At 73.4% G+C, this 56,947-nt stretch carries 47 protein-coding genes and 1 pseudogene; 18 read left to right on the forward strand and 30 right to left on the reverse strand.

What is annotated here, in order from left to right; translation table 11 throughout:
* From VE546_RS05550 to VE546_RS05560, 3 genes and pseudogenes are all read left to right on the forward strand, one after another.
* Positions 1-141 (forward strand): annotated as a pseudogene (locus VE546_RS05550) (chorismate synthase); the annotation flags it as partial.
* Entirely contained in the window at positions 138-674 is a 537-nt protein-coding gene (locus VE546_RS05555) for a shikimate kinase (RefSeq protein WP_324919148.1), read from the forward strand. The pseudogene VE546_RS05550 and the gene VE546_RS05555, both read left to right, overlap by 4 nt.
* Before the next feature lie 368 nt (positions 675-1,042).
* Positions 1,043-2,254, forward strand: a complete 1,212-nt coding sequence (locus tag VE546_RS05560) for an IS701 family transposase (RefSeq protein WP_324919150.1) — start codon at positions 1,043-1,045, stop codon at positions 2,252-2,254.
* 2 nt (positions 2,255-2,256) lie between these two features.
* Here VE546_RS05560 and VE546_RS05565 read toward each other — a convergent pair whose 3' ends face one another.
* The 4 genes from VE546_RS05565 to VE546_RS05580 form a co-directional block, all read right to left on the reverse strand.
* Complete coding sequence (locus tag VE546_RS05565; protein WP_324919152.1) at positions 2,257-4,092, reverse strand: helix-turn-helix domain-containing protein; 1,836 nt, start codon at positions 4,090-4,092, stop codon at positions 2,257-2,259.
* A 649-nt stretch (positions 4,093-4,741) separates the two neighbouring features.
* Positions 4,742-5,872 (reverse strand): transaldolase, encoded by a 1,131-nt coding sequence (tal, locus tag VE546_RS05570; protein WP_324919154.1) that lies wholly within the window; start codon positions 5,870-5,872, stop codon positions 4,742-4,744.
* Between the two features lie 83 nt (positions 5,873-5,955).
* Positions 5,956-7,185 (reverse strand): MFS transporter, encoded by a 1,230-nt coding sequence (locus VE546_RS05575; protein WP_324919156.1) that lies wholly within the window; start codon positions 7,183-7,185, stop codon positions 5,956-5,958.
* Between the two features lie 82 nt (positions 7,186-7,267).
* Positions 7,268-8,341, reverse strand: a complete 1,074-nt coding sequence (locus VE546_RS05580; protein WP_324919157.1) for an alkene reductase — start codon at positions 8,339-8,341, stop codon at positions 7,268-7,270.
* 171 nt (positions 8,342-8,512) lie between these two features.
* Between VE546_RS05580 and VE546_RS05585 the strand changes: the two genes are divergently transcribed.
* Positions 8,513-11,161 (forward strand): ATP-binding protein, encoded by a 2,649-nt coding sequence (locus VE546_RS05585; RefSeq protein WP_324919159.1) that lies wholly within the window; start codon positions 8,513-8,515, stop codon positions 11,159-11,161.
* A gap of 53 nt (positions 11,162-11,214) precedes the next feature.
* Here VE546_RS05585 and VE546_RS05590 read toward each other — a convergent pair whose 3' ends face one another.
* From VE546_RS05590 to VE546_RS05610, 5 genes are all read right to left on the reverse strand, one after another.
* The gene (locus VE546_RS05590; protein ID WP_324919277.1) at positions 11,215-11,712 is read right to left on the reverse strand and encodes an Rrf2 family transcriptional regulator; all 498 of its coding nucleotides are present in this window, start codon (positions 11,710-11,712) and stop codon (positions 11,215-11,217) included.
* 60 nt (positions 11,713-11,772) lie between these two features.
* Positions 11,773-13,647: an anthranilate synthase family protein gene (locus tag VE546_RS05595; RefSeq protein WP_324919161.1), complete on the reverse strand. Its 1,875-nt coding sequence runs from the start codon at positions 13,645-13,647 to the stop codon at positions 11,773-11,775.
* Positions 13,644-14,267: an isochorismatase family protein gene (locus VE546_RS05600; protein ID WP_324919163.1), complete on the reverse strand. Its 624-nt coding sequence runs from the start codon at positions 14,265-14,267 to the stop codon at positions 13,644-13,646. Before VE546_RS05600 ends, VE546_RS05595 begins: the two co-directional genes overlap by 4 nt.
* Before the next feature lie 71 nt (positions 14,268-14,338).
* Positions 14,339-15,109, reverse strand: a complete 771-nt coding sequence (locus VE546_RS05605; RefSeq protein WP_324919165.1) for a 2,3-dihydro-2,3-dihydroxybenzoate dehydrogenase — start codon at positions 15,107-15,109, stop codon at positions 14,339-14,341.
* Positions 15,110-15,159: 50 nt separating this feature from the next.
* Positions 15,160-16,332 (reverse strand): 3-deoxy-7-phosphoheptulonate synthase, encoded by a 1,173-nt coding sequence (locus VE546_RS05610; protein ID WP_324919167.1) that lies wholly within the window; start codon positions 16,330-16,332, stop codon positions 15,160-15,162.
* A gap of 416 nt (positions 16,333-16,748) precedes the next feature.
* Between VE546_RS05610 and VE546_RS05615 the strand changes: the two genes are divergently transcribed.
* Positions 16,749-17,945, forward strand: coding sequence for an NAD(P)/FAD-dependent oxidoreductase (locus VE546_RS05615; RefSeq protein WP_324919169.1), 1,197 nt, complete (start codon positions 16,749-16,751; stop codon positions 17,943-17,945).
* Between the two features lie 468 nt (positions 17,946-18,413).
* On the opposite strand, the gene VE546_RS05620 is transcribed toward VE546_RS05615, so the two are convergent.
* The 3 genes from VE546_RS05620 to VE546_RS05630 all read right to left on the reverse strand — a co-directional run bounded on the left by VE546_RS05620 (position 18,414) and on the right by VE546_RS05630 (position 22,897).
* Entirely contained in the window at positions 18,414-19,268 is an 855-nt protein-coding gene (locus tag VE546_RS05620) for an arylamine N-acetyltransferase family protein (protein WP_324919171.1), read from the reverse strand.
* Between the two features lie 57 nt (positions 19,269-19,325).
* On the reverse strand, positions 19,326-21,182 hold the full coding sequence (gene asnB, locus VE546_RS05625) for an asparagine synthase (glutamine-hydrolyzing) (RefSeq protein WP_324919173.1): 1,857 nt from the start codon (positions 21,180-21,182) through the stop codon (positions 19,326-19,328).
* A 95-nt stretch (positions 21,183-21,277) separates the two neighbouring features.
* A complete protein-coding gene (locus VE546_RS05630) occupies positions 21,278-22,897 on the reverse strand; it encodes a carboxylesterase/lipase family protein (RefSeq protein ID WP_324919175.1) in 1,620 nt (539 codons plus the stop codon).
* Positions 22,898-23,260: 363 nt separating this feature from the next.
* On the opposite strand from VE546_RS05630, the gene VE546_RS05635 reads away from it, so the two are divergent.
* Positions 23,261-24,013, forward strand: a complete 753-nt coding sequence (locus tag VE546_RS05635; RefSeq protein ID WP_324919177.1) for a dithiol-disulfide isomerase — start codon at positions 23,261-23,263, stop codon at positions 24,011-24,013.
* Here VE546_RS05635 and VE546_RS05640 read toward each other — a convergent pair.
* The 7 genes from VE546_RS05640 to VE546_RS05670 form a co-directional block, all read right to left on the reverse strand.
* Positions 23,935-25,149 (reverse strand): NAD(P)/FAD-dependent oxidoreductase, encoded by a 1,215-nt coding sequence (locus VE546_RS05640; RefSeq protein ID WP_324919179.1) that lies wholly within the window; start codon positions 25,147-25,149, stop codon positions 23,935-23,937. The two genes, VE546_RS05635 and VE546_RS05640, sit on opposite strands and share 79 nt — an antisense overlap.
* A 40-nt stretch (positions 25,150-25,189) precedes the next feature.
* Entirely contained in the window at positions 25,190-26,536 is a 1,347-nt protein-coding gene (locus VE546_RS05645) for an FAD-dependent oxidoreductase (protein ID WP_324919181.1), read from the reverse strand.
* The gene (locus VE546_RS05650; protein ID WP_324919183.1) at positions 26,533-28,659 is read right to left on the reverse strand and encodes a molybdopterin oxidoreductase family protein; all 2,127 of its coding nucleotides are present in this window, start codon (positions 28,657-28,659) and stop codon (positions 26,533-26,535) included. The genes VE546_RS05645 and VE546_RS05650 overlap by 4 nt, the downstream gene beginning before the upstream one ends.
* Positions 28,652-30,034: a nitrate/nitrite transporter gene (locus VE546_RS05655; protein WP_324919185.1), complete on the reverse strand. Its 1,383-nt coding sequence runs from the start codon at positions 30,032-30,034 to the stop codon at positions 28,652-28,654. The genes VE546_RS05650 and VE546_RS05655 overlap by 8 nt, the downstream gene beginning before the upstream one ends.
* A 106-nt stretch (positions 30,035-30,140) precedes the next feature.
* Entirely contained in the window at positions 30,141-31,709 is a 1,569-nt protein-coding gene (locus tag VE546_RS05660) for a class I adenylate-forming enzyme family protein (RefSeq protein ID WP_324919187.1), read from the reverse strand.
* A 37-nt stretch (positions 31,710-31,746) separates the two neighbouring features.
* Positions 31,747-32,289, reverse strand: a complete 543-nt coding sequence (locus VE546_RS05665; RefSeq protein WP_324919188.1) for an SRPBCC family protein — start codon at positions 32,287-32,289, stop codon at positions 31,747-31,749.
* Positions 32,290-32,359: 70 nt separating this feature from the next.
* Complete coding sequence (locus tag VE546_RS05670) at positions 32,360-33,346, reverse strand: NADPH:quinone reductase (protein WP_324919190.1); 987 nt, start codon at positions 33,344-33,346, stop codon at positions 32,360-32,362.
* Positions 33,347-33,527: 181 nt separating this feature from the next.
* Here VE546_RS05670 and VE546_RS05675 point away from each other — a divergent pair, with 181 nt between their 5' ends.
* A complete protein-coding gene (locus VE546_RS05675) occupies positions 33,528-34,076 on the forward strand; it encodes a DUF2165 domain-containing protein (protein WP_324919192.1) in 549 nt (182 codons plus the stop codon).
* Positions 34,077-34,197: 121 nt separating this feature from the next.
* Here VE546_RS05675 and VE546_RS05680 read toward each other — a convergent pair whose 3' ends face one another.
* Entirely contained in the window at positions 34,198-36,417 is a 2,220-nt protein-coding gene (locus VE546_RS05680) for a discoidin domain-containing protein (protein WP_324919194.1), read from the reverse strand.
* Between the two features lie 309 nt (positions 36,418-36,726).
* Here VE546_RS05680 and VE546_RS05685 point away from each other — a divergent pair, with 309 nt between their 5' ends.
* Positions 36,727-37,779 carry a LacI family DNA-binding transcriptional regulator gene (locus VE546_RS05685; protein WP_324919196.1) on the forward strand — a complete coding sequence of 351 codons (1,053 nt, stop codon included), beginning with the start codon at positions 36,727-36,729 and terminating at the stop codon, positions 37,777-37,779.
* Here the strand turns inward: VE546_RS05685 and VE546_RS05690 are convergent.
* Positions 37,771-39,099 carry an ROK family transcriptional regulator gene (locus VE546_RS05690; protein WP_324919198.1) on the reverse strand — a complete coding sequence of 443 codons (1,329 nt, stop codon included), beginning with the start codon at positions 39,097-39,099 and terminating at the stop codon, positions 37,771-37,773. The two genes, VE546_RS05685 and VE546_RS05690, sit on opposite strands and share 9 nt — an antisense overlap.
* A gap of 150 nt (positions 39,100-39,249) precedes the next feature.
* Between VE546_RS05690 and VE546_RS05695 the strand changes: the two genes are divergently transcribed.
* From VE546_RS05695 to VE546_RS05715, 5 genes are all read left to right on the forward strand, one after another.
* Positions 39,250-40,563 carry an extracellular solute-binding protein gene (locus VE546_RS05695; protein ID WP_324919200.1) on the forward strand — a complete coding sequence of 438 codons (1,314 nt, stop codon included), beginning with the start codon at positions 39,250-39,252 and terminating at the stop codon, positions 40,561-40,563.
* An 8-nt stretch (positions 40,564-40,571) separates the two neighbouring features.
* Positions 40,572-41,585 carry a sugar ABC transporter permease gene (locus VE546_RS05700; RefSeq protein ID WP_324919202.1) on the forward strand — a complete coding sequence of 338 codons (1,014 nt, stop codon included), beginning with the start codon at positions 40,572-40,574 and terminating at the stop codon, positions 41,583-41,585.
* A complete protein-coding gene (locus tag VE546_RS05705) occupies positions 41,578-42,462 on the forward strand; it encodes a carbohydrate ABC transporter permease (protein ID WP_324919204.1) in 885 nt (294 codons plus the stop codon). The genes VE546_RS05700 and VE546_RS05705 overlap by 8 nt, the downstream gene beginning before the upstream one ends.
* 20 nt (positions 42,463-42,482) lie before the next feature.
* Entirely contained in the window at positions 42,483-43,844 is a 1,362-nt protein-coding gene (locus tag VE546_RS05710; RefSeq protein ID WP_324919205.1) for a GH1 family beta-glucosidase, read from the forward strand.
* 265 nt (positions 43,845-44,109) lie between these two features.
* Complete coding sequence (locus tag VE546_RS05715) at positions 44,110-44,457, forward strand: DUF3140 domain-containing protein (protein ID WP_324919207.1); 348 nt, start codon at positions 44,110-44,112, stop codon at positions 44,455-44,457.
* Positions 44,458-44,542: 85 nt separating this feature from the next.
* Here VE546_RS05715 and VE546_RS05720 read toward each other — a convergent pair whose 3' ends face one another.
* The 4 genes from VE546_RS05720 to VE546_RS05735 all read right to left on the reverse strand — a co-directional run bounded on the left by VE546_RS05720 (position 44,543) and on the right by VE546_RS05735 (position 48,958).
* Positions 44,543-44,995 (reverse strand): YbhB/YbcL family Raf kinase inhibitor-like protein, encoded by a 453-nt coding sequence (locus VE546_RS05720; protein ID WP_324919208.1) that lies wholly within the window; start codon positions 44,993-44,995, stop codon positions 44,543-44,545.
* 152 nt (positions 44,996-45,147) lie between these two features.
* The gene (locus tag VE546_RS05725; protein ID WP_324919210.1) at positions 45,148-46,176 is read right to left on the reverse strand and encodes a Ppx/GppA family phosphatase; all 1,029 of its coding nucleotides are present in this window, start codon (positions 46,174-46,176) and stop codon (positions 45,148-45,150) included.
* A 167-nt stretch (positions 46,177-46,343) separates the two neighbouring features.
* Positions 46,344-46,544 carry a cold-shock protein gene (locus tag VE546_RS05730; protein ID WP_324919212.1) on the reverse strand — a complete coding sequence of 67 codons (201 nt, stop codon included), beginning with the start codon at positions 46,542-46,544 and terminating at the stop codon, positions 46,344-46,346.
* Between the two features lie 248 nt (positions 46,545-46,792).
* A complete protein-coding gene (locus VE546_RS05735) occupies positions 46,793-48,958 on the reverse strand; it encodes a SpoIIE family protein phosphatase (protein WP_324919214.1) in 2,166 nt (721 codons plus the stop codon).
* A 442-nt stretch (positions 48,959-49,400) separates the two neighbouring features.
* Between VE546_RS05735 and VE546_RS05740 the strand changes: the two genes are divergently transcribed.
* Genes VE546_RS05740 through VE546_RS05750 form a run of 3 tightly spaced genes read left to right on the forward strand, consistent with a single transcriptional unit; the run spans position 49,401 to position 51,027 of the window.
* Positions 49,401-50,000, forward strand: coding sequence for a sulfite oxidase-like oxidoreductase (locus VE546_RS05740; protein WP_324919216.1), 600 nt, complete (start codon positions 49,401-49,403; stop codon positions 49,998-50,000).
* Between the two features lie 2 nt (positions 50,001-50,002).
* On the forward strand, positions 50,003-50,713 hold the full coding sequence (locus VE546_RS05745) for a ferredoxin reductase (RefSeq protein WP_324919218.1): 711 nt from the start codon (positions 50,003-50,005) through the stop codon (positions 50,711-50,713).
* A gap of 38 nt (positions 50,714-50,751) precedes the next feature.
* Positions 50,752-51,027: a DUF6510 family protein gene (locus tag VE546_RS05750; RefSeq protein WP_324919220.1), complete on the forward strand. Its 276-nt coding sequence runs from the start codon at positions 50,752-50,754 to the stop codon at positions 51,025-51,027.
* A 78-nt stretch (positions 51,028-51,105) separates the two neighbouring features.
* Here VE546_RS05750 and VE546_RS05755 read toward each other — a convergent pair whose 3' ends face one another.
* Complete coding sequence (locus tag VE546_RS05755) at positions 51,106-51,675, reverse strand: tellurite resistance TerB family protein (RefSeq protein ID WP_324919222.1); 570 nt, start codon at positions 51,673-51,675, stop codon at positions 51,106-51,108.
* Between the two features lie 141 nt (positions 51,676-51,816).
* Complete coding sequence (locus VE546_RS05760; protein ID WP_324919279.1) at positions 51,817-52,701, reverse strand: NAD(P)-dependent oxidoreductase; 885 nt, start codon at positions 52,699-52,701, stop codon at positions 51,817-51,819.
* Between the two features lie 251 nt (positions 52,702-52,952).
* On the opposite strand from VE546_RS05760, the gene VE546_RS05765 reads away from it, so the two are divergent.
* Positions 52,953-53,549, forward strand: coding sequence for a TetR/AcrR family transcriptional regulator (locus VE546_RS05765; protein ID WP_324919224.1), 597 nt, complete (start codon positions 52,953-52,955; stop codon positions 53,547-53,549).
* A gap of 107 nt (positions 53,550-53,656) precedes the next feature.
* On the opposite strand, the gene VE546_RS05770 is transcribed toward VE546_RS05765, so the two are convergent.
* On the reverse strand, positions 53,657-54,751 hold the full coding sequence (locus VE546_RS05770) for a glycoside hydrolase family 5 protein (protein ID WP_324919226.1): 1,095 nt from the start codon (positions 54,749-54,751) through the stop codon (positions 53,657-53,659).
* 139 nt (positions 54,752-54,890) lie between these two features.
* Here VE546_RS05770 and VE546_RS05775 point away from each other — a divergent pair, with 139 nt between their 5' ends.
* A complete protein-coding gene (locus VE546_RS05775) occupies positions 54,891-55,457 on the forward strand; it encodes an XRE family transcriptional regulator (RefSeq protein ID WP_324919228.1) in 567 nt (188 codons plus the stop codon).
* 70 nt (positions 55,458-55,527) lie between these two features.
* On the opposite strand, the gene VE546_RS05780 is transcribed toward VE546_RS05775, so the two are convergent.
* Entirely contained in the window at positions 55,528-55,974 is a 447-nt protein-coding gene (locus tag VE546_RS05780) for a carboxymuconolactone decarboxylase family protein (protein WP_324919230.1), read from the reverse strand.
* A gap of 54 nt (positions 55,975-56,028) precedes the next feature.
* Entirely contained in the window at positions 56,029-56,934 is a 906-nt protein-coding gene (gene sigJ / locus VE546_RS05785) for an RNA polymerase sigma factor SigJ (RefSeq protein WP_324919232.1), read from the reverse strand.
* Between the last annotated feature and the right edge of the window lie 13 nt (positions 56,935-56,947).

Here is a 56,947-nt window from a genome sequence, read left to right on the forward strand (position 1 = left end):
GTGCCGGCGGCCGGGATCGTGGCCGAGGCGATGGTGGCGCTGGTGCTGGCCGATGCGGTGGCGGAGAAGTTCGGGGGGGACAGTGTGGCCGAGACCCGCCGCAACGTGACCGGCTACCTCGAGCACCTGGAAATCCGGTGAGCGGCGGACCGAGGATCGTGCTGGTCGGGCCGATGGGTGTGGGGAAATCCACCGTCGGTGCGCTGCTGGCCCGACGGCTGGGGGTGGGTTACCGCGACACCGACGCCGACATCGTCGCCGCCCAGGGGCGGCCGATCGCGGACATCTTCGCCGAGGAGGGCGAGGAGTTCTTCCGGGCGCTGGAGAAGGAGGCGGTGGCCCGGGCCGTGGCGGAGCACGACGGGGTGCTCGCGCTGGGCGGCGGCGCCGTCCTCGACCCCGGCACCCGTGACCTGCTCACCGGGCTGCCGGTGGTCTTCCTCGACGTCGGCGAGGAGGAGGCGATCAGGCGGGTCGGTCCGGGCACCGGCCGCCCGCTGCTGGCCGTCGACCCCCGGCAGCGGTGGCGCACCCTGATGGAACAGCGCCGGCCGCTGTACACCCAGGTGGCCCGCGCGGTTGTCGGCACGGAGGGCCGCGACCCCGAAGAGGTCGCCCAAGCGGTCCTGGACGCCCTGCGGCCCGCGGGAGCGGAAAGCACCCCGAGGCGCTGAACAGGCCGGATCCGCGGAGCCCCGCCCACGCGGGGCTCCGCGGACGGTGCGGAGAGCACAATAACGAACCGGTCACGACACAACACCACACGACGTTCCCGAAAGGCCTGGTCAGAGGGCCGTGGCGCGGCCGGCAGGTGAAGAGGCGGCCGTGCACCGCGCGTGACAAGGGCTTTCTGCGGTGGCTGCGGCACATGCTCGCCGAAACTCCGTGCGGCAGGTGGGGCGGGGCGAGGAGCCGGAACGGTGAATCCGCCACCGAACTGCCCGCCAAGCGTGTGCCCAGTACACCTAGGCGGCCCGCGCGCTCCTCATCCACCCTTGTCGCGGTGCTTGAGGATCGACCGAGTGTTCCAGGAGAGGGAGCGATGAGTGGCACTGCCCTGCACGCGACGCGCGAAGTGGCACGGAACGAGCAGGTCTGCCGTTTAACCGCCACCGACGAAGTCGTACTGGCCGAGCTCGGCTCCGCGCTCTTCGTGTCACTGCCGCGGAGCGACCAGCGGCGCAGAGGGATGGAGTACATCCAGGGCCTGCTGGGCGCCGAGGGCCGCAAGTCCGTCCGCAATATAGCAGCGATGATCGGCGGCCAGGCGGCGGAGCAGAGCCTGCACCACTTCGTCTCCGGTTCCCCCTGGGACTGGGTGCCGGTCCGCCGGGCGCTGGCCCGGTACCTGATGGGCTCCGTACCGCCGGCGGCGTGGGTGGTACGGCCCATGATGATCCCGAAGGCCGGGGAGAACTCGGTCGGGGTGGAACGGCGCTACGTCCCCTCGCTGGGCCAGATCCTGAACGGACAGCAGGCGGTCGGCGTGTGGGCCGCCTCGGAGCGCACGAGCGTCCCCGTCAACTGGCGGCTGCACCTCTCCCAGGCGTGGCTGGACGACGAGGAGCGGCGCAGCAGGGCGTCCATACCCGAGGACGTGCGCCCGGAGACGCTGACCGACTGCACGACCCACGCCTGTCTGGAGATGGCGCGGCACTGGGGGCTGCCCGTCCGGCCCGTCGTGGTGGACGTCCGGGACGCGGACGCGCTGGCCGTCGTCCAGCGGCTCCGCGCCGCCCGGCTGCCGTTCCTGGTCCGGGTGGGAGGCACCGTCCGGCTGCGGGTGGCCGACCCCGCCCTGCGCATACACGGCCAGCAGTTGCCGGGGCACCAGATCATGTGGGAGGCGAGGGACATGCGGCGCCCGGTGATCTGGCGCGACCACGGCCTGCAGGGAGGCGCGCGCAACGGCCTCGCCGCGGCGGTACGGGTCGGGCTTCCCGCACGCCCGGGACACCTGGGCCCTCCGGGGGCGCGGGGCGAGCTGTTGCTGGCGACGGGAGAGGCGGGCCGGCCCTGGCCGTCCGAGCTGTGGCTCACCGATCTGGTGTCCGCCTCTCCCGCGGAACTGCTGCGCCTGACCAAGATCACCCGCCGGGTCGACCGGGACTTCTCCGAGATCGCCGAACGCGTGGGCATCCGGGACTACACCGGGCGGTCCTTCTGCGGCTGGCACCGGCACATCACCCTCGCGTCGGCCGCTCACGCCGTGGCCGCGCTGACCCGTGTCACCGAGCGGCGGGAAACCTTCTGAACCTATCCCTCCCCGGTGTCGTGGTGTTGCCGAGCCGCGGGCGGCAGGTCGCCCTGGCGCAGCGTGCGCCGCATGCGGCACAGCCGCAGGGCCACCTGGATCTCCAGGGCCCGGTCGGCCTGCTGCCACTCGGCACCGAGGAGTTCGGTGATGCGTTCGAGGCGGCGGGCGACGGTGTTGGGGTGCACGTGGAGCTTCTTGGCCGCGTGCGTCGGGCTGCAGCCGGCACCGAAGTACACCTCCAGGGTGCGGGTGAGCTCGGTGACGCGCTGCCGGTCGTAGTCGAGGACCGGTCCGATGGCGGACTCGATGAAGCCGTCCACATCGTGGTTCTTCGACAGGAGGAGCCCCAGGAAGCCCAGTTCGTGGGCGGAGGCCGAGCGTCCGGTGACACCGAGCGCGGTCATGGCGTCGAGGCAGCGCCGCGCTTCGAGGTAGGCGTGGTGGACCGATCCCGGATCGGACACCGGGCCCGCCGCCCCCACCGTCACCTCCTTCCCCAGCAGGGGGGACAGCTCGTCGAACACCTCGCGGGCGGCCGCGCTCGCGTCCGTGGCCGGGAGCAGGAGCACGGTGTGGTGGTCGTGCGTGTTCTTGAGCCCGTCCTTGCGGTGGGCGTACGCGGCCGCCCACACCGTCTCCTTGCCCTGGGTGTCGCTCTCGGGGCGGACGATGACCGCGACGTGGGGCTTGTGGAGGTCGATGCCGAGCCGCCGGGCCCGCTTCTCGAACTGCTGCGCGGGCCGGTTGGGCCGGACCAGCAGCTCGCCGAGCAGTTCGTCGCGGCCCTGGCCCTCCAGGATGGCGGTCCTGCTGTTCTGCAGCATCAGCAGGACCGCCATCGTCTGGGCGACCAGGCTGAGCAGCCGTCTGGTGTGCTCGGTGACGGGCGTGACGGGCCGGAACAGCAGCCTGCCCAGGCACTCGTCCCCCGCGACGATGGGGGTCACCAGGAGGTTGTCGCCGAATTCCATGGGCTCCCGGGACGCATAGGCCTCCAGCGTCGCCGCGGTCAGGGCGGCCTCGTCGGGCTCCGGTATCTCCCCGGTGCTGGTGAGGAGCGTGCCGTCCGTCGCGTGGATCTGCAGGGGACCCGCCAGGCTCCGGGACGCCTCCTCGGCCAGGACCTGGAGGTTGCCGCCGCGCAGCACCATGTCGAGCAACTGGTTGTGGAAGTCGCTGAGTTCGCGCAGTTCGCGCAGCCCGGCCTCGGCCCGCGAGGTGTACCGCTCGAGCGCGGCCACCTCGGCGGCGGTCCGGTCCAGCAGCAGGGCCCTCTCGATGGCCACGCCCGCCAGGTCGCCGAAGGAGTTCATCAGGGATATCTCGTCCGCCGTGAAGTGCCGCACGTCCCGGTCGGCCACGTACAGGGCGCCGAACGGCTCGCGGCCGTGGCTCAGCGGCACCGCCATGATGGCGCGCAGACCCTCGGTCCTGACCACGTCGTCGAGGGTCTCGCCGTGCCGGAACCGCTCGTCGGCGAGGTAGTCGGGGGTCCAGAAGGGCGCCGAACTGGCCAGGACGTCGCAGCCGAGCCCGAGCCCCTCCGGCAGCCGCAGACCGAGGACGAGCCTGGAGGTGTGGCCGTCGGAGGCCCGCACGCGGAAGGTCTCCTGTTCGTCGTCGGGCAGGCTGACGTACGCCATGTCGGCTCCGAGCAGTAACCGCGCACGCCGGGTGATGACCTGCAGGACGGTGTCCAGGTCGTATGGGGCGGCGAGGTCGCGCGCGGTGTCGACCAGGCTGGAGAGGTCCGCCTCGCGCTGCTGCCGTCTGTCGAGTTGGGACTGGATGCGCAGGGCGAGTCGCCGGGCGCTCTCCAGTTGTGCCAGCTCCACATCGGAAACACCGGCCCCCCGGGCTTCCGACACCAAGGAATCGAAGTGATCAGCCGGTGCCTCGCTGGCCAACAACTCCAGTACGGCAAAGGCATTGGGACCTGTTGCGGGCTGCTTCTGAGCCACGATAGCCCTTCCCCCGTATTCGCGTCTTTGGCTGTCCGGCCATGGCCCGGAAGCTACGCACCGCACGTCGCAGTCGTCAACTGCCGTGATTACGGAACGCAAAGCACCGGTCCGGAGTTCGACGAGGTGGTGATGAGATCACCACCGGAGACCGTCCGATGTGTTGGAGAGCCACCTTCCCCGGTGTCGTCCCGGGGAAAACCACGGACGGCCCCGGAAGGGAAAATCGGCACGGAGGCGGCGCCGCGGGCACCTTCACGACAGAGAAGAATGTGACCGGACGATTACGTTCGGTGCTCACCCTGTCGTGAAGACTGTTACTCCTGAGTTTCCGTCTCCGTTTATTTGCCCGCTGCAGGGAATTTTCCGCGGCGTCCGGCTTTCCACCCTTGTACGGATTCCCCGTGTCTGGTGCGCCGCCGGCTCCGGCCCCGCTTCTCCGCCCCCGGCGCCGGAACACGGCGGCGGCCGGGCCGTCCCGGGAGTCCGTCCCGGTGCGGCCCGGCCGCACCGGGACGGCGCCCTACGCTCCGCCGGGACCCCCGGCCACCGCCGAGAGCAGCCTGCGCCGGAGGGTCACCAGCCGCCGCAGGCCGTCGGCCTCCAGCTTCGCGGTGACCGTGTCGTGCGGTACGCCGGCCCGCTCCAGCCGGTCCCAGACGGTCCGGGCCGCCTTCGCCTCCCCGGTGAGCGTGTCACCCTGGAGACGGCTGTGCAGGACCGCCGCCTCGATCACCGGCGGGGACAGCAAGGTGACCGTGCTCCAGGCGACCAGCCGGTCGACGTACCGGGTACGGGCCGGGGGAGGTCCCGTGACGGAGGTGTCCGTCCACGCCAGACGCTGCGGGCGGGCACCCGCGGCCCGTAACGGACGCCAGCGGCCCAGGCCGAGCCGTTCCTCGTAGACCTCGTACGCCAGCCGGGCGGTGGCCAGTCCCGCCTCGCCGCGCAGCGCCCGTGCCTCCGGGGTGCCCAGCGCGTCCAGCCGCGCGTCCACCTCGGCGTCCAGCCGCCCCACGGATAAGGAGGCCACCGACACGATCGCGGACAGCTCCCGGCCGGACGCCAGGGCGCGCTCCAGCCCGTCGAAGTACGCCGCGACGACCGCCCCGTAGCGGTGCGGGGAGAAGATCTCCGTGACGTGCACCCCGATGCCGCGGCCGATGCAGGCGCTGATGGCGTCGAGCCCCTCGGCCGTGGCCGGGATCTTGACGAGGACATTGGGCCGGCCCACCGCCTCGGCCACGGCCTCGGCGTCCTCCACCGTGGCCGCCGCGTCGTGGACGTGGCGGGGGTCCAGGTCCACCGACACCAGACCGTCCCCGCCCCCGGTCTCCTCGAAGACGCCCCTCAGCTCGTCGCAGGCCGCTTGGGCGTCCCGGACCAGGAGCTCCCGCAGCGCCGCCTCGGCGGTCGCGCACCGCCCGGCGAGCCGGGCGAGCTGCCCGCGGTAGGCCGTGGTGCCGGTCAGGGCCCGCAGAAGTGTCACAGGGTCGGTGGTGGCACCGCGGATACCGGTCTCCGCGACCAGGCGCGCCAGATACCCGGAGGAGATCCGGTCGCGGCTGACGCCCTCCAGCCAGGGGGAGACCCCCTCCGCCATCAGTCCGCCCAGCCGGAGATCCCCGCGCGGTGCCGCTGGCTCGGGTGTCATGGGTGCATGCGACTCCTCTCGGAATCAGGGCGCGGGGCGCACCCGGCCGAGACCGGCTCCGCCCCGCGGACAGACGGCTGCTGTCACAGTGTGAGAAGTGCCACGATAGCCGGGCCGAACGCCGCCCCCAGCAGATAACAGAGATTGAACAGCCCGATCGCCGCCGGCCGGTGGTCGTCCGGCACCGCGGAGGTGGCGTGGACCGCCAGCACCCCCTGCCCCGAGGCCGCGGCGATCGAGGCCAGGCCCTGGGCGACCAGCAGCGCCAGGGACGCGGTGCCGAGCCACGCCGTCACGGCACCCGCGGCGCTCATGACGGCCAGGACGGCGGCGACCGGGACGCGACCCACCCGGGCGGAGGCCGCCACGACGAACCAGGAGAGCGTGCCGCCGAGCAGCAGCGGCCACACCATGGCCACCCCGATCTGACTGCTCGTCCACTCCGTGTACCGCGACAGCCGTTCCGGTATCGCGTACATCAGACCGAAGTTGACGACGGCGAGGGCGAGCGCCAGCCCCGCGGAGAACAGGAACGCCGGGGTGCGGACCAGGACGGCCGGGACGAAACCGGCCGGCCGCGCGCGCAGGTGCAGGCCGAGCAGCACGGCGGCGGCCACCGCGCAGACACCCGCGACCAGCGGCCGGTGCGGGACGAAGACCAGCGCGGTGACCAGACCCGTCATCAGGACGGCACCCACCGCGTCGAACCGGTCCCGCTCCGCCTCGGCCGGCGGCGCGCCGCGCAGGACCGCGGGCAGGGCCAGCACGCTCAGCACCGGGAGCGCGAGCGCGGCACGCCAGGAGAGCACGTCGTTCACCAGCGATCCGACCAGCGGGGCCGTCGAACCGACCACCGCGAGCGAGGCGGTGACGCACCCCATCCGGCGCGGGGTCTCCGCCAGGCTCATGGCGGTCGCCGTCAGCCCGGCGGTGCCCAGCGCCTGCAGCGCGCTTCCGAGGATCAGCGCGGGAAGCACGGGCACCGCCACGACCAGCAGGGCTCCGGCCGCCACGAGCAGGCCGCAGACCGTCAGCGCGGCCCGTACCCCCCGGCGGCCGAGGAGTCCGGCCAGCAGGGGCGTGCCGACCGCGATGCCCCAGCCGAACGCGGTCACGATCCAGGTCGCGGCCCCGGTCGAGACGCCGAGGTCCGCGGCCACGTCGTCCAGGATCAGCGCCGGTCCCGCGATGCCGAAGGACAGGGGCCCGGCCATCAGGGCGAGCCAGAAGGCCCCTGTCCGCGCGGTACGGGGGGCGGGCCGGCTGGGTCCGGCGGGGCGCGCGATGCCGGGGTCGGCGAGTGATTCGCTCATCGTTCCTCCTCCATGGGTTCGTTGTGGTTGCGCCCGGCTTCGCACGGGACCGGTGCCGCCGCCGTGCGCCGGCCTGCCCGGATCAGCCGTCGAGCGTGGGGTAGTCGGTGTAACCGCGGTGGTCGCCGCCGTAGAAGGTCGACGGGTCGGGCTCGTTGTAGGGGCCGCCGGCCTTGATGCGGGCGGGCAGGTCCGGGTTGGCGAGCCAGAGCGAGGCGAGGCTGACCGCGTCCGCCAGGCCCGCGCGCAGCACCTCGGCCGCGACCTCGGGGGTCACCCGCTCCTCCTCGCCGGTCGCGTGCGGGTTGAGGATCAGGGTGCCCGGCCACTCCTCGCGGATCGCCTCGGTGACCTCGCGGTGGCCGAACTCCATCACGTGCACGTAGGCCAGGTTGTACGGCGCCAGCGCCCGGATCAGGGCCCGGTACAGCCCGGCGGGGTCGCTCTCGGAGATCCCGTTGGCGGTGTTGCCCGGCGAGATGCGGATGCCGACCCGCTCGGGGCCGATCGCGTCGCTGACCGCCTGGGCGACCTCGACGGCGAAGCGGATCCGGTTCTCCACCGAGCCCCCGTAGCCGTCGTTGCGCACGTTGCTGCCGTCCGCGAGGAACTGGTGGATGAGGTAGCCGTTGGCGCCGTGCAGCTCCACGCCGTCGAAGCCGGCCTCGACCGCGAGGTTGGCGGAGGAGACGAAGTCCTCGACCGTGGTCGCGATGTCGTCGAGCGTCATCTCGCGGGGCGTGGGGTGGTCCAGCATCCCCTCGGGGGTGTACATCTGCTCGCCCGAGGCGATCGGCGAGGGCGCCACCGGCAGCGCGCCGTCCGGGTAGAGGCTGGGGTGGCCGACCCGGCCGGAGTGCATGAGCTGCACGAAGATCCGGCCGCCCCGGTCGTGGACGGCGTCGGTGACCCGGCGCCAGGCCGCGACGTGCTCCGGCGCGTGCAGGCCGGGGGTGTCGATGTAGCCCTGCCCGATCACGCTGGGCTGGGTGCCCTCGGTGATGATCAGACCGGCCCCGGCCCGCTGGGAGTAGTAGACGGGCGCGAGATCGGTGATCACTCCCTTGGAGGCCCGGCTGCGCGTCATCGGCGCCATGACGAGCCGGTTGGGAAGGGTCAGCTTGCCGAGTCGCAGCGGCTCGAAGAGTTCCTTCATGCTCGTTCTCCTCCGTGGCGTCGGCCACTTGGTCGAGGTCCTGGTCACGACGGTAGGTGCGGGGCGGGGTCGATCGAATCAGTAGGTTTTCTGTTGTTCGTTACGTAGATTTGGCGGGGCACCTACGGAGGCGGTCCGCCGGATCACCGAGAGCAAGCGGAGGTCGGATTCGTGTTGTACGGCAGGTCCACCGAGCAGGCGGAGCTCGAGGGGCTGCTCGCCGCGGCGGACTCCGGCCGCAGCGGTGCTCTGGTGCTGCGCGGTGAGGCGGGGATCGGCAAGACGGCGCTGCTGGACTGGCTCGCCGAGTCCGCGTCCCGCCGGGGCCTGCGCGTCCTGCGGGTGAAGGGGATCGAGCCCGAGGCGGACCTGGCCTTCGGCGGACTGGTCCAGATGCTGTGGCCGGTGCAGGACCGCCTGGACGCGCTGCCCGGTCCGCAGGCCGCCACGCTCAAGGCGGTGCTCGGCGCGGGCCGGCTGTCCGGCCAGGACCGGTTCCTCACCGGCCTGGCGGTCCTGACCCTCCTGGCCGACCTGGCCGACGAGGGCCCGCTGCTGTGCCTGGTCGACGACGCCCAGTGGCTCGACCAGGCCACGGCGGAGGCGCTGCTGTTCGCCGCCCGGCGGCTCTCCGCGGAGAGGGTGGCGATGGTGTTCGCCACCCGGGAGGAGGGGTTCACGGCCCCCGGGCTCACGGAGCTGAGGCCGTCCCGGCTGGACTCCGGGGACGCGGCCCGCCTCCTCGCCGACCAGGGACTCGCCCCGACGCTGCGCGAGCACGTGATCGCCGAGTCGGCCGGGAACCCGCTCGCGCTGATCGAGTTCGCCGCCGCGCAGCGGGAGTACCCCGACCGCGCCGTGCCGCTGCCGGTCGCCGACCGGGTGCTGACGTCCTTCCGCGCGCAGATCGGCCGGCTGCCCGAACGGACGCGGCTGATGATGCTGATCGCGGCGGCCGAGGGCCGGGGCGACCTGCCCCTGCTCCTGAAGGCCGCGCAGTTGATGGGCGTGGACCTGGAGGACCTGGAGGCGGCCGAGCGGGAGCGGCTGGTGCTCGTCACCGAGAGCAGCGTGGCCTTCCGCCACCCCCTGATCGCCTCCGCCGCCTACCAGGGAGCCGTGCTGGCCCGGCGGATCGCCGTGCACCAGGCGCTGGCCGAGGCGGCGATGGACCCGGACTGCCGCGCCCGGCACCTCGCCGCGGCCACGACCGTCCCGGACCAGGACACCGCGGCCGAACTCGCCGAGGCCGCCGAACGGGCCCGCCACCGCAGCGCCTACGCCGCCGCGGCCGGCCTGTACCGGCACGCCGCCCGCCTCGCCACCGACCGGGCGGCCCGGGCGCGGTGGCTGGGCGAGGCGGCGGCCCTGGCCCTGGCGGCCGGACAGGCGGGCCAGGCCGCGGAGTTGGCCGAGCAGGCGGAGCAGCTCACCGACGAGCCGCGGGAGGCGGCCGCCCTCGCCCCCATCCGCGCGGCCGTGGTGTTCGAGCTGGGCGAGCGGCGGCAGGCCGCCCGGCTGCTGATCGAGCGCGCGGCCGGGGCCGGGGAGGAGCAGGCCGCCGCCATGCTGCGCGCCGGCGCCACCTACGCCTGGTTCTGCGGCGATCCGGACCCGGTGCGCACGGCGGCCCGGCGGCTGGAGGCCGCCGGCCGCCCCGACCTGCTGGTGCGGGGCATGGCGCACCTGGTCGACGGCGACTACGCCGGGGGCCTGCCGCTGGTGGCCGAGTTCCTCGAGGGCCACCGGGTGGCCGCCCGGGAGACGGAGGACGAGGCGGAGCGCATGCGCGTCCTCCACAGCGGCGTGATCCTGGGCGACGACGCCGCGACGCTGGCGCTGGCCGCCGCCGAGGTGGAGCGGCGCCGCAAGCGGGGGCTGATCGGCGCGCTGCCGCAGGTGCTGCACATCCTGGCGCAGACCCAGGTCCTGGCCGGTCTGCACCGCGACGCCGAGGCGTCGGTCGCCGAGGCGGTGGAGATCGCCCGCGACACCGGCCTGCACCAGCGCATCGCCTGGCTGGGCGACGTACCGGCCCGCATCGCGGCCATCGAGGGCGACGGGGAGCGGTGCCGCCGCCTGGCGCGGGAGGTGCCGGAGGGGGACAGGGCGGCCGCCGACAGCGCCCTGAGCCTGCTCGACCTGGGCACGGGGGAGTACGAGGCCGCGCTGCGGCGCCTGGAGGCGGTCGCCCGCCCCGGCCCCGGAAGCTACACCTCGCTGCTCGTCGCCTCGGCCGCCGACCAGGTCGAGGCGGCGGTACGGCTGGGACGGCCCGAGCGCGCCGAGGAGCCGCTGCGCCGGTTCGAGACCTGGGCCGCGGCCGGCCGCCAGACCTGGGCGCGGGCGGTCGCCCTGCGCTGCCGGGCCCTGGTCAGCGAGGAGCGGGAGCACTACACGGAGGCGCTGCGGCTGCACGCCCAGGGGGGACGGCCGTTCGAGCGCGCCCGCACCGAACTGCTCTACGGCGAGTGGCTGCGGCGCTCCCGCCGGCGCAGTGACGCCCGCGCGCCGCTGCGGTCGGCCCTGGAGACCTTCGAGCGGCTGCGTGCCGCCCCCTGGGCGGAGCGGGCCCGCGCCGAGCTGCGCGCGACCGGTGAGTCCGGCGCGGCGGCACGGACGACCGCGGCGAACCTGATCGACCGGCTGACTCCCCAGGAGCTGCAGGTGGTGCGGCTCGCCGCCCGGGGGAGCAGCAGCCGGGAGATCGCCGCGCAGCTCTTCCTCAGCCCCCGGACCGTCGAGCACCACCTGTACAAGGCCTATCCGAAGCTCGGTGTCGGTTCCCGCCGGGAACTCGCCCGGCTGGACCTCGGCTGACGGCCCGGCCGCGGGGCCCCGGGCCGCCCCGGACCCCGCGGCCCCGGGCGGCCCTAGGAGGTCCGCGCCGCCGCGAACCAGCGGCGGGCGCGGACCGGCACACCGGGGGAGACGCGTTCCACGCGCTCCTTGATGTCCGCGATGGTCCTTCCGGCCAGCTCCCGCCGCCACACGAGTTCGGCCTCCCGCATGGCCTGGGAGATCTGGCAGGTCCCGGCCAACTCGTGGGCGGGGTCGTCCTCGTGGGAGCGGCCCCGCGGCGCCCGCAGCCGGATCTGGGTGCAGCGGAACGCCTCCTCGGGCCCCTCGATGGCCGTCACCACGTCCATGAGGGTGATGTCCTCCAGCTTCCGGGCGAGGCGGAAACCGCCCCGCGGACCGGGGCTGGAGGTGACCAGGCCCGCCCGGGCCAGCGCCTGGAGCTGCTTGTTGAGATACGCCGGCGGAAGGTCGTAGTAGGCGGCCAGCCGGGCGGCGGACACCGCGCGCTCCGGCCCGGCCCAGGCCAGGTTCAGGATGCTGTGCAGCGCCCACTCCACGCCTTCGCTCATCCTCATGGTTCTCGATGCTACATATCCGGAATTCGGCGGGACAGCCGTGAACGGGACTCGTCAGGTCTCCAGGAGATTGGCCAGCAGCGTCCGGACGATGCGCACGCCGTCCTGGGTGAGCACCGACTCGGCGTGGAACTGCATCGAGGCGAAGTGCGGCCCCCGCAGCGCGTGCACCTCGCCCGTGTCCGGGTCGCGGCTGACCTCCACCACGCCCACTCCCGGGCAGTCGGCCTTGTCCTCGTCGCAGCGGGCGGCGAAGGTGTTGTAGAAGCCCACGCGTTCGCGGGCGCCGAACAGGTCGATCTCCCGCTGCACGCCCTGGTTCGGCACCTCGCGCCGGACCAGGGGGAAGCCGAGCCGCCGGCAGAGGACCTGGTGGCTCAGGCAGACGGCCAGGAAGGGCCGCCGCCGGTCGAGCAGGGTCCGTACGGCCGCCCGCAGATGGGCGATCTTGGGGTGCCGCTCCTCCCGCGGGTCTCCCGGCCCCGGGCCCATGACGACCAGGTCGTACCCGTCGAAGGAGTAGGGCTCGTCGAACCGGCGCACCGTCACCGACAGTCCGGTGGACCGCAGTTGGTGGGCGATCATCGCGGTGAAGGTGTCCTCGGCGTCCACGACCAGCACCCGCCGTCCGGCCAGGGCCGGGTCGTGCTGCTCGCGCGACCCGTTCTCCGCCAGCCAGAAGTCGGCGATGCCGGTGTTGCGCCGCTCCAGGGCGGCGCGGACGCTGGGGTGGGCGGAGAACCGTTCGGTGCCGCGCGTCTCCAGGGCCGCGAGCAGGCCGGACGCCTTGGCGCGGGTCTCGGCGGCCTCCGAGTCGGGGTCGGAGTGGCGCACCAGCGTGGCGCCGACGCCGATCCGCAGCCGGCCGCCGGCGTCGATGTCGGCGGTGCGGATGAGGATGGACGAGTCCAGGGCGCGCCCGCCGTGCTCGTCGCGGCCGATGAGGGCGACGACACCGCTGTAGTAGCCGCGGCCCTCGGGCTCGTACCGCTCGATGACGCGGCAGGCGCTCTCCAGCGGACTGCCGGTGACGGTGGGCGCGAACATCGTCTCGTACAGGATCTCCCGCGGATCGCGGGTGCTGTGCCCCTCGATGAAGTACTCGGTGTGCGCGAGGCGGGCCATCTCCTTGAGGAACGGGCCGACGACCCGGCCGCCCGACTCGCAGACGCGGGCCATCATCTTCAGTTCCTCGTCCACGACCATGTAGAGCTCGTCGGCCTCCTTGCGGTCGGCGAGGAACTCCATCACCTCCGGCAGGGTGGGGCCGGTGGGCGGGTAGCGGTAGGTGCCGCTGATGGGGTTCATCACGGCCCGGCCCTCGCGCAGGCTGATGTGCCGCTCGGGGGTCGCGCCGACGAAGGTCCGGTCGCCGGTGTGGACGACGAAGGTCCAGTACGCGCCGGACTCCCGCTCCAGCAGGCGCCGGAAGAAGGTGAGGGCGGTGCGCGGCGTGTAGCCGGTGATGTCGGCGACGAAGGAGCGCTTGATGACGAAGTTGGCGCCCTCGCCCGTCCCGATCTCGTCGTCGATCACCCGGCGGACGGTCGCGGCGTACGCCTCGTCGTCCACGTCGAAGCGGCCGCCGGACAACTCGATCGGGTCGTCGGGTATCCGGGTGAGCGCCTCGGCCACGGACACCCTCTCCTGGCCGGTGACCGTCATGGAGACGAGCGGCGCGCCGTCGTCGGGTGCGGCGAAGCCGCGTTCGGCGATCTGCCGGTAGGGGACCACCACCAGGACGTCGTGGCGCGGGTCACCGGGGACGGCCGGGCCGTCGGGCAGCGGGATCTCGGCCAGCGTCCGCGGTGTGGAGACCTCGCCGACCAGTACGTCCAGGACGCCGACGCCGATCGTCTCGGGGCGGTGGAGCAGGGCGAAGGGGGGCGGGTCCGCCGCCAGGATGCGGCCCATCAGACCGGCGGTCATGCCAGTACCTCCTTGACGCCGAGCACCACGGCGCAACGGCGCGCGGCGTAGTCGAGTGCCATCCGGTGGTCCTCCTCGGAGAAGTCGGCCACGGCGTCGGCGACCAGGAAGGTCTCGATGTCGTGGGTGAAGGAGTCGATGGCGGTCGCCAGCACACCGATGTGCGCGTAGATCCCGCACACCACGAGCTGGTCACGGCCGTGTTCGCGCATCCGGTCCAGCAGGTCGGAGCGGAAGAAGGCGCTGTAGCGCCACTTGGTGAAGACCCAGTCCCCGGGAGCGGGGGCGAGCGGTTCCACGATCTGCCGGTCGGCGGGGTCCACCCGCATGCCCGGTCCCCAGAAGTCCTTGAGCAGGCCGCGCTGTTCGTCGGTCATGCCGCCGGGCTGCGCCGTGTAGGCGACGGGGATGCCGCGGGCGGCGCAGTTCTCGCGCAGCGCGGCGGCGTTGCGCAGCAGCTCGTCGCGGAGCCCCTCGGGCAGGAACCGCACGAAGTAGCGCTGCATGTCGTGGATGAGGAGCACCGCCCGGGCGGGATCGACGGTCCACCCGGCGGTGTTGGCCGGCAGGTCTCCGGCTGCCGGCATCTGGTAGGGCTGGATGGCCCCTATGCCTGCCATGGCGTCCTTCCTCCGTTCGTCCTCTGCGCGCTGTGGCGCCGCGGTCGGGGATGGGGTCGGGGACGGAGGCGCTACACGCCGAGGGAGGCCCCGCCGTCCACCGTGAGACCGTGCATGGTGATGTGCCCCGCCCGGTCCGACAGCAGGAACACCACGGCGTCCGCGATGTCCGAGGGACGGGCGATCTTCCGCAGCGGGATGCCGACCCGGTAGGCGTCGGGGCGGCCCTCGACGGTCCCCCGCGGGCCGGACTCGTCGTGCCACATCGACCGGAGCATGGGGGTGTCGGTCGAACCGGGCGCCACGAGGTTGCACCGGATGCCGTACCGGGCGACCTCCAGGGCGAGGGCCTTGGTGAACATGGTCGCCGCCGCCTTCGAGGCGCCGTACGCGGCCATCTCGACGCGCGGAGTGGCCGCGGCGTTCGAGGTGACGGTGACGATCGCGCCGCGCGAGCGGGGGATCATGCGGTTGACCACGGCACGGGAGACGTGGAAGACGCCGTTCACGTTGACGGCGAAGGTGGTGGCCCAGTCCTCGTCGGTGAGGCTGCGCGCCTCTCCCAGGCGCAGCACGCCCGCGGCGTTGACCAGGTACTCCACCGGGCCGAGCTGCTCCTCGATCCGGCCGACCACGGCGTCCACCTGGGCGCTGTCGGTGACGTCGGCGGCGAACGCCCGCACCCGGAGCCCGTCCGCGGTCAGCTTCTCCGCCAGTTCGGTGAGCCGGGCCTCGTCCCGGTCGACGGCCGCGACCACCGTGCCCTGCTCGCCCAGGGCCCGGACGACGGCGGCCCCGATGCCTCCCGCTGCCCCCGTGACGAGGGCCACTTCGTTGCTCATGTGCCGGTCCTCCAACGGTGATGTGTGCGCTGTCGGCGTGCCGTGGCGGGTCAGCCGCGCCAGGCGGAGACCACGGAGACGGCCTGGTAGGGGTTGAGCCGCGGGTCGCAGAAGGTCGTGTACTTGGCGCCCACCCGGTCGGCGAAGGACGCGTTGGCGACGCACTCGGTGACGTCGTCCGGGGTGGTCTCCAGGTGGAGGCCGCCGGCGACGCCGCCCCGGGAGCGGACGGCGGTCTGGAAGTTCCGCACCTCCCGTTCGACCGTCTCCACGTAGCGCGTCTTGAGCCCGTCGGGGGTCACGACGGTGTTGGCGTGCATGGGGTCGCAGAGCCAGACGACCGGGTGCCCGGCGTCGTGCACGGCCTCGACCAGCGGGGGAAGCCGGTCCGCGACCGCCTCGGCGCCCATGCGGACGATGAGGGTCAGGCGCCCCTCCTCCCGCCGGGGGTCGAGCCGCTCGCACAGGGCGAGCAGGTCGGAGACGGCCATGCCGGGCCCGACCTTGCAGGCCACCGGATTGGCCACCTGGGAGAGCAGGGCGACGTGGGCGCCGTCGAGCTGGCGGGTCCGCTCGCCGATCCAGGGCAGGTGCGTCGAGGTCAGCACCGGACGGCCGTCCTCGCCGGGGCGGACCATGGGCAGCTCGTAGTCGAGCAGCAGGGCCTCGTGGCTGGTCCACACGGGCGGATCGATGATCCGCCGGCTGCCGGGGTCGTGCCAGCCCAGGTGGCCCATGACGGCGGACGCCGCCTCGTATCCGGCGAGCAGCCGCCCCGGGTCGGGGCGCCGCCCCTCCGGCTCGGGTTCCGGGCTGTTGACCATGTGCCCGCGGAACGCGGGCAGTTCGATGTCGCCGATCCGTTCGACGGGCTTGGAGCGGGGCTTGCCGTACTGGCCCGCGATGCGGCCCACCCGGATCACCGGCTTGTGCGTGATCATCTTCATGGTGCCGGCCAGGAGGTCCAGCACGGCGGCCTTGCGCGCGACGTACCCCTGGGTGCTCTCGGCCGGGTCCTCGGCGCAGTCGCCGGCCTGGACGATCTGCGCCTCCCCCGCGGCGACCCGGGCCAGCAGGGAGCGGAGGGTCCGCAGGTCCTCGGACCTCACCAGCGGCGGTTTGGCCGCGAGTTCCTCACGGACCCGCTGGAGTTGCGCCGCGTCCCCCCATTCCGGCTGTTGCAGGGCCGGTTTCCGTCGGACGTCGGGCAGAAGGGTCTCCACTGTGCCTCCAGGAACGAATGGGTCGAGCGGCGCGTCCGTCCACCCGGACGCCGCCTCGGAACTCCTCACGGCCTTGCCGCCGGTCTCGGCCGGTCCCGCCCGTCGGCCGGTGCGCCGACGGTGGCGTGGCGGCCCGGTGACCGGCGGCGCCACCCGCACGGACGGGCCGCCGATGACGTCGGAAGGCGCGGGCTGTGGTTTCGATCCTGAATTCGGGCCGTGGAGCCTGCCAACGCCGGTCGTGGCACTTCGTCACGTGGCGGGGACTCCATCAAGTCGCGGGCTTCCGGCCCCGGTCCGGCCTTGCGCGAGGAAATCTGGATGGTTAGTGTCCAGAATCTGTATCCGGGTTTCCGAAGGCCGCGGCCCCTGCCCGGACGCCCTCGCCGAGGCGGTGCCGCAGGGGGAGAGGATTCATGCCTGACATCGTGGTCCTGGGGGGCGGATTCGCCGGCCTGTGGAGTGCCGTGGCCGCTGCCCGTCTGAACCGGCTGGCCGGCGGGGGACTGGACATCGCACTGGTCACCCCGCAGGAGGACCTGGTCCTGCGCCCCCGCCTGTACGAGGCGGACCCGGGCGGGATGCGGGCGCCCCTGGACCGCGTGCTGCGCCCCGTCGGCGTCACCCGGATCCGCGGCGAGGCCAGGGCGCTCGACCACGGCGCCCGGACGGTGACGATCACCGGGCCCGACGGCGCGGAGCGGTCCCTGGGGTACCGCCGCCTGGTACTGGCTACGGGCAGCACCCTGCGCCGGCCGGACATCCCCGGGGCGCGGTACCTGCACGACGTCGACACGCTGCCCGCGGCGGTCGCGCTCGACGAGCACCTGCGGGCGCTGCCCGACGCGCCGCCGGGACCGGAACGCTTCACGGCGGTCGTGGTGGGCGCCGGGTTCACCGGCCTGGAGGTCGCGACCGAACTCGTCGGACGCCTTGGGGCCGTGGCCGGAGCCGAACGGCCGCGCGTCGTCCTGGTCGACCGCAGCCCCGTGGTCGGGGCCGCGCTCGGGCCGGGGCCGCGTCCGGTCATCGAGGACGCGCTCGCCCGGCTCGGCGTCGAGACGCTGCTCGGCCGGTCCCTCGGCCGGATCGGACCCGACCGCGCCGTCCTCGACGACGGCACGGTGGTCCCGGCGCGCACGGTCGTGTGGACCGCGGGGGTGGTGGCCTCGCCCCTGACCGCCCAGTTGCCGGGCGACAGGGACGCGACGGGCCGGCTCCTCGTCGACGAGGAGCTGCGGGTGCCCGGCGCGCCGGAGGTCTTCGCCGCGGGGGACACGGCGGCGGCGCCGGTGGAACCCGGCCGGCGGACCCTGCCGAGCTGCCAGCACGCGATGCCGCTCGGCCGCTTCGCCGGGCACAACGCGGCGGCGGACCTGCTGGGGCGTCCGGCCGTGCCCTTCGCCACCAAGCCGTACACCACGTGCCTGGACCTGGGGGCGGCGGGAGCGGTGCTGACCACGGGCTGGGAGCGGACGGTCCGGCTGACGGGCGAGCCCGCCCGCGCCCGCAAGCGGACCATCGTCGAGCAGTGGATCTACCCCCCGCTCGACGACGCGACCGCCATCATGGAGGCCGCGGACATCAGCCGCCCCGTACCGCAGGCGGTCTGACCGGCCGTCTCCCGGCGGCCGTTGCCGCACCCGGTCGAGGGCCCGGTCCGGCCGCCGCGGCCGTGGGACTCCCGTCGCGGTGACGGTGACCGTGCCGCGTGCGCGGTGACCGGGGACGGGGGCGCGTTCCACCAGGCCCTTGCGCGAACAGCTCGTCGAGGGCCGCGGTGACATCGCTGCGGCCCATGCTGAAACGGGAGTCCCAGTGCCGCCCGGCCGACCGGGCCGTACTCCTGCGGGGCGGCGAGGATCCGGTAGTGGCAGCCGCGCGCACCGGCCTCGGGGAAGGCGTCGCGGACCAGGCGGCGGACGTGCACGGCGAGTTGGGAGATCAGCCGGCTCGGCTTGGAGACCGGACGGCCGGGGGTGCTTCCGTGCCGGCAGTGGATCCGGAGCGGCTTACGGGCCGCTCCGTCCCGTGGCGGGCGTCCGGCCCGGGGCCGTCGGCGGCCCCGGGCCGGACGCCGTTCAGAACCGGGCGAGGAACCGCAGGAGGAGCTGCTCGTCCTCCTCGGTCAGGGGGAGTTCGAAGACGTCCCGCAGAACGCTCACCACGTCCGCCGGGGACAGCTCCTCGCGGTCCTCCCGCCCGTCGGGGTACTCCGTCACCAGGACGTTGTTCCGCAGCAGGTACCGTGCCTTCTCGGTGCCGCGCTGCACCACCAGTTGGCCGACGAACGGCGAGCCCGGCCTCGTCGAGCTGATGTAGTGGGCGGCCTGGTAGTCGACGGCGAACTGGCGCTCCGGGCGGAAGGCGTACAGGTCGAACCAGTCCCCGGTACGCAGGACCTGCAGCACCCAGTGGCCCTCGTCCACCACGAGCCGCCACGTCCAGTCGGCGACGGTGGTCACGGCACCCTCCCGCCACGGGATGGGTTCGATCAGGCCCGCGTAGCCGTAGCCGGGGTCCGCCAGCCAGACCTCCCCGTCGGCCCGGACCAGCAGGCAGGTGTGGGAACGGAACCGACGCTTCCGGTCGCCCTCGCGGATGCGCGACAGCAACCGGAGGACGGGGAAGCCGAAGCGGTCGAGCGCGGCCGCGAACAGCAGGTTGGACTCGTAGCAGTAGCCCCCGCGGCCCGCGCGCACCACCTTCCTCTCGATGCTCTCCAGATCGACTGAGACCTTCCGGCCCAGGGCTATGTCGATGTTCTCGAAGCACACCGTGCTCATGTGCGCCCGGTGGAGCCGGCGCAGCGTCTCCGACGAGTTGTCACGCGGCCCGTCGTAACCGATCCGGGCGAGGTAGGCATCGAGGTCCAGGTTCCTGCTGCCCCACTCCGGCGAATCGTCGACCGCGGTGGGAAGTTCGGGATTGACCATCGCAACGTGTTCTTTCTCGACATCGGTCATGACGGAGCCGGGCGCGGACCTGGCGGATCATCCCTCGACGCGCACGCCGTACTCCCTCACCCAGGCGTCGTACTCCACCAGGCGCTCCATGACCGCCCGGGTTCCCCACAGGCCGCCCAGCCCGGCGTAGGACTCGAGCGGCTTGTCCAGCAGCGTGCGGATGCCGTCGGCCGGCACCAGGTCGAGGACGGGCGAGTCCTTCCGCAGGAGGCCGGCCACCTTGGCGCGCAGGGCCCGCACGTACCCCAGGTCCTGGGTGGAGGGGTAGGGGCTCTTCTTGCGCTTGAGCACCGACTCCGGCAGGACGTGGGCCGTGGCCGCGCGCAGCAGGCTCTTCTCCCGGCCGTCGAAGGTCTTCATCTCCCAGGGGACGTTGAAGACGTACTCCACCAGCCGGTGGTCGGTGAACGGCACCCGGACCTCCAGGCTGGCGGCCATGCTGATGCGGTCCTTGCGGTCCAGCAGGAAGTTCTCCCAGCGGCTGATGTTGAGGTAGGACAGCTCGCGCATCCGCGCCTCGGACGCGGACTCGCCCTCCAGCCGCGGGACCTCCGCCAGGGCCTCGGCGTACCGCTGCTTGACGTACTCCTCCAGCCCCAGCCGGTCCCAGAGGCCGATCTCCTTGATGGCGGCCAGGCCGCCGAGCCTGCGCCAGGCGTCGTACCAGGGGAAGGTGTCCCCCTTCACCGCCTCCTCGTCGAAGAACCAGTTGTAGCCGCCGAACAGCTCGTCCGAGGTCTCGCCGGACAGGGCGACGGTCACCCGCTCCTTGAGCGCCTTGCACAGGTGGTAGAGCGAGTGCTCCATGTCGCCGGTGGAGATCGGCAGGTCCTGGGCGAGCAGGACGCGCCGGCGCACGTCCTCGTCCAGGACGTCGTTGTTCTCCAGCTCGACGACGATGTGCTCGGCGCCGCAGTGCCGGGCGACGTCGATGGCGTACGGCGTGTCCGGGTCCATCCAGATGCCGTTGCCCTTGAACGTCTCCTCGTTGTCCCTGAAGTCGATGGAGAAGGCCTTGATGCGCTCCTCGGAGCCCTGGTCCCGGAGCACCTTCGCGGCGAGGGCGGTGATGGCGCTGGAGTCCAGACCGCCGGAGAGCAGCGTGCCGACCTTGACGTCGGCGATCAACTGACGCTCGACGATGTCCTCCAGCAGCTCGCGGACGTGGGCGATCGTGGCGTCGAGGCCGTCGGTGTGCGGGCGGGCCTCCAGCTCCCAGTACGTCCTGGTGGTGTGGCCGCCGCGGGTGAAGCGGACGACGGTGCCGGGCACCACCTCGCGCATGCCCTTGAAGACGGCGTGGCCGGGGGTGTTGATGATGGCGAAGATCTCGGCCAGCCCCTCGCGGTCGACCGCGGCCCGGGCCTCGGGGTGGGCCAGGATCGCCTTGGCCTCGGAGCCGAAGAGCACCCCGTCCCGGGTGGGGTAGTAGAACAGGGGCTTGACGCCCATGCGGTCGCGGACGAGCAGCAGCTCCTCGCTGCGCGGGTCCCAGACGGCCAGCGCGTACATGCCGTTGAGGCGCTCGGCGAACTCCGCGCCCCACTGGAGGTAGGCGTGGAGGACGACCTCGGTGTCGCTGGTCGTGCGGAAGGTGTGCCCGAGCCCGGCGAGTTCCCGCTTCAGCTCGCGGTAGTTGTAGACCTCGCCGGTGTAGACGATGACCGGCAGGCCGTCGTCCTCCCCGGTGATGTGCATCGGCTGGCGTCCGCCCTCCAGGTCGATGACCGAGAGCCGGCGGTGCCCGAGGGCGGCGTGACGCGACACCCAGGTGCCGCGGTCGTCCGGTCCCCGGCACTCCAGGGTCCGCGCCATGGCCGACACCGTGTCGCCGTGCCGTGTCAGATCGCGGTCGTAGCCGACCCAGCCTGCGAGTCCGCACATGGGGGCTCAACTCCTTTCGTCAGGGGTGGATCTCCTTGTCGGGGCGGCCCGGCGGGCACGGCGGTGCTCCCCCGGGGCTCGCGGCTGCGGGGGACTCAGGGCCGGGGAACCCAGTCGGCCGTGTCCCAGTACCGCAGCTGGTGCAGGGCGGAGAGCGTGCCGGTCTCCGCCACCCGCGCACCGCCGAGGATCAGCGCGGTGGGCCCGGCGGGATCGAAGACGGGCCAGGCGGGGGCGTACGGACTGGTGGGCGCTTCGCCCCGCGCGAAGGAGGCCACCAGGTCGATCAGGGTGTCGGAGACGCGCCGCTCCAGCGGCCCGTCGCCGTACACGGGGGCGTTGGCCGGCAGCGTGTGGGTGCCGAAGAGGAACTTGGAGCTGGCCTCGTGCGGCGTGCCGGCGTACGGCGGCCGTACCGGATGGGCGAACTCCATGACGTACTGCGGCGAACTCCCCTCCCGCGCGTGCCGCTCGGCCAGCCGGACGATCTGGTACCGGAACAGCGCGTCGCCCCACACCTCGGTCCACACCGACACCGGGTCCGCGGGCCGGCCCCCGGCCGCGAGGGCCTCCCGGTAGAAGGCGACGCAGTCGTCGACCTGCTCGTCGGTGACCTTGACGGCGCCCTTGTGGAGGACGGCGCGCACCGCCTCGCGCAGGCCCGCGTCGTCGGCCGGGAGCGGGCCGTCGAAGGGGTATCCCGGACCGGTGGTGAAGAACGACCCCTCGGTGCGGGCGTGGATGCACATCATCGGGACGTCGGGGGTGGGCAGCGCGCAGTCGTAGCCGCGCATCCACCGCCCGTCGACCACCGGCCCCTGGTACTCGCGCCAGCCCTCCACCGCGCGCTCCGTCGGGCTGCCGGAGAACGTCTCCTCCCACGCGCCCCTGAGCGCGGCGGCCGGCACCTCCCGCAGGCCCGGGACCGTCGTCCCGAGCCGCCGCGCGATGCGCTCGTACACCGTGCGGGACTCCTCGGGCGTGGTCGAACTCGCCGGGGCCCACACGTGTTTGACGCTGATCGGGACGATCCGCTTGATGATCCCGCGCAGTTCGGGGAGGAGGCTGAGCTGCCAGGTGCTGGAGCCGCCCGCGGAGGTGCCGGCGAGCGTGATGTTGTCCGGGTCGCCCCCGAAGGCCTCGGCGTTCTCCCGGACCCAGTGCAGCAGCGCCGCCTGGTCCTGCAGGCCCCAGTTGGCGAAGGAGCCGGTCTCGGGGTCCGTGAGGTCCTCGTGCAGGCCCCAGCCCAGCGCGCCCAGGCGGTAGTTGAAGGTGACCACGACCAGGTCGCCGCGGTCGGCCGGGCGGGCGCCGTCGTAGTCCGGCTCGCTGCCCGCGCCGAGGAGCCAGCCGCCGCCGTGGATGTAGACCAGGACCGGGCGGCGCCCCTTGACGCCGGGGGTCCAGATGTTGGCGTAGAGGCTGTCCTCCGCGCTGTCGGGCAGGTAGTCGCCCTGCAGGGAGGGCGGGCCGAACGCGGTGGCCTCGCGCACCCCGCCCCAGGGCACGGGGGGCCGCGGCGAGGCGAAGCGCAGCCGCCCCACCGGAGGCGCCGCGTAGGGCACCCCCCGGAACACGGTGACCCGGCCGGTGCGCCGTCCGGCGACCCGGCCCGCCGTGGTCCGGACGACCACCGGACCGCCCTGTTCCGCCACGGACGGCGCGGCGGACGGCGCGGAGGGCCTCGGCGGCCGGTGTTGCTCTTGTGGGGACATTCGCCGATCCTCGCTTCAGCGTGTGCGACGGGGGAGGACGATGACCAGTCGGGGGACTGCAACGATCGTGCACCGGTGCCGTGGAGGGCCTCCAACAACGCCCGGTATCTCTGTCAGGTCGCGGCGGCACTGTGTCAGGTCGCCGTGCGCAGGACCACGGCCCGCGTCGCGCCGCGACGACCGTGTCCGTCACCGGGCCGGGGACGCCCCCGGCCGGAAGGGAGATCAGCACCCCATGACCATCATCGGCTCGCCGGCCGCCGCAGCCGCGGCAGGCCGCTCGCCGCACCGTGTCCGCCCGGGCGGACACGGCGGCCGGACCGCCCCCGCACACGCCCCCACGCGCGGTGGGGAGGCCGGCCGGTGACCGTACGTGACATACCGGTGGTGACCGTCTGGTCGGACATCAGCTGCCCGTGGGCGACGCTCGCCCTCCACACGCTGCACGGCGCCGCCGAGCGCCTCGGGCTGCCGGTCCTGGTGGACCACCGGGCCTTCCCGCTGGAGCTGTTCGACCGCAGGTCCAACCCCAAGTACATCGTGGACGCCGAGGTGGCGGTGATCGCCGGCCGCCACCCGGAGCTGGGCTGGCGGCGGTGGTCGGCGCCGGAGTGGACCTATCCGGTGACCCTGCTGCCCGCGATGGAGGCCGTACAGGCCGCCAAGGACCCGGAGATCGGCGGCCTGCGCGGCAGCGACGAGCTGGACGCCGCGCTACGCCGGGCGTTCTACACCGAGAGCCGGTGCATCAGCGTCCACGCGGTGATCCTGGAGCTCGCCGAGGGCTGCCCGCACGTGGACGCCGGGAAGCTGGCCGAGGCGCTGGCCCGGGGCAGCGGACGCGCCGAGGTGTACGAGCAGTGGCACACCGCGCAGGGCCCGGAGATCCAGGGCAGTCCACACCTGTTCGCCCCCGGCGGCTACGGCGTCCACAACCCCGGGGTGACGTCCGCGTGGACCGGCGACCCGCTGGACGGCGGCTTCCCCCGGCTGGACGACTACCGCCCCGAGTGGGCGGAGGAGCTGGTGCGGCGGCTTCACCGCGCCGACGGTGACAGCAGCCGCTCGGGCGGTGCGGGCAGCTCCCGTCCGACCAGCGAGCGCAGCACGGGGTAGGCGGTGGCGTCCCCGGCCAGCACCCCGCCGAGCAGGGTGCGGGCGTCGGGGGCGAGCACCAGCTTGGTGTACGTCCGGGCGGTGCGGTCGGCGTAGACCAGCTCCATCGCCCCTTCCGCCTCGGCGTGGGCGTCGCCGAAACTGGCGACGTCCACGCCGAGCAGTTTGAGCCGGGTGGACAGGTCCGCGCCCGGGAAGGGCGTGTCGCCCCGGCCCAGCAACTGGTCGGTGACGGCCTCCGCCATCCGGTACCCGGGCGCGACCAGCCCGTAGCAGCGGCCCCCGACCGCCGCGCACTCCCCGACCGCCCAGATGCGCGGATCGGCGGTGCGGCAGCGCTCGTCCACCAGGAAACCACCGCGCGGGCCCGTCTCCAGGCCCGCCGGACCGGCGAGTTCGTCGCGCGGCCGGATTCCCGTGGAGAACACCACCAGGCAGGTCTCCAGCACGGTGCCGTCGCCGAGGGTCACCGCGCGCACCCGGCCGTCGGGCCCGGCGTCGACGGACCGGGTGGCCGTCCCGCAGTGCACCGACAGGCCCAGCTCGGTGACGTACTCGGCGAGGAGCCGCCCGGCGTCCTGGTCGATCTGCGCCGGCATCAGGTGCGGCGCCAGCTCGACGACGTGCGGGCGCATGCCCAGCAGCCGCAGCGCGTTGGCGGCCTCCAGGCCCAGCAGTCCGCCGCCGACGACCACCCCGGGCCGGCCCGGGACGGCCGCGGCGCGGATGGCGTCGAGGTCCTCGACGGTGCGGTAGACGAAGCAGCCGGGCAGGTCGCACCCGGGCACCGGCGGCACGAACGGCCGCGAGCCGGTGGCGAGCACCAGCGCGTCGTAGCCGATGCGGTCGCCGTGCGCGGTGCTCACCGTGCGGGTCCGCCGGTCGATCGCGGTGGCGGGGGTGCCGAGCCGCAGCTCCACCCGCCGGTCCGCCGCCAGGTCCGCCCCGGCCAGGGCGAGTTCGCCGGTGTCGCGGTCGGCCAGGTAGGAGGAGAGGCGGACCCGGTCGTAGGCGGGGCGCGGCTCCTCGGCCAGGACGACGATCCGCCAGGAGCCCGCCGTGTCCCGGGTGCGCAGGCTCTCGACGAGGTGGTGGCCGACCATGCCGTGGCCGACGACGACGAGTGTGCGGGTCATGGGTCACGGTCCCTTCGCAGACGTGGGGGCCGCCCGGCCCTCAGGCCGGCGCGGCCGACAGCGCCTCGCAGACGCGCCGGACGTCGGGGGCGCAGGTGCCGCAGCCGGTGGTCGCGCGGGTCGCGGCGGCGAGCGCGGCCAGGTCGCGGGCGCCCCGGCGCCAGGCACCGGCGATCGCGGCCCTGGTGACGTTGTTGCAGAAGCAGATCACCGCGTCGTCGGGCAGCTCGACCGGAGCGGGGCCGGGCGAGGCGGTGCCCAGCAGCAGGGCGAGCCGTCCGGACGGCACCGGCAGGTCCCGGTCGTAGAGCTGGCTGACGGCGGCGATGGCCCGGGGCAGGCCGAGCAGCACCCCGCCCGTGATCCTGCCCCCGTCGAGCGCCAGCGCGGCGTAGCGGCCGCGGGCCGGGTCGGAGAGGGTCACCGACTCCTCGCCGGACGCACCGGGCGGGCCGACGACGGCCAGCTCGACGCCGGGGGCGCGGAGCCGGACGACGGTCCTGGCGGGCCGGTGGCGGACCCGGGCGCCGGCGAGCAGCCGCGCCAGCGTCTCGGCCTGGTCCCACGCCTGTGTGACGAGCCCCGGCACCTGCCCGGCGTGCTCGGCGCAGTCCCCGATCGCGTGGATGCGGGGGTCGGAGGTGCGCAGCAGGTCGTCGACCACCACGCCCCGGCGCACGGACAGCCCCGCGTCCCGCGCGAGCCGGGTGTCGGGGGTGACCCCGGTGCACAGCAGCAGCGTGTCGGCCGCGACCACCCGGCCGTCCTCCAGGGCCAGCTTGCCCGGCACGTACCGCGCCGCCCGCCGCCCCAGGTGGAGCCGGACGCCGTGGTCCGCCAGGCGCTCCGCCAGCAGGGCACCGGTCCCGGCGTCGAGGTGGCGGTTCATCAGGTGCGGACGGGGGTGGACGAGGGCGACCTCGCGGCCGGTGCGGCGCAGCGCGAGCGCCGTCTCCACACCGAGGACACCGCCGCCCAGCACGGCCACGGGCCCGTCGTCGAGCCCGGCGACGTCGGCCGGGGACCGCACCGTGCGCACGCCCTCGCCCGGCACGCCCGGCAGCGCGGGGACGTCCGGGCGCGCCCCGGTGGCCAGGACCAGCGTGTCGTACGGGTGGACGGTCCCGTCGTCGGCGTGCACCGCACGGGCCCGCCGGTCGATGCGGACGGCGGTCACCCCGACCCGGACCCGGGTGTCCCCGGGCGGCGGGGGCAGGACGATCGCCTCGGGCGGGAGCGTCCCCGCGAGCACGGAGGTCAGCAGGGGGCGGTGGCAGGCGGGCTCCGCCCCGAGCACCGTGACCGGACCGTGGTGGCCGTGCCGGCGCAGCCGTTCCACCAGCCGGTGCGCCGCCGGCCCGTAGCCGATGACGAGGATGCCGCTCACACCGGCCCCGCCCAGGGCTCGATCCGTACGGCGCACACCTTGAACTCGGGCATCCGGCTGTGGGGGTCCAGCGCTGGATTGGTGAGCAGGTTGGCCCGTCCCCGCCCGGGGAAGTGGAACGGCAGGAACACGGTGTCGGTGCGCAGCGTCCCGTCCAGGCGCACCCGCGCGACGGTGCCGCCGCGCGCCGAGGACACCAGCGCCGGCTCCCCCTCCCGCAGTCCGAAGCGTTCGGCGGTGTCGGGATGCACCTCGACGAAGACCTCCCCGGCGGCCTCGTTGAGCTCCGGCACGCGCCGGGTCTGGGCACCGGACTGGTACTGCGCGAGCACCCGCCCGGTGGTGGCGTACAGGGGGCGGTCGGCCGTGGTCGTCTCCGCGGGCCCGCGGTGGTCCACCTCGGCGAACCGCGCCCGCCCGTCCGGGTGGGCGAACCGGTCGAGGAACATCCGCGGGGTGCCGGGGTGGGCGGGGCGCGCCCGCCCGTCCCGGCCGGGCGCGCCGGACGGACCGCCGGCCGGGGAGTCCGGGCACGGCCAGTACAGTGCCTCGCCCGCGTCGAGGCGGTCGTAGGTGATGCCGGAGTAGTCGGCCCTGCCGCCGGCGGAAGCGGCGCGCAGTTCGTCGAAGACCTCGCGGGGGGCCACGGGGTAGCGGTGGCCGGGCTCGCCCAGGCGGACGGCCAGGCCGTGCAGGACCTCCAGGTCGCTGCGGACGCCGGGCGGCGGCGGCAGCAGGGCGCGGCGGCGCAGCACCCGCCCTTCCAGGTTGGTCATGGTGCCCTCCTCCTCGGCCCACTGGGCCACGGGCAGGACGACGTCGGCGAGTTCGGTGGTCTCGGACGGCACGAAGTCGGCCACCACCAGCAGGTCGAGCGCGGCCAGCCGTTCGGTGACATGGGCGGCGTGCGGGGCGGAGACGACCGGGTTGGAGCCGAACAGCAGCAGGGCACGGGGGCCGGCCGGCGTACCGAGCGCGTCGAGGAGTTCGTAGGCGCTGCGTCCCGGGCCGGGCAGCACCTTCGGGTCCACGCCCCACACCCCCGCCACATGGGCCCGCGCCTTGGGGTCGGTGATCATCCGGTAGCCGGGGAGCTGGTCGGCCTTCTGGCCGTGCTCGCGCCCGCCCTGGCCGTTGCCCTGCCCGGTCAGGCAGCCGTAGCCGCTGCCCTCGCGGCCCGGCAGGCCCAGCGCCAGGGCGAGGTTGATGAAGGCGGCGGCCGTGTCGGTGCCCTTGCTGTGCTGCTCCACTCCGCGGCCGGTGAGGACGTAGCGCCGGCCGGCCTCGGCGAGCATGCGCACGGCCTCGTACTGCTCCGCGGCCGGCACGCCCGTGACGCGTTCGACGCGCTCGGGCCACCAGGCCGCGGCCCGGGCCCAGGCGGCGTCGAACCCGGTGGTGCGCTCGTCCACGTACCGCTTGTCGAGGTACCCCTCGGCGACCGCGATGTGCAGCAGCCCCAGGGCCAGGGCGAGGTCGGTGCCGGGCGCGGGCTGGAGGTGGAGGGCGGCGCGCTCGGCGGTCCTGGTGCGCCGCGGGTCGAGGACGATCAGCTCGGCGCGGCCGAGGTGGTGCATCAGGGGCGGCATGGTCTCGGCCGGGTTGGCGCCCGCCAGCAGGATCACCTCGGCCTCGGCCAGGTCGGTGACGGGGAACGGCAGTCCGCGGTCGATGCCGAACGCCGCGTTGCCGGCGGCCGCCGCCGACGACATGCAGAACCGGCCGTTGTAGTCGATCTGGCTGGTGCCGAGCGCCAGCCGGGCGAACTTGCCGAGCAGGTACGCCTTCTCGTTGGTGAGCCCGCCGCCGCCGAAGACGCCGACTGCGTCCGGGCCGTGGGCCGCCCGTACGCGCTTCAGGCCGGCGGCGACGGTGTCCAGGGCGGTGTCCCAGTCGGTGGGGGCGAGCCGCCCGTCGGGTCCGCGGACCAGGGGGTGGAGCAGCCGGCCGGGGGTGGACAGCAGCGCGGGCGCCGTCCACCCCTTCTGGCACAGGCGTCCCCGGTTGACGGGGAAGTCCGACGGGTGGACCGTCACCGTGTCGCCCTCGTGGTCCAGTCGCGTGCCGCACTGCAGGGCGCAGTACGGGCAGTGCGTCGCCACCGCGGCGGTGGTCTCAGGCACGGGTGGCCTCCCGGCGCACGGACGAGGACGGAGATGAGGACGGTGCCGCGGGTCGCCGCTCGCGGCGGAGGTAGACGGTCCGGATCAGCAGCGCGCACGCCGCGTAGTACATGAGGAAGGTGATGAACGCGGGTTCCCCGGAGCCGGACCCGCCGCCGTACGCGGCGCGGAACGCCAGGTTGATGGCCACTCCGCCGAGCGCGCCCACCGCCCCGGCGATGGCGATCGCGGCGCCGGAGAGCCTGCGCGCGTCGGCGAAGGCGCGGGCGGCGTCGCCTCCGGAGGTGACGGCGTCCTCGGCGCGCCGGGCGAAGACCGCCGGGATCATCTTGTACGTCGAGCCGTTGCCGAGCCCGCTGAGCACGAACAGCACCGTGAACCCGGCCACGAACAGGCCCAGGGAGTCCCGGTCCGAGGCCACCAGCAGCACCAGGGTGCCCGCGCCCATCCCGGCGAAGTTCCACAGGGTGACCCGGGCCCCGCCGAAGCGGTCCGCCAGCCATCCGCCCAGGGGGCGGGAGAGCGAGCCCAGCAGCGGTCCCAGGAAGGTGTGGCTGGCCGCCTCCAGGGGAGTGGCGCCGAACTGGGTCTGCAGCACCAGGCCGAAGGCGAAGCCGTAGCCGATGAAGGAGCCGAAGGTGCCGATGTACAGCAGCGAGATCCACCAGGTGTCGGCGCACGCGGCGGCCTCCCGCTGGGCGCCGGGCTCGGCGCGTACGGCGTCCACGTTGTCCATCTTCCACGCGGCCAGGAGCGAGGCGAGGACGATCAGCGGCAGGTAGACCGCCGCCACGTACGACGGGTGGGCGCTGCCCGCCGTGGAGATGACCAGCAGCCCGATCAGTTGCACCACGGCGACGCCCAGGTTGCCGCCGCCCGCGTTGAGGCCCAGCGCCCACCCCTGGTGGCGCCGGGGGAAGAAGGTGGCGATGTTCGTCATCGAGGAGGCGAAGTTGCCGCCGCCCACTCCGGCCACCGCGCCGATCAGCAGGAACACCCAGAGCGGGGTGCCGGGGCGCTGCACGAAGTACAGGGTGAGCAGGGTGGGCACCAGCAGGATCGCCGAGGAGAACACGGTCCAGTTCCGTCCGCCGAAACGCGTCACCGCGTAGCTGTACGGCAGCCGCAGTGCCGCGCCCACCAGGGTCGGGACGACCACCAGCAGGAACTTCTCGCCCGGATCGAAGGCGAAGCCGATCTCCGGGGACATGAACAGGACCAGGACCGACCACATGGTCCACACCGAGAACCCGATGTGCTCGCAGAGCACCGACAGGACCAGGTTGCGCAAGGCGATGCGCCGGCCGCCCCGCTCCCAGGCGTCCTCGTCCTCGGGATCCCAGTCGGTGATCCAGCGGGATGCGCGCGCGGTCACGACCGCACCGCCCGGGGCCGTCGAGGGCCGCCGGGCCCGCCGAAGCGGGGATCCCGGCGGCGAACACCTCGTGCACCGGCGGAGCGGACCGCGAGGTGGGTGTGGCTCACGCCTGCTTGCCTCCCGCCGCCAGCAAGCGCGCCAGTTCAAGCCGCTTGATCTTGGTCGTGGCGGTCTGCGGCAGGTCCTCCAGCCGCCACTGGACGGGGTCGGCCATGGCCGGCAGGTCCGCCACGGCCGCCTGCCAGGCGACCGGGTCCAGCGGCTTGTCGTCCCGGGTGCTCACCACGGGCACGGGCCGGCGGTCCTCGCCGGGGATGATGATGACCTCCACCAGTTCCGGCAGGCGCGCGAAGAGCTTGTCCTCGATCTCCAGCGTGCTGTCGATCCCGGGGATCTCGTCGACCTCGCGGTCCAGCAGGTGCAGGCAGCCCCACTTGGTGCGGTAGCCCAGGTCGCCCATGCGCCACCAGCCGTCGTTGACCTGCTTCTTCCAGCGCTCGTGCTCGCCGAGGTAGGTGATGATCCGTCCGTCGCTCTTGACCTCGATGTAGCCCGGCGACTCCTTGGTGGGGGGATTGCCGTCGCGGCTGACCACGCGCACGTCCGTCATGCCCGGGAAGGGGGCGCCCACGCACCGGCCGTCCGCCTCGGCGCCGCGCTTCTTGGTGTAGGTGCGGGCCGCGATCGGGCCGACCTCGCTCTGTCCGTACGCCTGGGCGAACAGCGGCATCCGGCGGCGCGAGGCGTTCAGCAGCCGGTGCACCGTCCTGGGGTGGATGGCGTCGAAGGTGCTGGAGAAGTACTTCACGTTGGCCAGCGGCTCGCGCGGGTCCTCGGCCAGCACCTCCCACCGCAGGAAGGTGTTGGGGTGCGCTTCGATCAGGCCGGGCGGGCACTGCGAGAACAGCGTGCCCACGGTCTCCGGGTCGTCATCCTTGAGGATGATGAGCGGGTGTCCCTGGAGCACCGAGATGGGCATGGCGGTGAACATCCGCGAGTGCACGAAGGACACGTGGATCGCGACGGGCTCGCGCTTCCTGACCACGGAGACCACGGTCGCCTGGGGCCGGTAGCGGGCCTGGAAGGTGAAGCCGGTGTGGACGGCCAGCTTGGGGATGCCGGTGGTGCCGGAGGTGTGGGTGATCAGGGTCGGGTGGTCCGGCGCCATCCTCACGGGGGAGACCCGCTGGACCCCGGAGAACTCCGCGAGCGGCGTGGCCTCCGGGTGGCTCCCCGAGGTCAGGAGCACCCGCTCGGACAGCTCGAAGACCTTCTCCGGCAGGTCGTTGTCGAGCTTGGCCTGGTCGGTCACCAGGTACGGCCGGTTCACGCGGCGGATCAGCTCCGCGACGGTCTCGCCGTCCAGCTTCGGCGACAACAGCACGGGGATCGCGCCGATCCGCGCCACGGAGCAGGCCAGGAGGGAGATGTCGAAGCCGTCGGTCTTGTGGACGACGACGTACTCACCGGGCCTGACCCTGGCGGCCCACAGACGGGAGGCGAAGTCGTCGACCAGGTCGGCCACCTCGGTCAGCGTCATCCGGCGTCCGCGCTCGGGGGCGATGTCGAGGTCGTGGTCGAGGAACACCGGGCTTGCCGGATGACGCGCCGCCGCCCGGTCGAAGAGCGTGCCCAGCCGAATTCCCTTGTTTGCTATGCGCTGCAGAAGCATTTTCAGCTCTCTCGTGCGTCCGGCGGGTGATTTCTTCTCACTGCTTCTCGATGACGCCCTTGATGCGCTTAAGGGTCTCGTCCAGGTCCTTTTCCAGCTTCTCCGTCCACTCCTGGACGAACTTCTTGCGTTCCGTCTCGTCCAGGTTCTCCACGATCTTGTGAATTCCGGCGGTGGCCTTGCCCATACGGAAATGGTGGGTCAGCACGCAGCCGCCGGCCGCGGGCTCCATGTCGAATCCCCAGATGCTTTCCTGGTCCTCGCCGGCGTGCGTGAGCATCATCCAGCGGAAGGTGCGGCCCGGCTCGGCGGCCACGACCTTGGCCTCGGTGTACCAGGTGCCGCGGACCAGCGGCGCCCAGGCGACCACGTCCTCGCTGCGGAGGTTCTCACCGCGGAAGACGGCTCCCACCGTACGGGGCTCCCCGGAGACCCATTCGCCGCCCCTGCATTCCGGGCTCCACTCGCCACTGCGCCCGAGGTCGCTGACGACGTTGTAGACGTCCATCGGTGTGGCCGACACGTGGATGTCGGCGCGGAGTTCGAAAAGGGGGGAGGTGTCGATGATTGATTCGCTCATGCAGAAAATGCTGCGGGGATCGGCGGGAGCCGGTCAACGAGCGCAGTAATGGTCCGTCAAGTTGCCTTGTTCAGGCTTCCGCGCCGGTCACGCGGAGGACCATTTTGCCGCGCACCTCGCCCGCCTCCAGCCGGCGGTGCGCCTCGGCGGCGGCGCTCAGCGGAAGCGTCTCGACGGCCGGGGGGCGCAGCGCGCCGTCCGCGAGGAGGCGGTTGATCGTCGCCGCCGCGTCGGCCAGTTCGGTGACCGTCGCCTGGGAGATGGCGAAGCCGACGACCGAGCAGTCCTTGAGGTAGAGCGGTCCGGCGGGCAGCACGGGGCGGGTGCGCAGCCCGGCGAGGACCACCACGCGTCCGCGCCGCGCCAGCAGCTCGACCGCGCTCTCCAGGTCGTTCCGGGCGGAGGTGTCGATGTAGAGGTCGGCGCCGCGCGGGCACGCCTCCCGCAGGCACTTCATGACGTCGGGGTCCCGGTAGTCGATGACCTCGGCCGCCCCCAGGGCGCGGCAGTACTCCGCGTCCCGGGCGCTCGCCGTGGTGACGACCCGGGCACCGGCCCGCGACGCCATCACGATCAGGGCACTGCCCACGTTGCCGCCGCCGCCGATGACGACGACGGTCTCCCCGGCGCGCAGCCGGCCGTGGGTGAACAGGGCCAGATAGGCGGTGGCCGCGGGGTGCGCCACGGCCACCGCGTCGGCGGGCGACACCCCCTCGGGCAGGTGGTAGAGCCGGTCCGCCGGGACGACCACCTGCTCGGCGGCGGCTCCCTGCCTCCCGGCGTGGCCGAGGCTGTTGCACCACACCCGGTCGCCGACCGCGAAGCCGGGGGCGCCGGGGGACGCGGCGGCCACGGTGCCGACCAGGTCGCGGCCGATCACGAACGGAAACTGCACCGGGGTGCGCCACGCCCCGGAGCGCACGAAGGTGTCCACGTGGTTGACGGCGGTGACCTCGACGTTCACCAGGACGTCCGTCGGGCCCGGCCGGGGGGTGGGCAGCTCGCCGTGTCGGATGACGTCCGGCGCACCGAGTTCCTCGATGTAGGCAGCAAGCATGGTCTGGATTCTGGCAGTTCCCGCCGGAGCAGTCGTCCTTCCGCGCCGACGTCTGTCAGGTCGGTCCCGGCGCGGGGAAGGCGCGGGGAAGGCGCGGGGAAAAGGAGTTCCACGGTCCTTGCGGCCCTGCGAGGATGAGGGGCACACCGGTGGACACCGGTGGACCGACGGGGGAGGACGCATGGCGGACGACGAGGCGCGCACCGGCACCCGGCTGGACCGGCTGCTCCCACTGGGCACGCTGCCCGTCGCGGCGGCCGCGCTGACGGCCACCGTCGCGGTCTACATGGCCCTGGTCGCCTTCGGCAACATCACCGACTTCGGCACCAACCAGCAGTTCGTCCGGCACGTGCTGGCGATGGACACCACCTTCAAGGACCCGGACCTCATGTGGCGGGCGATCGAGTCGCCCGCCGTGCAGGACGCCGCCTACGTCGCCATCATCGTCTGGGAGACCCTCGCCGCCCTGGTCCTCCTCCTCGCCACCTGGCTCTGGGCGACGGGGCTGCGCCGGGGCGCCCACGACCGCGCCCGCCGGGCCAGCACGCTGGGCCTGGTGATGGTCCTGCTGCTGTTCGGGCTGGGCTTCATGGGCATCGGCGGGGAGTGGTTCGCCATGTGGCAGTCCTCGGACTGGAACGGTCTGGACGCGGCGGCGCGCAATGTCGCGCTGGCCGCCTTCGCCCTGGTGGTGGTCCACCTCCCGGCCCCGCGCGGGGGCGGCGGCTGACCTTCCGGAGACGACCTTCCGGAGGCGGCCTCCCGGCCCGACGGCCGGTGCCCGGCGGTATCGCCGGGCACCGGAGGGAACGGGACGAGGACGGGATGGAGCTGTCAGGTCCAGGTCAGATCTAGGGGTAGGAGACCACCACCGACGGAATGGTCGACGTGCCCGAGGTGGGCGAACCGGTGTTGTTGATCACGTGGTTGTACTGGCCGTTGCCGCCCAGCGACACCACCAGCAGGTGGTGGAACCTGACGCCGGGCTTGACCGGTGCCTTGAAGCCGTGGTCCTGACGGATCGTCGGGTCCACGTTGTAGTAGCAGTAGCTGCCCATGGCCCAGCCCTCGTGCCGGTCGACCGAGTCGTCCACCCGGTAGGCGGCGTAGCCCCGGGTGTCGCCGTTCTGGATGGCGGCCTGGTTGGGCGCGTCGTACGCCTTCTCGTTCTGGAAGAAGATCGTCCGCCCGTTCTCGCCGTACCACTCCACGTCGTACTTGTTGAAGTGCTCGACGAACAGCCCGGTGGCCAGCACGTCGTCGCCGTACACGCGGACGCCGTAGTCGGCCCGGTTGGTCTCCCAGCCCACGCCGTCCCCGTGGTCGGCGCGCCAGACCCAGGTGTGGTCGATGACCACGTCGTGGCTGTGGACCGCCACGCTGGTGGTGGCCTTGCCCGGGCCGGCGCCGCCGATCCGGATGTAGACGTCCTGGAGCGTCGTCGGGTTCGCGGCGTGGTCCGCGGACGCGCCCTGCGGCCCGACCTCCAGGAGCACCGGCGAGTTGACCGGCCCGGCGTCGATGAGGAACCCGGCCAGCCGCACCCCGTCCACGTCGGCGACCCGCATCGCCGTCACGCCGTTGTCCGGGATGATCGTGGCCAGGCCCAGGCCCAGCACGACCGTGTTGGCGCGCTTGACCTCGATCGGCCGGTCGACGTGGTAGATGCCGGGCGTGAACAGCAGGTGCAGGCCCTGGTCGAGCGCGGCGTTGATGGTCGCCGCCGTCGCCCCGGGCTTGACCACGTAGAACCGGCTCAGCGGGAGCGACTCGCCCTGCGGGGCGCCGCCGCCCCAGGAGGTGCCGCGCGCGTTGGTGCGCTTGGCCGGGACGAACACCTTGTAGTCGTTGCCGTCCAGGTAGAGGAACGGCTTCTCGCGGGAGACCGGGGTGGTGTCCAGCGTGGTGTAGGGCGGATCGGGGAAGCTCTGCGCGGGCGCGCCCTCCACCCCGGAGAACGTCATGTTCCACACGCCGTTCAGCCAGCCGCCGATCGAGCTGTCGCGGGTGTACCACTGCTGCTGCGAGTACGGGCTCACGGTGCCGTCGATCCTGCTGTCGGCGATGTAGCCGCCGCTGGCCCAGCCGTAGCCGGTGGGCGCCAGGTTCAGGCCGCCCCTGACGTGCATGCGGCGGAACGAGGACGCCTGGGAGACCGCCCACCGGTTGGTGCCGTTGACGGGGTTGAGCGTCAGGTTCTCGGCGGAGCGCCAGAAGTTCTGGGTGGCGTTGCCGTTGAACCAGCCGGCGTCCACGGTCACGTCGCCGTTGAAGACCGTGGCGCCGGGCGTCAGCCCCAGACCGGCGATGGAGGTGTAGAAGCCGATCTGGGCGTTGATGTTGTGGTACGTGCCCGGCTTGAACAGCAGGGCGTGGCGGCCGGTGCCGAACTGCGCCGACTCCTGCTGCCGGAAGATCTCGTCCAGCCTCCCCTGGATGTTCGGGGTGGAGGGGTCGAAGACGTGCACGTTCGGGCCGAGGTCGCCGCCGCCCTGGATGGGACCGCCGCCTGTGTCACCGGTGGTTCCGTACACCTGGAACTCCCACAGGGAGTACCCGTATCCGGTGGCACGGGCCGTGCCGTACACCCGGACGTGGCGGGCGCTGCCGGAGACGTTCAGCGTCTCGGTGCCGCCGGTGCCCGTGGTGGTGGAGTAGGCCGTCGACCAGTCGGTGCCGTTGGCGGAGAACTCGATCCGGTACGCCCTGGCGTACGCGGCCTCCCAGCGCAGCACGACCTGGCTGACGTTCGCGGAGGCGCCCAGGTCCACCCGGATCCACTGCGGGTCGGAGAAGGCGCTCGCCCAGCGGGTGCCCGGGTCGCCGTCGACGGCGGCGGTCGCCGGGGTGCCGGCGTTTTCTTGACTGGACGCGGTCACATTTTTGCCCTGGGAGAGCAGGACGGGCGCGGCGTGCGCGACCGTCCCCGGGACGATCGCCAGCAGGGTGGCGACCAGGGCGGTGACGAGCAGCGAGGCGAGCCCTCGCCGGTGGGACGGTGAGGGCGGTGAGAGGGGCGGGGGCGGCGAGGATCTGTACGGCACGGGTGGTCCGGTGGGGGAGACGGACATGGGCGGCTCTCCTGACTCGTCTGGCCGGCAGGCCGTGGTCGGTGGGGGGTGCCGGGCCCGGGGGAGGGGCCGGCGGAGGGATGTGGGGGAGCGCGGACCGTCCCGTTGGAGAGCGCTCTCCCGCAAGCAGAGATGGTTCTCCCGGGCCCCTGCCGCGTCAAGAGGCGTGCACCGACCGGTATGTGACGCCCCGGCGGCGGACGGAAGCCGGCCGTCCGGGAGCCGTGCCGGTCCTCCGCCACCGGCGCCGCCCCCGGCGTACGGAGCGCGACGCCTGGTGGAGAGCGCTCTTCCCGATACAGTACGAACATGGGCAGAGGGGTACGGGCGGTGGACGGCGCTCCGACGCTGGAGGACGTGGCACGGGTGGCCGGGGTCTCCCGGGCCACGGTCTCCCGGGTGATCAACGGCGTCCGGAACGTCGATCCCGCCATCCAGGAGGCGGTCAGGCAGGCGGTCCTCACCACCGGGTACACCCCGAACCGGGCGGCGCGGTCCCTGGTCACGCGCCGCGCGGAGACCATCGCGCTGGTGGTCTCCGGATCGACGCGCGAGTCGGAGAAGGAGGCGTTCGCCGCCCGGGCGTTCGCCGACCCGTTCTTCGGGCGGGTGGTGACCGGGGTCGTCGGGTTCCTCCGCCCGCGCTCGATGCATCCGGTGCTGATGTTCGCCGAGGACGCCGCCGCGCGGGAGCAGGTGGTGGCCTACCTGAGGCAGGGCAGCGCCGACGGCGCCCTGGTCGTCTCCACCCACGCCGAGGACCCGCTGCCCCCGCTGCTGGCCGCGGAGGGCCTGCCCGCGGTGCTGTTCGCCCGCCCGGCCCGGCCGGTGCCGATGAGCTACGTCGACCTCGCCCACCAGGACGGGGCGAAGCTGGCGGCCGAACACCTGCTGGCGCGGGGCTGCCGCCGCATCGCCACCATCGCGGGCCCGCTGGACGTGCCGGCGGGCCAGGACCGGCTCACCGGTTTCCGCGACGCGATGGCCCGGCACGGCCACCCGTACGTCCCGATCGCCGAGGGCCTGTTCACCGCGGAGAGCGGCGAGGCGGCCATGGAGCGGCTGCTGGCCGAACACCCGGACCTGGACGGGGTGTTCGCGGCGAACGACCTGATGGCCCAGGGCGCCTGCCGGGTGCTGCGCGAGCACGGCCGGCGGGTGCCGGAGGACGTAGCCGTGGTGGGCTTCGACGACAGCAGCGCCGCGACCGCCTGCCGCCCGCCGCTGACCACGGTCCGGCAGCCCGTGGAGGACATGGCGGCGGAGATGGCCCGCCTGCTCCAGGAGCACATCGAGCACCGGGAGCGGGAGGTGACGTCGGTGATCTTCGAACCCGAACTGGTGGTGCGGGAGTCAGCGTGACGTCCGCCCCTGGAGGGCGGTCCGCCAGCTCGGCTGCTCCGGCGCCGCGGCGGCCTCCCCGGCCTCCCCGGTCCGGCGCCGGCCGCCGTTGGCGAAGAAGTCCGCCAGCGGGAGCGTGGCCGCCCCGACGGTGACGGCGTCCGGGCCGAGCCGGCCGAGTTCGATGGCGACGCGCTCGGCGGGATGGCGCAGCGCGTACGCGGACGCGTGCCGGCGTACGGCGGGCAGGATGCGCGGCCCCAGCCGCAGCCCGGCCCAGCCGCCGATGAGGATGCGTTCGGGGTTGAACAGGTTGATCAGGTCGGAGATCCCCGCGCCGAGGTACTCGGCCGCCTCCTCCAGCACGGCCGCGGCGGCGGCGTCGGGGGGCGTGCCGTCCTCCCCGGGGCAGGCCGCCGACAGCAGCGCGGTGACGCCCGTCTCCTCGTCGGCCCCGGCGGGCGGGCACCCGCCCGCCTCCCGCCACCGCTCGAGCAGGGCCCCGGCGCCGGTGTACGCCTCCAGGCAGCCCAGCGAGCCGCACCGGCAGCGACGGCCGCGGACGTGGACGGTGATGTGCCCCCACTCGGCGGCACTGCCGCGCGCGCCGCCGTGCGCGGTGCCGTCGGTGCCGTCGGAGACGACGCAGGCGCTGACGCCGGAGCCGAGCAGCACGACGACCGCGTCACGGGCGCCGCGCCCCCCGCCGAACCACATCTCGGCCTGGCCGAGGGTCTTGGCGCCGTTGTCGACGAAGAGGGGGACGCCGGGGGGCAGGACGTCCGGCGAGCGCAGCAGCTCCTCCAGCGGCACCGCGTCCCAGCCGACGGTCTGGCCGTGCACCACCGCGCCCCGGGCGGAGGTGCGCTCGACGATCCCGGGCACGCCGATGCCGACCCCGAGGAGCCGGTCCGGGGCGAGGGCCGTCTGCCGCAGCACCGCGGCGACGCAGTCGTGGATGTGGCGCACCACCGAGCCGACGTCGTAGCCGTCGTGCTCCAGGGGGCGCTCGGCCCGGGCGAGTTCGGCCAGGGAGAGGTCGAACAGCTCGACCCTCACCCGGGTCTCGCCGACGTCGACGCCGATCAGATGGCCGCTTCCGGGGACGACGCGCAGCAGGGTCCGGGGACGGCCGCCGGCGGAGTCGACGATCCCGGCCTCCTCCAGCAGGCCGTCGGCGATGAGCTCGGCGACGACGTTGCTGACGGAGCCCGAACTCAGCCCGGTGGCGGGACCGAGCGCCTGGCGGCTCATCGGCCCGTCGAAATACAACTGTTGCAGTACGGCGGTGCGGTTGCCTCGTCGCAGGTCACGCACGGTCCGTCGGTTCCGCTCGGCCATGTGGCTCCTTCCCTGCCCGCAAGATACCGCCGCGCGATCTCTTGACGCGACCTTCTCTCACCATTTAACTCACGCCATAAATTAAGCCGCGAAGCAATCCGGCGGCCGATCCCGACCACCCCTTGGACCCCGGGAAGGGGAGATTCAGCCATGCGCAGACTCCGAGCGGCGGCCGCCGCCGTCACCGTCACCGCCCTCGCCGCCGCCGCGGCCGGCTGCGGCGGCGGAAGCCCCACGGGCGGCGGAGGCGACGGCTCCCCGAAGACGCTCACCTACTGGGCGTCCAACCAGGGGCCGAACATCGAGGCGGACAAGAAGATCCTCACGCCCGAGCTGAAGAAGTTCGAGAAGCGGACCGGGATCAAGGTCAAGCTGGAGGTCATCCCCTGGTCCGACCTGCTCAACCGCATCCTCGCCGCCACCGCCTCCGGCCAGGGCCCCGACGTGCTCAACATCGGCAACACCTGGTCCGCCTCCCTCCAGGCCACCGGTGCCCTGCTGCCCTGGGACGAGGAGACCTTCGAGAAGATCGGCGGCCGGGACCGCTTCGTCGACGCCGCCCTGGGCTCCGCCGGCGCCGAGGGCAAGGACCCGGCCGCGGTGCCGCTGTACTCCATGGCGTACGCCCTCTACTACAACAAGAAGGCGCTGAAGGACGCGGGCGTCGACGAGCCGCCCGCCACCTGGGACGAGCTGGTCGCGGCCGGGAAGAAGATCTCCCGGGACGGCAGGTGGGCCCTCGGGGTGGAGGGCTCGAACCTGTCGAACAACATCCACCAGGTCTTCGTCCTCGCCAAGCAGCACGGGGCCGACTTCTTCGACGCCTCCGGCAAGCCCGACTTCACCTCCGACGGCGCCGTCGCCGCCGTGAAGCAGTACGTCGACTTCATGGCCGAGGACAGGATCGTCGCCCCCGGCAACGCCGAGTACGCCCAGAACCAGTCGCTCCAGGACTTCGCCAAGGGCAGGACGGCCATGCTGCTGTGGCAGACCGCCGCCGCCACCTTCAAGTCCTACGGCATGAAGCCCGGCGACTGGGGCGTCGCCCCGGTCCCCGTCCCCTCCGGCACCCCGGGCACCGGCCGGAACACCAACTCCATGGTGGCGGGCATCAACCTGGCCGTCTTCGGCAACACCGACAACCGCGACGGCGCGCTGGAGTTCGTGAAGTTCATGACCAGCGACGAGGAGCAGAAGATCCTCAACAAGACCTACGGCTCCATCCCGCCGGTCAAGACCGCCCAGCAGGACCCGGCGTTCAACACCCCCGACCTCGCCGTGCTGCGCGAGACCCTCGCCAAGAGCGCCGCCCCGCTCCCGCAGGTCCCCGAGGAGTCGCAGTTCGAGACCGCGGTCGGCACCGCCGTCAAGGAGCTCTTCGCCGACGCGGCCGCCGGACGCCCGGTCACCACCGAGTCGGTCAGGGCCGCCCTGACCAAGGCCCAGCAGCAGATGCCGAAGTAGGTCCGCCCGTGACACCCACCGCCACCGCCCCCCGCGAGCAGGCGCCGGCGGGCCGCACCGGCCGGCGGCCCGCCGGCGGGGAGGACCGCCCCCGCCGGACGGGCCTTCCCGGCCGGCTGCGCCGCGCCGGCCTGCCCTACCTGCTCCTGCTCCCGGCCCTGGTCCTCGAACTGCTCGTCCACCTGGTGCCGATGGTCGTCGGCACGGCGATGAGCTTCAAGGAACTGACCCAGTTCCACATCCGCAACTGGGGCGCCGCGCCCTGGTCCGGACTCGGCAACTACGACGTCGCCGTGGACTTCGACGCGCCCGTCGGCCAGGCCCTGCTCCACTCCTTCCTCGTCACCTGCCAGTTCACCGTGCTGTCCGTCGGCCTGTGCTGGCTGATCGGCACCGCGGCCGCCGTCTTCCTCCAGGAGAACTTCCGCGGCCGGGGCCTGCTGCGCACCCTCTTCCTGGTGCCGTACGCGCTGCCGGTCTACGCCGCCGTCATCACCTGGGCGTTCATGTTCCAGCGGGACAACGGCCTGGTGAACCACGTCCTGCACGACCAGCTCGGCCTCACCGGCACCCCGCCGTTCTGGCTGATCGGCGACAACAGCTTCATCGCCCTGCTCACCGTCTCCGTCTGGAAGGGCTGGCCGTTCGCCTTCCTCATCGTGATGGCCGGCCTGCAGAACATCCCCCGGGAGCTGTACGAGGCCGCCGCGATCGACGGGGCCGGGACGTGGCAGCAGATCCGCCGGATCACCCTGCCGTCCCTGCGCCCGGTCAACCAGGTCCTCGTCCTCGTGCTGTTCCTGTGGACGTTCAACGACTTCAACACGCCCTACGTGCTGTTCGGCAAGTCGGCACCGGAGGCCGCGGACCTGGTCTCGGTCCACATCTACCAGTCCTCGTTCGTCACCTGGAACTTCGGCACCGGAGCGGCCATGTCCGTCCTGCTCCTGCTGTTCCTGCTGGCCGTGACGGGGATCTACCTCCTGGCCACCTCACGGGGAAGGAAGACGGCCGATGTCTAGCGCCCGCGCCGCGGCGACGCCCGCCCGGCGGCCGCCGACCGCACCGCCGCGCTCCTTCCTCTGGGCGCGCCGGATCTTCCTCACCCTGCTGACCGGCTTCGTCCTGCTGCCGGTGTACGTGATGGTCTCCAGCTCGCTGAAGCCGCTGGAGGACGTCTCGGGAGCGTTCCAGTGGCTGCCGAGCGGCCTCACCGTCCGCCCGTACCTCGACATCTGGAACACCGTCCCGCTCGCCCGCTACTTCGTGAACTCCCTGGTCGTGGCGGGCGCCGCGACGGTCTGCTCGGTCGTCATCGCCGTCTTCGCCGCCTACGCGGTGAGTCGGCACCGCTTCCGCGGCAGGCGGGTCTTCACGGTGACGGTGCTCTCGACGCAGATGTTCCCCGGCATCCTCTTCCTGCTGCCGCTCTTCCTCCTCTACGTCAACATCGGCAACGCCACCGGGATCGCCCTGTTCGGCTCGCGCGGCGGTCTGATCCTGACCTACCTCACCTTCTCCCTGCCCTTCTCCATCTGGATGCTGATCGGCTACTTCGACTCCATACCGCGCGATCTGGACGAGGCCGCCAAGGTGGACGGCTGCGGGCCGCTCGGCGCGCTCCTGCGGATCGTCGTCCCCGCCGCGGTCCCCGGCATCGTGGCCGTCTCCGTCTACGCCTTCATGACCGCCTGGGGCGAGGTGCTCTTCGCGTCCGTGATGACCAACGACACCACCCGCACCCTCTCCGTCGGCCTGCAGGGATACGCCACGCAGAACGACGTCTACTGGAACCAGGTCATGGCCGCCTCGCTCGTCGTCAGCGTGCCGGTCGTCGCCGGGTTCCTCCTCCTGCAGCGCTACCTGGTCGCCGGCCTCACCGCCGGAGCCGTCAAGTGAACCCAGCCGAAAGGACCTCCATGACCGAGCCGATCGACCTCGCCGCCCTGCCCGAGGACTTCGCGTGGGGCGTGGCCACCTCGGCGTACCAGATCGAGGGGGCCGTCGCCGAGGACGGACGCTCACCCTCCATCTGGGACACCTTCTGCCGCGTCCCCGGCGCGGTCGCGGGCGGCGACACCGGGGACGTCGCCTGCGACCACTACCACCGCTGGCGCGAGGACGTCGCCCTGATGAAAGAGCTGGGAGTCACCGCGTACCGCTTCTCCATCGCCTGGCCGCGCGTCGTGCCCGGCGGCGACGGACCGGCCAACCGGGCCGGGATCGACTTCTACGACCGGCTCGTCGACGCCCTGCTGGAGGCGGGCATCACCCCCTCGGCCACCCTCTACCACTGGGACCTGCCGCAGACCCTCCAGGACCGCGGCGGCTGGCCCGTCCGCGACACCGCGCAGCACCTGGCGTCGTACGCCTCCGTCGCGGCGTCCGCCCTCGGCGACCGCGTCCGCCATTGGGCTACCCTCAACGAGCCGCTGTGCTCCGCGTGGATCGGCCACCTGGAGGGGCGGATGGCACCGGGCCTGACCGACGTCACCGCCGCCGTCCGCGCCTCGTACCACCTGCTCCTGGGCCACGGCCTGGCCGCCCAGGCGATCCGCGCCGCCGCGCCCGGGGCCGAGGTCGGCATCGTCAACAACCTCAGCACCGTCGAGCCCGCCACGCCCTGCGAGGCCGACGTCGCCGCCGCCCGCCGCGCGGACGGGCACACCAACCGCTGGTGGCTCGACCCCGTCCACGGCCGCGGCTTCCCCGCCGACATGCTGGAGGTCTACGGGGTGGACCTGCCCGAACGCCCCGGCGACCGCGAAGTGATCGCCCAGCCCCTGGACTGGCTGGGGCTCAACTACTACTTCCCCCTCGTCGTCGCCGACGACCCCGCCGGACCGCCGCCGTTCACCCGGCAGACGGGCCGCCCCCGGGGCCGCCGGACGGGCATGGACTGGGACATCGACGCCGACGGCATCGAGAGCCTGCTGCTGCGGCTGACCGACGAGTACGGCGCCCGCAGGCTCTACGTCACCGAGAACGGCTCCGCCTACCCCGACACCGTCGGGCCCGACGGCACCGTCGACGACCCCGAGCGCGTCCGGTACCTGGAGGAGCACCTGGCGGCCTGCGCCCGCGCCGTGCGCAAGGGGGCGCCGCTGGCCGGCTACTTCGCCTGGTCGCTGCTGGACAACTTCGAGTGGGCCTACGGCTACGACAAGCGCTTCGGCCTCGTCCACGTCGACTACCGGACCCAGAAGCGCACCGTGAAGAACAGCGGCAGGCGGTACGCGGACATCATCCGCACCCACCGCCCCGCGCCCCGCGCGGCCTGACCCGCGCGGCCCACCACGCCTCCGGCCCCGCGTGCCCCGTGACGGGACGCGGGGCCGGAGGACCACGGCGGACGCGGGCCGACGTACGGGGAACCCCGGAGATTGCAGGAGAGCGCTCTCCTGCCGGACCTCGGGGCGCCGGAGCCCGGTTGCCGGGCGGCCGGGGCGCGGCCCGCCGGGTCCGGTCCCGTCGCGGACGACCCGTTTCGCGCTGTGATCGCGGGCAACCAGGAAGAACCGGAGCGAAGGTAGCAAGGAGGCGAACATGGCCGACATGCCGACGCAGGAGCTGGACGAGCTCTGGGGCCGGTTCCACACGGTGGTGAACATGACCTCGCGCGAGCTGAGCGAGTGGCTCAGGACCCGGTCCGCGGGGCAGGAGACCGAGGAGCTGCCGGACCAGGCGGGCACGGAGAACGGCCGCCGGGTGCTGGAGATCCTGGGCAAGCGCCGCGTGGACCTCACCGACGACGACGTCCGCGTCATGCGCAAGGTCGTCGACACCGTCACCTCCGAGCGGGGCGCCGATCTGGAGCCCACCGCGGGCCAGCCCAACTGGCGCCACCGGCTGATGACGCTGGGGCACGACCCGCTCAAGCCGGTCGGGTCGTAGGACGGCGCCCGCCGGGCCCGTCACCGCCGAGCCGCGGCGGCGGGCCGGCCGTGGCCCCCCGTCGCCCGTGCCCCGTGCGTCCGGCTCAGCGCCGGTAGAGCCCCTGGAGCGTGCCGTCGGCGAGCCGCCGGCCCTCCACCGCGGCGTGCACCTCGTCGGCGCTCGCGCCGTCGGGGAGGGAGACCGGCTCGGAGAGGGCGTAGAGGTGGAAGAGGTACCGGTGGGCCCGGTCGCCGGCCGGAGGGTGCGGCCCGCCCCAGCCCCGTTCCCCGAAGCCGTTGGCCAGGGGCGTTCCGCGCGGGGGAGCCTGCCCGGCGTCCAGGCCCCGGCACGCCGGGTCGATGCCGGTGACCAGCCAGTGGACGAAGGTCCCCGCCGGCGCGTCGGGGTCCTCGCACAGCAGGAGGAGTTCCGCCGTCTCCCCCGGCACGTCGGACCAGCTCAGCGGAGGGGAGATGTTGTCGCCCTCCCTCGCGTGGCGGCGCGGGATGAAGGCGCCGTCGCTGAACGAGGCGCTGTGGAGATCGATGTCGGCCATGCCACGAGTGGTACCCCGGCACGGCCCGACCGCGCGCGGAACAACACGTTTCGCCGATCGGCCGGACGCGGGAGGCACTCCTCCGGCGAGATCACTCCTCCGGTGAGGTCCCGCGCGCCCTTCACCTCTCACCTCTTTACGGGCTTCACCTCTTACGAGGCCCCGCCGCGGACGGCGTGCTCCGCGAGCGGCGCGTCCGGCAGTTCCTGCGCCTGTGCCTCCGCCACCCGGTGCGGTCCCGCCGCCTCGCGCCAGAGCGGCGCCTGCTCCTGGAGGTGCTTGATCATCACGCCCTCGCGCAGGGCCCAGGGGGAGAGGGTGACGGTGTCGATCTCCAGGCACCGCATGGCGGTGTGGGCGACCACGGCCCCGGCCAGGGACTGCCGGGCGCGGGCGGCGGAGATGCCGGGCAGGTCGGCGCGGGCCGCGGCGGGCAGGGCCGCGAGGGTCTCCACGGCCGCCTTGAGGTCCCCGCGGGTGATGCGGCGGGTGACGAAGGGGCCCTCCTTCCCCGGAGCGGCTCCGCACAGACGGGCCAGTTGCTGGAAGGTACGGGAGGTCGCCACGGCCGTGCGGGGGCTCTCCCAGCGGATCCGGGTCGCCACGTCCCGCAGGTCGTGGCGTACGCGGCGCCGCAGCTCCCGTACGGCCCGGGGCGGCGGAGGGTCCTCCGCCCCGAAGTACTCGCGGGTCATCCGGCCCGCGCCCAGGGGCAGCGAGGCCACGAAGTCGGGGGTCCTGCTGCGGCCGAAAGCCACCTCCATCGACCCGCCGCCGATGTCCAGCAGCACCATCGGGCCGGCCCGCCAGCCCATCCACTGGCGGGCCGCCAGGAACGTCAGCTCACCCTCCGTCATGCCCGACATGACGTAGAGGGGCACGCCCGTCTCGCTGCGGACGGTCTGCAGGACGTGGTGGCGGTTGGGCGCGTCCCGGATGATCGCGGTGCCGAAGGCGAAGGGGTTCCTGACCCCCCAGCGGCCGGCCTCGTCCTTCGCGCCGGAGACCGCCGCGACCAGGTCGTCCACCGCCTGTGCACCGAGGCGTCCGTCCGGCTCGATGTGCTCGGCCAACCGCAGCCTCCGCTTGGCCGTGTGCACCGGCAGCGGTACGTCGCCGTCGCAATCGGCGACGGCGAGCCGCACCGTGTTGGACCCCACATCCACAACCGCTAGACGCATGCGGCTCTTCTGCCCTGGCCCCCTCTTCCGCATTCCCGGGCGGGAAGCGTTCCGGCCACGCCGACCGGGCCGGGGAGCCGCGGCATGCCGAGGGCCGGCACCCAAAGGGTGCCGGCCCTCGCGTGGTGCGTGACGCCTCGCCTCCGGCGGGCGCCGTCCGCCGGGGCTCAGAGCGCCCGGACGCCGGTGGCCTGCGGGCCCTTCGGGCCCTGCACCACCTCGAACTCCACGCGCTGGTTCTCCTCCAGGCTGCGGAAGCCGCGGCCCTCGATCTCGGAGTAGTGCACGAAGACGTCCGGTCCGTCGGTGCGGGCGATGAAGCCGAAGCCCTTGTCCGCGTTGAACCACTTGACGGTTCCCTGGGTCATTTCCGCTCCTCACAGGGGTCGGTTGGTACGGAACCCGCACCGCGCGGGATCCGGGCCGGTTCTAGACGCGGCTTCTTTCAGATCCCTGAAGGAAAGCGACGCGCCCGCAACATCGTTCTTTGCGAGCGTGTGGACAACACGGACACACAAAAACTGCGACCAACCCGTACAACGCACCCCTTCCCGGTTTCATTCCCGCCCTGCCGGACGCCGTGCGGCGGGACGGGTCCGCGGGAAGCCGGACGCGGTCACGGAGCCGGCCGGGCCCCCCGGTCGTCCGGCGCGCGCCGCGGGCTGATGAGGAGGACGGCGGTGTCGTCGACGCGGGGCACGGACCGCCCGGCGTGGTGGAGGAGGTCGTCGGCGAGGGCGTGCACGGTGCGGTGTCCGGACCGTTCGAGGTGCCCGGCGAGGTCGGCGATCGCGTCCCCGAGGTCGACACCGGAGGACTCGACGAGCCCGTCGGTGTACAGGACGAGCACCGCGCCGGGCGGCAGGGGGACCTCGGTGGCCGGGTAGTCGGCCTCGGGGTCGATGCCGAGCAGGAGGCCGGGCGGCAGGTCGAGCACCTCGGCGCGTCCGTCGGGGTGGCGCAGGATCGGCGGCGGGTGGCCGGCGGTGGCCAGGTGGGCGCGGTGGTGCACCAGGTCGATGTGGACGTAGAGGCAACTGGTGAACAGCCCGGGGTCGAGGTCGGTGAGCAGGCGGTTGGTACGGGCGAGGACCTCGCCGGGGGGTGCGCCGGCGGTGGCGTGGACGGCGGTGCGCACCTGCCCCATCAGGGCGGCCGCGGTGACGTTGTGGCCCTGGACGTCGCCGATGGCGGCGGCGACCGCGGGGCCGAGGCGGATGAGGTCGTAGAAGTCACCGCCGATCTCCATGCCGTGGCTGGCGGGCAGGTAGCGGGAGGCCACGTCCAGGCCGGGCACGCGGGGCAGGGTGCGGGGCAGCAGGCCGGCCTGCAGACGGCGGGCGAGCTGGTGCTTGGTGTCGTACAGGCGCGCGCGGTCCAGGGCCTGGGCGATCAGCCCCGCGATGGAGGTGAGGAGGGCGCGTTCTTCCGGGGGGAAGGGGTGCGGCTGGTCGTAGGCCAGGATCAGCGAGCCGACGGGGCGGCCGGAGGCGGTCAGGGGGAGGACGGCCCAGGCCGCCTTCCGCACCAGCGCCGGTATGCCGGGGTAGATCCGCTCCAGCTCCTCGGGGGAGGCGTAGAAGGACGGATCGGTGATCATGGTCCGGATGGCCGGGCTCGGGGAGGTCGACAGGCGTATGCCGTCGAAGCGGTTCACGACCTCCGCCTCGTAGCCGCGGTGCCCGACGACCCGCAGTCGGTCGTCCTCGGTGACGAACAGCAGCAGTGCCTGGGCCCCGAAGGCGGGCAGGAGCTGGTCGGTGACCTGTTCGACCACGTCTCGCGTTCCGACGGCCTCGGTGAGCGTGGCGGCCAGGTGCGTCAGGTGGTAGAGCGCGCTCGCCCGGCCCGGTGTGGCGGGGGGCGGGGGGTGCGGCTGGTCGGCGGGGTCGGTGGCGTCCGGGGCCTCGGGGACCCTGGCCGGGGTGATGCGGACGCTGATGCCCGAGGGGTCCGGGTAGAGCTGGAAGGAGAACCACCGGTCCGGGGGGCGCCGGGCGATGAAGGACGTGGGCTGCTGACCGACCACCGCGGCCCGGTAGCGGTCCTCGACGATGGGACTGTTCAGCCAGGGCAGTACCTGCCAGGGCAGGGCGCCGAGCAACTCGGCCGGCTCGATTCCCAGGAAGCCGGCGGCGGTGGTGTCGGCGAAGGTGATCCGGCCGTCCGGGGCCATCGCGCAACAGCCTTCGGGCAGGCGCTCGGCGAAGTCGGCCGCGGCCAGCGCCTCGTCCGGCCCGGGCGTGCGGGTGCGGGGCCGCGCCACCGCCCGTGGGTGGGGTCCGGGCAGTACCGGGTGGCCGCTGTCGGCGGCCTGCCGCAGCAGCAGGCCCATGCGGTGGCAGGCATCGTTGATCAGGTCGCGTTCGTGCGGGCTCGGCCGCGACGGATGCGACCCGGGCCACAGCAGCACCAGCGCGCCCCAGGCGGTGGCGCCGGTGGTGACCGGGGCGGCGGCCAGCACGAAGGGGTAGGGGAGTACGAGCGCTGGCCGCGGGTAGCGGCGCGCCATCTCCTCCTGGCCGCCGAGCCACACCAGGTGCCGCTCGCGCACGGCGTCGGCCACCGGGATCGGCGCTGTCAGTGGCACCCGGCTCCACGGTGCGACGAGTTCGGGGGGAGTGTCGGCCACCAGCGCCAGCCGCAGCACCTTCTCGCCCGGCGGCAGCAGGTAGACCATGCCGGCGGTGGCACCGGTCTCCTGCACGACCCGCAGCAGGGCGGGAACCAGGGGCTGCGTGCCGGAGCCCGCGTCGGGACCGAGAGCGGTGGGATCCCGCACGCCCTCAGCCCTTCCCCGTGGTGGCCGGCACGGACGCCCGTCGGTGGGCCGGGCGGAGGGGCCGCCGGTCGTGTTCGGTCGGCCCCAGCGGGGATGCGCCGCACCGGCCACGCGCAAAAATGCCCATATGGTGATAATAAGGTGATCCTTCTGTGGTGACATCCATGGTCGGCACCGCAGGGCCCGCGCGGACCGGCCGGGTACGGGCCGGGCGGCGGGCGCGACCGGTACCGCGGGGAGACCACCTCCGCGACCCCGGTCCCGGCCGGCGGCCGGTGCGGACGGACCCCGGTGACCCCGCACCGTGCCGACCGGTTGCGGACTCCCCGCGGACACCGAAGGATGAAGCCGTGGCCGGAGAGACGGAGCCGGACGAACGGCTCGGGCGCGATGAGCGCTCCTGCGTCCTTCCGGCTTCCGCCGAGCGCAGGGAGATGGCGCCGTGAACTCGTTCTCGCCCGGTTTCCGAGGGCGCACCCACCGCTTCGAGGGCCGCCTGCCGCCCGGCCAGTACCCCACGGAGTCCTTCCCGGTGCTCTCGGCCGGTCCCACCCCCCGCGTCCCCACCGAGGCCTGGACCTTCACCGTGACCACCGAGGACGGCCGTGCCCGCGCCTGGACGTGGGACGAGATGATGGCGCTGCCCCAGCAGGAGCCGACGGTCGACATCCACTGCGTGACCCGCTGGTCGAAGTTCGACACCCGGTGGCGCGGGGTGTCGGTGGACACCTTCCTGGAGGACGTCGAGACGGCGGCGGAGTACGCCGTCGCCGAGTGCTACGGCGGCTACACCACCAACGTGCCGCTGGAGGAGCTCCTGGACGGAAAGGCGTGGGTGGTGCACGAGTACGACGGCCATCCGCTCCCGCCGGAGCACGGCGGCCCCGCCCGGCTGCTCGTGCCGCACCTGTACTTCTGGAAGTCGGCCAAGTGGGTGCGGGGGCTGCGGCTCGAACTCCAGGACGAGCCGGGCTTCTGGGAGGCGGCTGGCTACCACAACCACGGCGACCCCTGGCGCGAAGAGCGCAACTGGGGCGACTGACCGTGTCCCCGCTCTGGCGCAGGGCCCGGCTGGTCGAGCGGTACCCGCAGACCGCCACCGCGCGCACGCTGCTGTTCACCGTCCCGGACTGGCCCGGGCACCTGGCCGGGCAGCACGTCGACGTGCGGCTGACCGCCGACGACGGGTACCAGGCCGTGCGCAGCTACTCGCTGGCGGCGCCGGAGGACGGCGAGCGCATCGAGCTGGGAGTGCAGCCGATGCCCGGGGGAGAGGTGTCGACGTACCTGGCCGGCGAACTGCCGGTGGGCGCCGAGGTGGAGGTCCGGGGGCCGCTGGGCCGCTGGTTCGTGTGGCGGCCCGAGCAGCCCGGACCGGTCCTGCTGGCGGCGGGCGGATCGGGAGTTGTCCCGTTGGTGGCGATGGTCCGGGCCCATCGTGCGGCGGGCTCCCGCGCCCCCTTCCGGCTGCTGTACTCGGTGCGCGGCCCCGAGGAGCTCTGGTACCGGGACGAGCTCGCCGACGGGGCGCCGAACCTGACCGTCCGCACCGTGTACACCCGGTCGGCGCCCCCCGGCGATCCGCGCCCGCCCGGCCGGGTCGGTCCCGCGGACCTGCGCGAGCTGGCGGGGGCCGCCCCGCCGGACGGTCCCGCGTACGTCTGTGGCCCCACCGGCTTCGTCGAACACGTCAGCGACCTGCTGATCGACGCGGGGCACCACCCCGCCGCGATCCGCACCGAACGCTTCGGCTGACCGCGGCCGGACCGTCACCGGAACCCCAGGAGGCAGCCATGCAGACCGAACCCGCCCACCGTGACGGCAACTGCCTGGCCGGGCCGCTCTCGGAGCTCCTCGCCGTCGAGCCGACCACCGCCTGGTGGCGCTGCCCCGACTGCGGGCTGTCGGGACCGCTGGCCGGCCTGCACGTGTACGGGCCCGAACCCGGCCTGACGGCGCGCTGCCCCGGCTGCGCCAGGGTCGCCCTGCGGCTCGTCAGGCGGGACGACCAGGTCTGGCTGACGCTCGGCGGTGCCGCCGGTGCGTTCCGCTTCCGGGTGCCGTCGTGACCGCCCCGCCCGTGTCCGCCGCGTTCCGGGGAGCGCGGGGACCGCAGGGGCCGGGCGCAGGCGTCTCCCGGCCGGCGCTCAGAGGCCGAACTCCGCGGGGGAGAGGCCCAGCGCGGTGCAGGCCTCCCGGATGACGTGCTGCTCGGCCTGCGCGAAGTAACCGTCGGCGCCGGCGATGACGATGCCGGTCTGGATCACCGCCCGGGCCTCCGTCGGCTTCCGGGCGACCTTGGCGATCTCCTGCATCGCCTCCGCCCTGCCCGTCCGGAAATCGGCCATCAGGCGGTCCACGTGCGTGTTGAACCGCCGGCGCAACTGGTCGGCCGGGAAGTTCCGCAGGACGTCGTTGTCGACGATCATCGATTCCATGCGCTGCCGCTCGGCCGCGTCCACGTGCCCGTCCGCGGCGGCCACCAGTGCGCACATCGCCATGCTCGCGTCCCGGTAGGCGCCGCTCTTCAACTCGGCCCGTGCCGAGCTGAGCTGGGACTTCAGCAGGCTCACCAACTGGGCGCGCGACCCCGCGCCGGGCCCCGCGCCGGGCTGCGGGCCGGGCTGCGGGCCATGGCCCTGCCCGTCCGCTCCCTGCGCGCCCCGGGACTGCTGGAGGCTCTTGGCCTGGTCCTTGATCCGATCCCACATCGCCACTGGCGCCACCTCGGCTTCGGCTGCTGCCCGTCTCGTCACGGCCGTCCGCGCGGCTCCGCGGACTGCCGGGCCAACGAACGGAGGGCGTGCCCCTGTTCCACGGACTGTAGCCGCTCTGCAGCCGCCGTGCCGAGGCCGGGGTCAGGTGGGCCGGCCGCGTTCGGTCCGGGCCTCGATGGCGCGGAGGACGGCCACCATGTCGGACCGGCCGTGCCCCTGTTCCACGGTCTCGCCGAAGAGGGCGTGGCAGACGTCCAGCAGGGGCGAGGCCAGACCGGCCGCCCTGGCCGCCTCGGCGATCAGCCGGTTGTTCTTCAGCACGTCCGAGGCGGCGGCCTGGACGGCGAAGTCACGGGCGAGCAGCTTGGGGGCCTTCATCCGGGAGACGCCGCTGGCCATCGGGCCGGCGTCGAGCACGGCCAGGAACTGCCGCCGGTCCAGCCCGTGCCGGTCGGCGAAGTGGAACGCCTCGGTGAGGCCGGTGACCATGGTGATCAGGAACAGGTTCACCGAGAGCTTCATCAGCAGCGCGTCCGGGACCGCTCCGCAGACGAACGTCTCCCGGCACATCGGCGCCAGCAGTGGACGGACCGCCTCCACCGCCTCCCGCTCCCCGGCCAGCATCGCCACGAGCTGCCCGGCTTCCGCGGGCTTGCGCGAGCCGGACACGGGAGCCTCGACGTAGGTGCCCCCGGCCGCGCGGACATCGGCATCGAGGCCGCGCGAGTAGCCGGGCGACGTCGTGCCCATGTGGACGATCGTGCGCCGCGCGACGCGCGCGGCGAACTCCGGCGTGCCGCGGCCCAGGGCCGAGTCGGTCGCGGCGTCGTCGGCCAGCATGAGGAACACCACGCGGGCCCGCCGGAAGACCTCGGCAGGGCTCGACGCCACCGTCGCGCCGGCCGCGCGCAGCGGCTCGCTCCTGGCGGCGGTGCGGTTCCAGACCACGAGCGGCGTCCCGGCCCGGGCCAGGTTGAGCGCCATGGGCTGCCCCATGACGCCGAGGCCGATGAAACCCACGTCCACCACGCACCGCCGTCTCCGGCCGGTGCCCTCGCGGAGCCGCCGGCCTCGCCGATTATGACAGCCGTCATAGTAGTGGGCCTTATGACGGTCGTCATAGCGGGTGGGCGCGGCAGTTCGCGGCCGGGGCCGCACGGCGGGGCGCAGGGGAGCGCCTCCCGCGGCGGGGACAGCGCCGACCGGCCTCTATAAGCTGGTCAGGCCCGTGAGGCGAGGATCGTTCGCCCGGTGTGCCAGTCGGTGGGAGGTCGGTGATGGCGGTTTCCGAGCGGGGACCGCGCGAGCGGATGGTCTTCAGCGCGGCCCAGCTCATCCGGCGCCGGGGGGTCACCGCGACGGGGATGCGGGACGTCGCCGCACACGCGGGGGCACCGCGGGGGTCGCTCCAGCACTACTTCCCCGGGGGCAAGGAGCAGCTCGTCAACGAGGCCGTGGCCTGGGCCGGCCGCTACGCCGGGAAGCGCGTCGCCCGGTTCCTCGCCGGGATGTCCGAGCCGTCGCCGAGCCGCCTGTTCGCCGCGATGGTGCGCCAGTGGACCGACGAGTTGCAGACGGCCGGCTTCCTGCCGGGCTGCCCCGTCGCCGCGGCGACGGTGGACTGGGCGGAGGCCACCGAATCCACCAGGGACGCGGCCGCCGCCGCGTTCGACGGCTGGCGGCGGCCGGTCGCCCGGGCGCTGACGGAGATGGGCGTGCCGGCCGAGCGGGCGGAGTCGCTCGCGACGCTCATGATCAGTGCGCTGGAGGGGGCGATCCTGATCGCCCGGGCCGAGCGGGACGTGCGCGCCCTGACGACCGTGGCCCGGGAACTCGGGCCCCTCCTGGACGGCGGCGTCGCCCGGCGGGACTGACGCCCCGCGGGACCGGCGTCCCGCCGCCGCACGTGCCCGCCGCGGTGGCGGCGGGCACGGTGCGGGCCCCGGCGTCCTACGGGTGCCCGTACCCGCATGACGCCCGGTCAGAAGTCGTCGGCCGTGCGCATCCGGTCGCGGATCCACACCCCGGCCTCCTTGAGCACCGAGGTGCCGCTCCAGGTGGAGTCGGCGGCGCAGGTGCCCTCCCGGAAGACGGCGCCGGAGCGGTGGTCGTCGGAGAAGTTCCAGTTGACCCAGCCGATCTTCTTCTGGGCCATCAGGTCCAGGTACCGCTGCGCCATGGCGAAGTCGTTGGGGCCCTCGCCGGCGTAGTCCTGCGTGCCGAACTCGGTGACGAACACCGGCAGGCGGTCGGCCGCCCGGGAGAGGGTGGCCAGGTACGCGTCGCGGTGCGAGGCGGCGTAGAAGTGGAACGTGTACATGATGTTGGAGGCGCGGACGGGGTTGTTGACCACTTCCTGTTCGTCCGCGCCGTCGGAGACGCCGAGCGAGGACCAGGCGCGGGTGCCGACCAGCACGACGCCGTCGGCGTCGTGCGCCCGGATGACCGGGATGACCTGCTCCGCGTAGTCCTTGATGCGGGACCAGCTCACGCCGTTCGGCTCGTTGGCGATCTCGTAGAGGACGTTGGGCTTGGCCTGGTGCCGCTGCGCGATCTCGGTGAAGAAGGTTCTGGCGCGGTCGAGGTTGTGGTGCGGGTCGCCGGGGCTGAGCATGTGCCAGTCGACGATCACGTACATGCCGCGGGCGGTGGCCTGCTCGATGAACCGGTGGACGAGGTCGGTGAACTTGCGGGGGTCGGTCTCGTAGCCGCCCTCCTGGACGTAGGTGGACACGCGCAGCACGTCCGCGCGCCAGTCCGTGGCCAGGGCGTCCAGGGAGCGGTCGGTGATGCAGTGGGCGTACCACTGGGTGCCGTGGGTGCTCATGCCGCGCAGTTGGACGGCCTTGCCGTGGCTGTTGCAGAGCTTGGTGCCGCAGACCGACAGCCTGCCGTTGGCGGCGACCGGCGATCCGGCCGGCGCGGCGGCCGGGCCGGTGCCGGACCCCGGGGCGCGGTCGGGGGCCGCCGTCGCGGTGGGGGAGAGGGCGAGGAGGCCGCCGAGGAGGGCGCTGGAGGTGAGCGCCGCCGCGGCGGCGAGCAGGGATCTGGTGCGGGATCGCGGAGACGCGGACATCGCTGACTGCTCCTTGGCCGAGCGTTGTGGGGGAGTGCTTCGGTCAGGCAGCAGAAAATCGTTAGGAGTGTTTCCTGTCAATAGGGTCGGACGGAGAGCGGCAGTTGACAAACCCTGTTGCCGATCCTGCAATGAGGGGATGGAAGACGTGCTCGCCGCCGTCGGACCGAGGCTCCGGCGCATCCGCAAGGAGCGCGGGTCCACCCTCGCCGCCCTGTCGAAGACCACCGGGATCTCGGTCAGCACGCTGTCCCGGCTGGAGTCCGGGCAGCGCAGGCCCAGCCTGGAACTGCTGCTGCCGATCGCGCGCGCCTACCAGGTGCCCCTGGACGAACTGGTCGGCGCACCGCCGGTCGGCGATCCGCGGGTGCGGCTGAAGCCCTTCAGGCGCGGGGACTCGACGGTGGTTCCGCTGACCCAGCAGCCCGGCGGACTCCAGGCGTTCAAGATGGTCATCGACGCCACCCGCAGCACCCCCGAGCCGCGGACGCACGAGGGCTACGAGTGGCTGTACGTGCTCGGCGGGAAGCTGCGGCTGGTACTGGCCGAGCACGACATCGTGCTCACGACGGGGGAGGTGGCCGAGTTCGACACCCGGCTGCCCCACTGGTTCGGCAGCACCGGTGAGGCGCCGGTGGAGATCCTCAGCCTGTTCGGGCCGCAGGGCGAGCGCATGCACGTCCGCGCGAAGCCCCGCGGCAGGTGACCGGCCCCCCGTGCCGCCCGTCCCCGGCCGCCGCGCGGCGGCCGGGGACGGGAAGCCGGGTTCGCCGGGTTCACCGACCCGGCGCCTGGGACTCCCGGACCGGTGGCTTCTTCCGCAGGGGGACGCCCAGCAGGTTGAGGGCGTTGATCAGCGCCACCTGGGCGACCAGGTTGCCGAGTTCCGCCTCGGGGAAGTGCTTGCGCAGCGTCTCCCACAGCTCGTCACCGACGTGCTCGCGGCGGGTGACCGCCTCGGTGTACGCCAGGGCGGCCCGCTCGCGTTCGTCGAACAGCTCCGACTCCTGCCACACCACCAACTGGTCCAGCCTGTCCTGGCGCTCGCCGAGCCGGCGTGCCTCCCGCGTGTGCAGGTCCACGCAGAAGACGCATCCGTTGAGCTGCGAGGCCCGGATCTTCACCAGCTCCCGCACCGTCGCGTCCAGCGGTCCTCTGCGGAGCGCGGCGTCGGTCTGGAGGAAGCCCTGGTAGGCCTCGGGGGCGGTTCGGTCGAGGTCCATGCGTGCCATCGTGGTGCTCCTTGCGTTCCCGTCTTCGTTCCCCTTGAGGGGGCGTCACCAGGGAGACGAGGAGGCCCGCCCGGTTGTGACGGCCCGAAGGCCGCGGAACTTCTCCGGGTTGAGCACCCGGTGGTAGGCGGTGATCCTGCCGTCGGCGATCTGCACGGTGTCGACGGAGTGGACGCGGCCCTCCCGGTGGAGGAGGAGGGCGGGCTCGCCGCCGACCTCGACGAGGTCGATGCGGTCCGCCCGCCACCGGCGGCTCACCCGCACCATCACCTCGGCGACGCGCGGGCCGCCGACGATGGGCTTGCGGGCGGCCACCACCTTGCCGCCGCCGTCGGTGACGTAGACCGCCTCCGGATGCAGCAGCGCGATCAGACCGTCGAGGTCCCCCTGCTCGTACGCGGCCCGGAACGCCCTGAGGACGCGTTCCCGCTCGGACCGGGACGCCCGCGGCAGGGACGACCTCGCCCGGGCCACCCGGCGCCGGGCCCGCGAGGCCAACTGGCGCGCGGCCGCCGGCGAGCACCCCAGCACCTCGGTGATCCGGCCGTACTCCAGGCCGAAGACGTCGTGGAGGACGAAGGCGACCCGCTCCGGCGGCTTCAGCTCCTCCATCACCAGCAGCATCGCCGAGCCGACCGACTCGTCCACCAGCACCGGCTCCGACGCGTCCGGTCCGGTCAGCAGCGGCTCGGGCAGCCAGGGGCCCACGTAGGACTCGCGCCGCGCCCGTGCCGACCTGAGGATGTCGTACGCCCGCCGCGCGGCCACCGTGACCAGCCAGGCGCGCAGGTCCGTCACCTCGCGCAGATCCGCTCCGGCCGCCCGCAGCCACACGTCCTGGGTCACGTCCTCGGCGTCGGCCACGCTCCCGAGCAGCCGGTACGCCACCCCGAAGACCGCGGGGCGGTGCTCCTCCCACTCGGCCGGTCCGGGAACACGCGCCCCATCCATGGCATGGCCTCCT

Origin of the sequence: Streptomyces sp. (assembly GCF_035644915.1) — a bacterium.
GTDB lineage: Bacteria > Actinomycetota > Actinomycetes > Streptomycetales > Streptomycetaceae > Streptomyces.

Excerpts from the sequence above, each read along its gene's own strand:
- VE546_RS05560 (WP_324919150.1), top strand. The coding sequence starts at position 1,043 with ATGAGTGGCACTGCCCTGCACGCGACGCGCGAAGTGGCACGGAACGAG.
- tal (WP_324919154.1), bottom strand. The coding sequence starts at position 5,872 with ATGACACCCGAGCCAGCGGCACCGCGCGGGGATCTCCGGCTGGGCGGA.
- VE546_RS05575 (WP_324919156.1), bottom strand. The coding sequence starts at position 7,185 with ATGAGCGAATCACTCGCCGACCCCGGCATCGCGCGCCCCGCCGGACCC.
- VE546_RS05580 (WP_324919157.1), bottom strand. The coding sequence starts at position 8,341 with ATGAAGGAACTCTTCGAGCCGCTGCGACTCGGCAAGCTGACCCTTCCC.
- VE546_RS05590 (WP_324919277.1), bottom strand. The coding sequence starts at position 11,712 with ATGAGCGAAGGCGTGGAGTGGGCGCTGCACAGCATCCTGAACCTGGCC.
- VE546_RS05595 (WP_324919161.1), bottom strand. The coding sequence starts at position 13,647 with ATGACCGCCGGTCTGATGGGCCGCATCCTGGCGGCGGACCCGCCCCCC.
- VE546_RS05600 (WP_324919163.1), bottom strand. The coding sequence starts at position 14,267 with ATGGCAGGCATAGGGGCCATCCAGCCCTACCAGATGCCGGCAGCCGGA.
- VE546_RS05605 (WP_324919165.1), bottom strand. The coding sequence starts at position 15,109 with ATGAGCAACGAAGTGGCCCTCGTCACGGGGGCAGCGGGAGGCATCGGG.
- VE546_RS05615 (WP_324919169.1), top strand. The coding sequence starts at position 16,749 with ATGCCTGACATCGTGGTCCTGGGGGGCGGATTCGCCGGCCTGTGGAGT.
- VE546_RS05620 (WP_324919171.1), bottom strand. The coding sequence starts at position 19,268 with ATGGTCAATCCCGAACTTCCCACCGCGGTCGACGATTCGCCGGAGTGG.
- asnB (WP_324919173.1), bottom strand. The coding sequence starts at position 21,182 with ATGTGCGGACTCGCAGGCTGGGTCGGCTACGACCGCGATCTGACACGG.
- VE546_RS05630 (WP_324919175.1), bottom strand. The coding sequence starts at position 22,897 with ATGTCCCCACAAGAGCAACACCGGCCGCCGAGGCCCTCCGCGCCGTCC.
- VE546_RS05640 (WP_324919179.1), bottom strand. The coding sequence starts at position 25,149 with ATGACCCGCACACTCGTCGTCGTCGGCCACGGCATGGTCGGCCACCAC.
- VE546_RS05660 (WP_324919187.1), bottom strand. The coding sequence starts at position 31,709 with ATGCTTCTGCAGCGCATAGCAAACAAGGGAATTCGGCTGGGCACGCTC.
- VE546_RS05665 (WP_324919188.1), bottom strand. The coding sequence starts at position 32,289 with ATGAGCGAATCAATCATCGACACCTCCCCCCTTTTCGAACTCCGCGCC.
- VE546_RS05670 (WP_324919190.1), bottom strand. The coding sequence starts at position 33,346 with ATGCTTGCTGCCTACATCGAGGAACTCGGTGCGCCGGACGTCATCCGA.
- VE546_RS05675 (WP_324919192.1), top strand. The coding sequence starts at position 33,528 with ATGGCGGACGACGAGGCGCGCACCGGCACCCGGCTGGACCGGCTGCTC.
- VE546_RS05680 (WP_324919194.1), bottom strand. The coding sequence starts at position 36,417 with ATGTCCGTCTCCCCCACCGGACCACCCGTGCCGTACAGATCCTCGCCG.
- VE546_RS05685 (WP_324919196.1), top strand. The coding sequence starts at position 36,727 with ATGGGCAGAGGGGTACGGGCGGTGGACGGCGCTCCGACGCTGGAGGAC.
- VE546_RS05690 (WP_324919198.1), bottom strand. The coding sequence starts at position 39,099 with ATGGCCGAGCGGAACCGACGGACCGTGCGTGACCTGCGACGAGGCAAC.
- VE546_RS05695 (WP_324919200.1), top strand. The coding sequence starts at position 39,250 with ATGCGCAGACTCCGAGCGGCGGCCGCCGCCGTCACCGTCACCGCCCTC.
- VE546_RS05705 (WP_324919204.1), top strand. The coding sequence starts at position 41,578 with ATGTCTAGCGCCCGCGCCGCGGCGACGCCCGCCCGGCGGCCGCCGACC.
- VE546_RS05710 (WP_324919205.1), top strand. The coding sequence starts at position 42,483 with ATGACCGAGCCGATCGACCTCGCCGCCCTGCCCGAGGACTTCGCGTGG.
- VE546_RS05715 (WP_324919207.1), top strand. The coding sequence starts at position 44,110 with ATGGCCGACATGCCGACGCAGGAGCTGGACGAGCTCTGGGGCCGGTTC.
- VE546_RS05720 (WP_324919208.1), bottom strand. The coding sequence starts at position 44,995 with ATGGCCGACATCGATCTCCACAGCGCCTCGTTCAGCGACGGCGCCTTC.
- VE546_RS05725 (WP_324919210.1), bottom strand. The coding sequence starts at position 46,176 with ATGCGTCTAGCGGTTGTGGATGTGGGGTCCAACACGGTGCGGCTCGCC.
- VE546_RS05730 (WP_324919212.1), bottom strand. The coding sequence starts at position 46,544 with ATGACCCAGGGAACCGTCAAGTGGTTCAACGCGGACAAGGGCTTCGGC.
- VE546_RS05750 (WP_324919220.1), top strand. The coding sequence starts at position 50,752 with ATGCAGACCGAACCCGCCCACCGTGACGGCAACTGCCTGGCCGGGCCG.
- VE546_RS05765 (WP_324919224.1), top strand. The coding sequence starts at position 52,953 with ATGGCGGTTTCCGAGCGGGGACCGCGCGAGCGGATGGTCTTCAGCGCG.
- VE546_RS05770 (WP_324919226.1), bottom strand. The coding sequence starts at position 54,751 with ATGTCCGCGTCTCCGCGATCCCGCACCAGATCCCTGCTCGCCGCCGCG.
- VE546_RS05775 (WP_324919228.1), top strand. The coding sequence starts at position 54,891 with ATGGAAGACGTGCTCGCCGCCGTCGGACCGAGGCTCCGGCGCATCCGC.
- VE546_RS05780 (WP_324919230.1), bottom strand. The coding sequence starts at position 55,974 with ATGGACCTCGACCGAACCGCCCCCGAGGCCTACCAGGGCTTCCTCCAG.
- sigJ (WP_324919232.1), bottom strand. The coding sequence starts at position 56,934 with ATGGATGGGGCGCGTGTTCCCGGACCGGCCGAGTGGGAGGAGCACCGC.